The 56781-nt window shown below is 52.9% G+C and carries 57 protein-coding genes, 1 pseudogene and 1 other annotated feature (2 of these 59 cut by a window edge); of the genes and pseudogenes, 30 read left to right on the top strand and 28 right to left on the bottom strand.

The window, feature by feature from the left end:
- The 5 genes from mnmE to rpmH all read right to left on the bottom strand — a co-directional run.
- On the bottom strand, nucleotides 1-1014 hold the 5' portion of the coding sequence (mnmE, locus tag FDX22_RS29680) for a tRNA uridine-5-carboxymethylaminomethyl(34) synthesis GTPase MnmE (protein ID WP_096758993.1). 351 nt of this gene lie to the left of the window's left edge; only the first 1014 of its 1365 coding nucleotides appear in the window; it begins with the start codon at nucleotides 1012-1014; its stop codon lies beyond the left edge, outside the window.
- A gap of 108 nt (nucleotides 1015-1122) precedes the next feature.
- Nucleotides 1123-2769, bottom strand: a complete 1647-nt coding sequence (gene yidC, locus FDX22_RS29675) for a membrane protein insertase YidC (RefSeq protein ID WP_115259883.1) — start codon at nucleotides 2767-2769, stop codon at nucleotides 1123-1125.
- 2 nt (nucleotides 2770-2771) lie between these two features.
- Nucleotides 2772-3029 carry a membrane protein insertion efficiency factor YidD gene (yidD, locus tag FDX22_RS29670; protein ID WP_003023846.1) on the bottom strand — a complete coding sequence of 86 codons (258 nt, stop codon included), beginning with the start codon at nucleotides 3027-3029 and terminating at the stop codon, nucleotides 2772-2774.
- A complete protein-coding gene (gene rnpA, locus FDX22_RS29665) occupies nucleotides 2993-3352 on the bottom strand; it encodes a ribonuclease P protein component (protein WP_096758995.1) in 360 nt (119 codons plus the stop codon). Before rnpA ends, yidD begins: the two co-directional genes overlap by 37 nt.
- Nucleotides 3353-3369: 17 nt before the next feature.
- The gene (rpmH, locus tag FDX22_RS29660; protein ID WP_003023858.1) at nucleotides 3370-3510 is read right to left on the bottom strand and encodes a 50S ribosomal protein L34; all 141 of its coding nucleotides are present in this window, start codon (nucleotides 3508-3510) and stop codon (nucleotides 3370-3372) included.
- Between the two features lie 606 nt (nucleotides 3511-4116).
- Between rpmH and dnaA the strand changes: the two genes are divergently transcribed.
- From dnaA to yidA, 5 genes are all read left to right on the top strand, one after another.
- Entirely contained in the window at nucleotides 4117-5520 is a 1404-nt protein-coding gene (dnaA, locus tag FDX22_RS29655) for a chromosomal replication initiator protein DnaA (RefSeq protein ID WP_096758996.1), read from the top strand.
- A 4-nt stretch (nucleotides 5521-5524) separates the two neighbouring features.
- The gene (gene dnaN / locus FDX22_RS29650; protein WP_096758997.1) at nucleotides 5525-6625 is read left to right on the top strand and encodes a DNA polymerase III subunit beta; all 1101 of its coding nucleotides are present in this window, start codon (nucleotides 5525-5527) and stop codon (nucleotides 6623-6625) included.
- 148 nt (nucleotides 6626-6773) lie between these two features.
- Nucleotides 6774-7847, top strand: a complete 1074-nt coding sequence (gene recF / locus FDX22_RS29645) for a DNA replication/repair protein RecF (RefSeq protein ID WP_096758998.1) — start codon at nucleotides 6774-6776, stop codon at nucleotides 7845-7847.
- A 28-nt stretch (nucleotides 7848-7875) separates the two neighbouring features.
- A complete protein-coding gene (gene gyrB, locus FDX22_RS29640) occupies nucleotides 7876-10290 on the top strand; it encodes a DNA topoisomerase (ATP-hydrolyzing) subunit B (protein WP_115257112.1) in 2415 nt (804 codons plus the stop codon).
- A 213-nt stretch (nucleotides 10291-10503) separates the two neighbouring features.
- Complete coding sequence (yidA, locus tag FDX22_RS29635; RefSeq protein WP_135911177.1) at nucleotides 10504-11316, top strand: sugar-phosphatase; 813 nt, start codon at nucleotides 10504-10506, stop codon at nucleotides 11314-11316.
- 5 nt (nucleotides 11317-11321) lie between these two features.
- Here the strand turns inward: yidA and cbrA are convergent, their stop codons facing one another.
- Nucleotides 11322-12449, bottom strand: coding sequence for a colicin M resistance lipid reductase CbrA (cbrA, locus tag FDX22_RS29630; RefSeq protein WP_146718209.1), 1128 nt, complete (start codon nucleotides 12447-12449; stop codon nucleotides 11322-11324).
- A 99-nt stretch (nucleotides 12450-12548) separates the two neighbouring features.
- Here cbrA and FDX22_RS29625 point away from each other — a divergent pair, with 99 nt between their 5' ends.
- Nucleotides 12549-13775: a DUF3748 domain-containing protein gene (locus tag FDX22_RS29625; RefSeq protein ID WP_146718199.1), complete on the top strand. Its 1227-nt coding sequence runs from the start codon at nucleotides 12549-12551 to the stop codon at nucleotides 13773-13775.
- A gap of 1 nt (nucleotide 13776) precedes the next feature.
- Here FDX22_RS29625 and FDX22_RS29620 read toward each other — a convergent pair whose 3' ends face one another.
- On the bottom strand, nucleotides 13777-14109 hold the full coding sequence (locus FDX22_RS29620; protein ID WP_096759493.1) for a YceK/YidQ family lipoprotein: 333 nt from the start codon (nucleotides 14107-14109) through the stop codon (nucleotides 13777-13779).
- A gap of 240 nt (nucleotides 14110-14349) precedes the next feature.
- Nucleotides 14350-14422, top strand: a sequence feature (ROSE (Repression Of Heat Shock gene Expression) occurs in the 5'-region of heat shock genes and acts as an RNA thermometer to modulate expression.).
- On the opposite strand from FDX22_RS29620, the gene ibpA reads away from it, so the two are divergent.
- The 3 genes from ibpA (at nucleotide 14416) to FDX22_RS29605 (ending at nucleotide 17138) form a co-directional block, all read left to right on the top strand.
- A complete protein-coding gene (gene ibpA, locus FDX22_RS29615; protein ID WP_045448945.1) occupies nucleotides 14416-14829 on the top strand; it encodes a small heat shock chaperone IbpA in 414 nt (137 codons plus the stop codon). Its footprint overlaps the feature before it by 7 nt.
- 94 nt (nucleotides 14830-14923) lie before the next feature.
- Nucleotides 14924-15352, top strand: a complete 429-nt coding sequence (ibpB, locus tag FDX22_RS29610; RefSeq protein WP_096759003.1) for a small heat shock chaperone IbpB — start codon at nucleotides 14924-14926, stop codon at nucleotides 15350-15352.
- A 124-nt stretch (nucleotides 15353-15476) separates the two neighbouring features.
- Nucleotides 15477-17138, top strand: coding sequence for a putative transporter (locus FDX22_RS29605; protein ID WP_135911180.1), 1662 nt, complete (start codon nucleotides 15477-15479; stop codon nucleotides 17136-17138).
- Nucleotides 17139-17261: 123 nt separating this feature from the next.
- Here the strand turns inward: FDX22_RS29605 and FDX22_RS29600 are convergent, their stop codons facing one another.
- The gene (locus FDX22_RS29600; protein WP_115257117.1) at nucleotides 17262-17711 is read right to left on the bottom strand and encodes a hypothetical protein; all 450 of its coding nucleotides are present in this window, start codon (nucleotides 17709-17711) and stop codon (nucleotides 17262-17264) included.
- Between the two features lie 108 nt (nucleotides 17712-17819).
- On the opposite strand from FDX22_RS29600, the gene FDX22_RS29595 reads away from it, so the two are divergent.
- From FDX22_RS29595 to FDX22_RS29585, 3 genes are read left to right on the top strand one after another with little or no spacing between them, the layout of a single operon-like run.
- The gene (locus FDX22_RS29595) at nucleotides 17820-18167 is read left to right on the top strand and encodes a YidH family protein (protein ID WP_096759005.1); all 348 of its coding nucleotides are present in this window, start codon (nucleotides 17820-17822) and stop codon (nucleotides 18165-18167) included.
- A complete protein-coding gene (locus FDX22_RS29590) occupies nucleotides 18157-18519 on the top strand; it encodes a DUF202 domain-containing protein (protein ID WP_115257118.1) in 363 nt (120 codons plus the stop codon). Before FDX22_RS29595 ends, FDX22_RS29590 begins: the two co-directional genes overlap by 11 nt.
- Nucleotides 18516-19046: a radical SAM protein gene (locus tag FDX22_RS29585; protein WP_146718198.1), complete on the top strand. Its 531-nt coding sequence runs from the start codon at nucleotides 18516-18518 to the stop codon at nucleotides 19044-19046. The genes FDX22_RS29590 and FDX22_RS29585 overlap by 4 nt, the downstream gene beginning before the upstream one ends.
- Before the next feature lie 12 nt (nucleotides 19047-19058).
- Here the strand turns inward: FDX22_RS29585 and dsdA are convergent, their stop codons facing one another.
- On the bottom strand, nucleotides 19059-20381 hold the full coding sequence (gene dsdA, locus FDX22_RS29580; RefSeq protein ID WP_117342595.1) for a D-serine ammonia-lyase: 1323 nt from the start codon (nucleotides 20379-20381) through the stop codon (nucleotides 19059-19061).
- Nucleotides 20382-20398: 17 nt separating this feature from the next.
- The gene (dsdX, locus tag FDX22_RS29575; RefSeq protein WP_096759009.1) at nucleotides 20399-21736 is read right to left on the bottom strand and encodes a D-serine transporter DsdX; all 1338 of its coding nucleotides are present in this window, start codon (nucleotides 21734-21736) and stop codon (nucleotides 20399-20401) included.
- Between the two features lie 241 nt (nucleotides 21737-21977).
- On the opposite strand from dsdX, the gene dsdC reads away from it, so the two are divergent.
- Complete coding sequence (gene dsdC / locus FDX22_RS29570; protein ID WP_146718208.1) at nucleotides 21978-22904, top strand: DNA-binding transcriptional regulator DsdC; 927 nt, start codon at nucleotides 21978-21980, stop codon at nucleotides 22902-22904.
- Between the two features lie 81 nt (nucleotides 22905-22985).
- Nucleotides 22986-24068, top strand: a complete 1083-nt coding sequence (locus FDX22_RS29565) for a cellulase family glycosylhydrolase (protein WP_146718197.1) — start codon at nucleotides 22986-22988, stop codon at nucleotides 24066-24068.
- On the opposite strand, the gene emrD is transcribed toward FDX22_RS29565, so the two are convergent.
- The 3 genes from emrD to tisB form a co-directional block, all read right to left on the bottom strand.
- On the bottom strand, nucleotides 23995-25179 hold the full coding sequence (gene emrD, locus FDX22_RS29560) for a multidrug efflux MFS transporter EmrD (RefSeq protein ID WP_096759012.1): 1185 nt from the start codon (nucleotides 25177-25179) through the stop codon (nucleotides 23995-23997). The genes FDX22_RS29565 and emrD overlap by 74 nt on opposite strands.
- A 208-nt stretch (nucleotides 25180-25387) precedes the next feature.
- A complete protein-coding gene (locus tag FDX22_RS29555) occupies nucleotides 25388-26248 on the bottom strand; it encodes a DMT family transporter (protein ID WP_146718196.1) in 861 nt (286 codons plus the stop codon).
- 92 nt (nucleotides 26249-26340) lie between these two features.
- A complete protein-coding gene (tisB, locus tag FDX22_RS29550; RefSeq protein ID WP_115257124.1) occupies nucleotides 26341-26430 on the bottom strand; it encodes a type I toxin-antitoxin system toxin TisB in 90 nt (29 codons plus the stop codon).
- A 523-nt stretch (nucleotides 26431-26953) separates the two neighbouring features.
- On the opposite strand from tisB, the gene ivbL reads away from it, so the two are divergent.
- From ivbL to ilvN, 3 genes are all read left to right on the top strand, one after another.
- Complete coding sequence (ivbL, locus tag FDX22_RS29545; protein ID WP_096759014.1) at nucleotides 26954-27052, top strand: ilvB operon leader peptide IvbL; 99 nt, start codon at nucleotides 26954-26956, stop codon at nucleotides 27050-27052.
- 105 nt (nucleotides 27053-27157) lie between these two features.
- A complete protein-coding gene (ilvB, locus tag FDX22_RS29540; RefSeq protein ID WP_117342592.1) occupies nucleotides 27158-28846 on the top strand; it encodes an acetolactate synthase large subunit in 1689 nt (562 codons plus the stop codon).
- A gap of 3 nt (nucleotides 28847-28849) precedes the next feature.
- On the top strand, nucleotides 28850-29140 hold the full coding sequence (ilvN, locus tag FDX22_RS29535) for an acetolactate synthase small subunit (RefSeq protein ID WP_115257126.1): 291 nt from the start codon (nucleotides 28850-28852) through the stop codon (nucleotides 29138-29140).
- Nucleotides 29141-29188: 48 nt separating this feature from the next.
- On the opposite strand, the pseudogene FDX22_RS32870 reads toward ilvN, so the two are convergent.
- Nucleotides 29189-29272: pseudogene (locus FDX22_RS32870) on the bottom strand (hypothetical protein); the annotation flags it as partial.
- A 22-nt stretch (nucleotides 29273-29294) separates the two neighbouring features.
- On the opposite strand from FDX22_RS32870, the gene uhpA reads away from it, so the two are divergent.
- The 6 genes from uhpA to nepI all read left to right on the top strand — a co-directional run bounded on the left by uhpA (nucleotide 29295) and on the right by nepI (nucleotide 36181).
- Nucleotides 29295-29888, top strand: a complete 594-nt coding sequence (uhpA, locus tag FDX22_RS29530) for a transcriptional regulator UhpA (protein ID WP_096759017.1) — start codon at nucleotides 29295-29297, stop codon at nucleotides 29886-29888.
- On the top strand, nucleotides 29885-31387 hold the full coding sequence (gene uhpB / locus FDX22_RS29525) for a signal transduction histidine-protein kinase/phosphatase UhpB (RefSeq protein WP_146718195.1): 1503 nt from the start codon (nucleotides 29885-29887) through the stop codon (nucleotides 31385-31387). Before uhpA ends, uhpB begins: the two co-directional genes overlap by 4 nt.
- A gap of 9 nt (nucleotides 31388-31396) precedes the next feature.
- The gene (locus FDX22_RS29520) at nucleotides 31397-32725 is read left to right on the top strand and encodes an MFS transporter (RefSeq protein ID WP_096759019.1); all 1329 of its coding nucleotides are present in this window, start codon (nucleotides 31397-31399) and stop codon (nucleotides 32723-32725) included.
- Between the two features lie 142 nt (nucleotides 32726-32867).
- Entirely contained in the window at nucleotides 32868-34259 is a 1392-nt protein-coding gene (uhpT, locus tag FDX22_RS29515; protein WP_096759020.1) for a hexose-6-phosphate:phosphate antiporter, read from the top strand.
- A gap of 145 nt (nucleotides 34260-34404) precedes the next feature.
- A complete protein-coding gene (locus tag FDX22_RS29510) occupies nucleotides 34405-34857 on the top strand; it encodes a DUF1198 domain-containing protein (RefSeq protein WP_146718194.1) in 453 nt (150 codons plus the stop codon).
- Between the two features lie 130 nt (nucleotides 34858-34987).
- Nucleotides 34988-36181, top strand: coding sequence for a purine ribonucleoside efflux pump NepI (nepI, locus tag FDX22_RS29505; protein WP_115257129.1), 1194 nt, complete (start codon nucleotides 34988-34990; stop codon nucleotides 36179-36181).
- Between the two features lie 125 nt (nucleotides 36182-36306).
- Here nepI and FDX22_RS29500 read toward each other — a convergent pair whose 3' ends face one another.
- From FDX22_RS29500 to FDX22_RS29480, 5 genes are all read right to left on the bottom strand, one after another.
- Entirely contained in the window at nucleotides 36307-37683 is a 1377-nt protein-coding gene (locus FDX22_RS29500; protein WP_137362528.1) for a carbohydrate porin, read from the bottom strand.
- 206 nt (nucleotides 37684-37889) lie between these two features.
- Nucleotides 37890-38192, bottom strand: coding sequence for a PTS lactose/cellobiose transporter subunit IIA (locus FDX22_RS29495; protein ID WP_008786514.1), 303 nt, complete (start codon nucleotides 38190-38192; stop codon nucleotides 37890-37892).
- A gap of 12 nt (nucleotides 38193-38204) precedes the next feature.
- Nucleotides 38205-39587 (bottom strand): glycoside hydrolase family 1 protein, encoded by a 1383-nt coding sequence (locus tag FDX22_RS29490; RefSeq protein WP_146718193.1) that lies wholly within the window; start codon nucleotides 39585-39587, stop codon nucleotides 38205-38207.
- Between the two features lie 20 nt (nucleotides 39588-39607).
- The gene (locus FDX22_RS29485; protein WP_096759028.1) at nucleotides 39608-40939 is read right to left on the bottom strand and encodes a PTS sugar transporter subunit IIC; all 1332 of its coding nucleotides are present in this window, start codon (nucleotides 40937-40939) and stop codon (nucleotides 39608-39610) included.
- Nucleotides 40940-40951: 12 nt separating this feature from the next.
- Nucleotides 40952-41266 carry a PTS sugar transporter subunit IIB gene (locus tag FDX22_RS29480; protein WP_096759495.1) on the bottom strand — a complete coding sequence of 105 codons (315 nt, stop codon included), beginning with the start codon at nucleotides 41264-41266 and terminating at the stop codon, nucleotides 40952-40954.
- 292 nt (nucleotides 41267-41558) lie between these two features.
- Here FDX22_RS29480 and FDX22_RS29475 point away from each other — a divergent pair, with 292 nt between their 5' ends.
- Nucleotides 41559-42506 carry a LacI family DNA-binding transcriptional regulator gene (locus FDX22_RS29475; protein ID WP_137362526.1) on the top strand — a complete coding sequence of 316 codons (948 nt, stop codon included), beginning with the start codon at nucleotides 41559-41561 and terminating at the stop codon, nucleotides 42504-42506.
- 36 nt (nucleotides 42507-42542) lie between these two features.
- On the opposite strand, the gene FDX22_RS29470 is transcribed toward FDX22_RS29475, so the two are convergent.
- Nucleotides 42543-42836: a YicS family protein gene (locus FDX22_RS29470; RefSeq protein ID WP_115257133.1), complete on the bottom strand. Its 294-nt coding sequence runs from the start codon at nucleotides 42834-42836 to the stop codon at nucleotides 42543-42545.
- Between the two features lie 129 nt (nucleotides 42837-42965).
- On the opposite strand from FDX22_RS29470, the gene FDX22_RS29465 reads away from it, so the two are divergent.
- From FDX22_RS29465 to nlpA, 3 genes are all read left to right on the top strand, one after another.
- Nucleotides 42966-43382: a GNAT family N-acetyltransferase gene (locus FDX22_RS29465; RefSeq protein WP_117342587.1), complete on the top strand. Its 417-nt coding sequence runs from the start codon at nucleotides 42966-42968 to the stop codon at nucleotides 43380-43382.
- A 220-nt stretch (nucleotides 43383-43602) separates the two neighbouring features.
- The gene (locus FDX22_RS29460; protein WP_146718192.1) at nucleotides 43603-44505 is read left to right on the top strand and encodes an Rpn family recombination-promoting nuclease/putative transposase; all 903 of its coding nucleotides are present in this window, start codon (nucleotides 43603-43605) and stop codon (nucleotides 44503-44505) included.
- Between the two features lie 124 nt (nucleotides 44506-44629).
- Nucleotides 44630-45448 (top strand): lipoprotein NlpA, encoded by an 819-nt coding sequence (nlpA, locus tag FDX22_RS29455; protein WP_137362524.1) that lies wholly within the window; start codon nucleotides 44630-44632, stop codon nucleotides 45446-45448.
- A gap of 28 nt (nucleotides 45449-45476) precedes the next feature.
- On the opposite strand, the gene FDX22_RS29450 is transcribed toward nlpA, so the two are convergent.
- The 3 genes from FDX22_RS29450 to FDX22_RS29440 all read right to left on the bottom strand — a co-directional run bounded on the left by FDX22_RS29450 (nucleotide 45477) and on the right by FDX22_RS29440 (nucleotide 47815).
- Nucleotides 45477-46379: a carboxylate/amino acid/amine transporter gene (locus tag FDX22_RS29450; protein WP_146718191.1), complete on the bottom strand. Its 903-nt coding sequence runs from the start codon at nucleotides 46377-46379 to the stop codon at nucleotides 45477-45479.
- A 121-nt stretch (nucleotides 46380-46500) separates the two neighbouring features.
- On the bottom strand, nucleotides 46501-46806 hold the full coding sequence (locus FDX22_RS29445; RefSeq protein WP_146718190.1) for a putative quinol monooxygenase: 306 nt from the start codon (nucleotides 46804-46806) through the stop codon (nucleotides 46501-46503).
- Nucleotide 46807: 1 nt separating this feature from the next.
- Entirely contained in the window at nucleotides 46808-47815 is a 1008-nt protein-coding gene (locus FDX22_RS29440) for a zinc-binding alcohol dehydrogenase family protein (RefSeq protein ID WP_146718189.1), read from the bottom strand.
- Nucleotides 47816-47927: 112 nt separating this feature from the next.
- On the opposite strand from FDX22_RS29440, the gene FDX22_RS29435 reads away from it, so the two are divergent.
- Together FDX22_RS29435 and FDX22_RS29430 are read left to right on the top strand one after the other, a co-directional pair.
- Nucleotides 47928-48845 (top strand): LysR family transcriptional regulator, encoded by a 918-nt coding sequence (locus tag FDX22_RS29435; protein WP_115257142.1) that lies wholly within the window; start codon nucleotides 47928-47930, stop codon nucleotides 48843-48845.
- Nucleotides 48846-49090: 245 nt separating this feature from the next.
- Nucleotides 49091-49930 carry a helix-turn-helix domain-containing protein gene (locus FDX22_RS29430; RefSeq protein ID WP_223240284.1) on the top strand — a complete coding sequence of 280 codons (840 nt, stop codon included), beginning with the start codon at nucleotides 49091-49093 and terminating at the stop codon, nucleotides 49928-49930.
- Nucleotides 49931-50007: 77 nt separating this feature from the next.
- Here the strand turns inward: FDX22_RS29430 and FDX22_RS29425 are convergent, their stop codons facing one another.
- The 4 genes from FDX22_RS29425 to FDX22_RS29410 form a co-directional block, all read right to left on the bottom strand.
- A complete protein-coding gene (locus tag FDX22_RS29425; protein WP_115257143.1) occupies nucleotides 50008-50955 on the bottom strand; it encodes a fimbrial protein in 948 nt (315 codons plus the stop codon).
- Nucleotides 50946-53408, bottom strand: a complete 2463-nt coding sequence (locus FDX22_RS29420) for a fimbria/pilus outer membrane usher protein (RefSeq protein WP_146718188.1) — start codon at nucleotides 53406-53408, stop codon at nucleotides 50946-50948. Before FDX22_RS29420 ends, FDX22_RS29425 begins: the two co-directional genes overlap by 10 nt.
- Nucleotides 53409-53431: 23 nt before the next feature.
- Nucleotides 53432-54139, bottom strand: a complete 708-nt coding sequence (locus FDX22_RS29415) for a molecular chaperone (protein ID WP_146718187.1) — start codon at nucleotides 54137-54139, stop codon at nucleotides 53432-53434.
- Between the two features lie 67 nt (nucleotides 54140-54206).
- Nucleotides 54207-54782 carry a fimbrial protein gene (locus tag FDX22_RS29410; RefSeq protein ID WP_146718186.1) on the bottom strand — a complete coding sequence of 192 codons (576 nt, stop codon included), beginning with the start codon at nucleotides 54780-54782 and terminating at the stop codon, nucleotides 54207-54209.
- A gap of 433 nt (nucleotides 54783-55215) precedes the next feature.
- Between FDX22_RS29410 and FDX22_RS29405 the strand changes: the two genes are divergently transcribed.
- Entirely contained in the window at nucleotides 55216-55866 is a 651-nt protein-coding gene (locus tag FDX22_RS29405; RefSeq protein WP_117342577.1) for a LuxR C-terminal-related transcriptional regulator, read from the top strand.
- Nucleotides 55867-55931: 65 nt separating this feature from the next.
- Here FDX22_RS29405 and FDX22_RS29400 read toward each other — a convergent pair whose 3' ends face one another.
- Nucleotides 55932-56781: the 3' portion of a C69 family dipeptidase gene (locus FDX22_RS29400; protein ID WP_146718185.1), read on the bottom strand. It continues 647 nt past the right edge of the window; 850 of the gene's 1497 nt are visible here — the last part of the coding sequence; the start codon falls outside the window, past its right edge — the gene reads right to left on this strand; its stop codon occupies nucleotides 55932-55934.

Genomic DNA, 56781 nt, shown 5'->3' with positions numbered 1-56781 from the left:
ATCCGCTTTGTTGCGTACCACGGTGATGGGTAACTTCGTCGGCAAACGTGCGATAAAATCAGGCCAGATATCGGCCGGGTCGACGGCATCGGTGGTGGTGCCATCCACCATAAACAGCACGCGGTCGGCCTGTTCGATTTCCTGCCAGGCGCGTTCGATACCAATGCGTTCGACTTCGTCACTGGCGTCACGCAGACCGGCGGTGTCGATGATATGCAGCGGCATACCGTCGATATGAATATGTTCGCGCAGCACGTCGCGGGTGGTGCCAGCAATGTCGGTGACAATCGCCGCCTCACGGCCTGCTAAGGCGTTCAGCAGGCTTGATTTCCCGGCGTTAGGACGTCCGGCGATCACCACCTTCATCCCTTCACGCAGCAGGCTACCCTGACGCGCTTCGGCCCGTACGGCATCGAGATCGGCGATGACGTTATTAAGCAGGCCTTCAATTTTACCGTCAGAGAGGAAGTCGATTTCCTCATCCGGAAAATCAATCGCCGCTTCCACGTAGATGCGCAGGTGAGTGAGTGCTTCCACAAGGTGATTTACGCGGGCGGAGAACGCACCCTGCAAGGAGTTCAGCGCGGAACGTGCGGCTTGTTCTGAACTGGCATCGATCAGGTCGGCAATGGCTTCTGCCTGGGCTAAATCGAGTTTATCGTTCAGGAACGCGCGCTCCGAGAACTCACCGGGTCTGGCAATACGCAGGCCGGGAATAGTCAGAATACGTTTTAACAGCAGGTCGAGAATGACCGGGCCGCCGTGGCCCTGCAATTCTAAAACGTCTTCACCGGTAAAGGAGTTTGGACCGGGGAACCACAGGGCAATCCCCTGATCCAGCGTGCTACCATCGGCATCTTTAAACGGCAGGTAGTCGGCATAACGTGGTTTTGGCAGTTTGCCCAGTACGGATTCTGCAACCTCGCGGGCTTTCAGGCCGGAGATGCGCAGAATACCCACACCACCACGTCCCGGTGGGGTGGCCTGAGCGACGATGGTGTCGTTATGGCTCATGATATGTCTCTTAAATACCAATAATAAAAAAGGCGGTCAATCGACCGCCCTTTAATTTATGTTCCGTTTGCCGGATGGCGGCTTCGCCTTATCCGGCCTACAACCGAATCAGGAATTCTTTTTCTCGCGGCTATGCAGGCCACGCTTCTCCAGACCACGGTAAATCAGCTGCTGCTGAATAATGGTTACCAGGTTGCTGACGATATAGTACAGCACCAGACCTGACGGGAACCACAGGAAGAACACGGTGAAGATGACCGGCATAAAGGTCATGATCTTCTGCTGCATCGGGTCGGTCACGGTGGTCGGCGACATCTTCTGAATGAAGAACATCGTTACGCCCATCAGGATCGGCAGGATGTAGTACGGGTCCTGTGCAGACAGGTCATGGATCCACAGTGCGAACGGCGCATGGCGCAGTTCAATGGAGCCCATCAGCATGTAGTACAGTGCCAGGAAGATTGGCATCTGGATGATCAGCGGGAAGCAGCCGCCCAGAGGGTTAACCTTCTCAGCTTTGTACAGGGCCATCATTTCCTGGCTCTGACGCTGTTTGTCATCGCCCAGACGCTCACGCATTGCCTGAATCTTCGGCTGCAGCATACGCATCTTCGCCATGGAGGTGTACTGCGCTTTAGTCAGCGGGTACATGATGCCACGAACGATAAAGGTGATAACGATGATAGAGAAGCCCCAGTTACCCAGGAAGCTATGGATCCACTTCAGCAGTTTGAACAGCGGCTGAGAGATGAACCACAACCAACCGTAGTCGACGGTCAGATCCAGGTGCGGTGCAACGGCCGCCATTTTATCCTGAATTTCCGGGCCAACCCACAGGGTGCTGGTCATCGCGCTTGTCTGGCCCGGTTGAACCAGTACCGGCTGAGATTTATAGCCGATAGCGGCAATGCCGTTACCCAGATTTGCGGTATAGAAGTTATTGGTGCCGTCGTTACGCGGAACCCATGCCGTGGCGAAATACTGCTGCAGCATTGCGACCCAGCCGTCTTTAGCGTTGACGTTCAGGTTTTCGTTTTCAGCAATGGTGTCAAACTTGTATTTCTCATACTTCTCATCAGGCGTGGAGTAAGCCGCGCCACGGAAGGTATGCAGCGCAAAGTTGCTGCTACCGGTGTCGAGATGAGAGGGCAGATTGATGGATTGCTTCAGCTGACCAAAGGTGGAGATTTCCAGCGGCTTCTCGCTGGCGTTCTGCACGCTGTAGTTAACGCTTACCGCATACTCACCGCGCTTGAGAACAAACGTTTTGGTAAACGTGTTGCCAGCGGCGTCTGTATAGGTCATCGGGATCTGCAGTTCATTTTGACCGTCAGCCAGTACAAAAGCGTCTTTGTCGACGTTGTACAGCGGACGCGGGCCGTTAGCCGGGTTATCCGGGCCGTCACGACCTGTCAGGCCACTCTGTGCCTGATAGATGAACTGTGGCGTGGTATCCAGTAACTGGAACGGTTCGGTAGAACCGAGTTCTTTCGGGTAAGCTGGCAGTGAAGCCTGTTCCACATCACCACCACGGGTGTTGATGGTCAGATCAAGCACGTCAGTCTTAACCGTAATCAGTTTCCCCTGGCCACTGGCCGGTACGCCCTGGTCGGCGGCGCTACCCGCTGCGGTGGTCGTTGTCTGCGTGGTCTGTTGAGCCTGAGGTTGCGGATTTTTATCCTGCTCCCAGGCTTGCCAGATCATGAAAGACACGAACAGCAAAGCGATGACTAAAAGATTGCGTTGCGAATCCATCGTTAGTGTTCTCTGGTATCAAATGGTCCGGGTGGGACGGGATCGTCACCACCAGGGTGTAAAGGGTGGCATTTTAATACGCGTTTCACCGTCAACCAACTGCCTTTTATCACTCCAAACCTGCGCAATGCCTCAATTCCGTAGCTCGAACAGGTTGGAGTGAAACGGCAATGCGGCCCAAGCAGCGGACTGATCAGGCGTTGATAGACCCGAATGAGGGCTATCAGGACCCGCGAGCCAGGCGACAATGGCGACGCCATAATTTTTCCAACGCTTCCGAGAGAGCACGGTTATCGAGGTCGGCAACCCCTTTTTTAGCCACCACTACGAAATCCATTGCTGGAAGTTCGTGCTGACGTAAACGGAAGCTTTCACGCGTCAGGCGTTTAATCCTGTTGCGTTCATGCGCACGTTTAACATTTTTCTTGGCGACCGTTAGACCGATGCGGGGATGCCCCAGCGAATTTTGGCGGCCGAGAATGGTGATTTGCGGCGTGCCAGCCCGTTGTGGCTGCTGGAAGACGAATGTGAAATGAGTGGGAGTTAACAAACGTAACTCCCTGGGAAATGCGAGCTTAACCACTCAGGGGCTAGCTTTTATTACTTAGAAACGGTCAGACGAGAACGGCCTTTAGCACGACGACGTGCCAAAACCTGACGACCATTTTTATTAGCCATACGAGCACGGAAGCCGTGAGAACGGTTGCGCTTCAGTACAGACGGTTGAAAAGTGCGTTTCATGGCGATTTCTACCTAAACTTGAATAAATTCACTGACTTTTGCGTATACCCGAACGAACTTCGAACGACTTACGCCACAGTGTGGGTGATTAAAGAGGCCGGATTGTAATAATTGTACACTCCGGAGTCAATTCTCTTTCCTTAATTCCCGCTTTTTTCCGCATGGTTTCGCGTAAAAAACAGGCAGCGTTGACGCCGTGAGGCGACCTTTACTCGCTGGGGGTAAGAATTATACGGGCTGGTGGATAAAGCGCAAGGATCGCACGGGATCTTTATTAGATCGTTTTCGCAGTAAAGCATCTTTACTCATTAATTTTTTCAATATGCGCGCGAAAACCTGCAGCACTTCTCCAGGATCGTTTACACTTAGCCGATTCTGGATCATCCTGTGGATAAATCGGGAAGAATCTGTGAGAAACAGAAGATCTCTCGCTCAGTTTAGGCTATGATCCGCGGTCCTGATCGTTTCAATGGATCCTGATCAGGCATATAACCGCAGACAGCGGTTCGCACGTCACCCTCACGCAGGGTCTTTTCGACGTGCGCCAACAATCATGAATGTTTCAGCCTTTGTCATTTATCGACTTTTGTTCGAGTGGAGTCCGCCGTGTCACTTTCGCTTTGGCAGCAGTGTCTTGCCCGATTGCAGGATGAGTTACCAGCCACAGAATTCAGTATGTGGATACGCCCGTTGCAGGCGGAACTGAGCGATAACACGCTGGCTTTGTATGCGCCAAACCGTTTTGTGCTCGATTGGGTAAGGGACAAATACCTTAATAATATTAATGGATTGCTGAATAACTTCTGCGGAGCAGATGCCCCACAGCTACGCTTTGAAGTCGGTACCAAACCCGTCACGCAAACGCTGAAGACGCCGGTTAATCACGTTGTCGCACCTGCGTATGTAGCGCAACAAGTTCAGCCGCAACGAGCTGCACCTGCAGCACGTTCGGGTTGGGATAACGTCCCGGCCCCGGCAGAACCAACCTATCGCTCTAACGTCAACGTCAAACACACGTTTGATAACTTCGTTGAAGGTAAATCTAACCAACTGGCGCGCGCGGCGGCTCGTCAGGTGGCGGACAATCCTGGCGGCGCCTACAATCCTCTATTCCTTTATGGCGGCACCGGCCTGGGTAAAACCCACCTGTTGCATGCTGTGGGTAACGGGATTATGGCGCGCAAGCCGAATGCAAAAGTGGTGTATATGCACTCCGAGCGTTTTGTACAGGACATGGTTAAAGCCCTACAAAACAATGCGATCGAAGAGTTTAAACGCTACTACCGTTCGGTTGATGCGTTGCTGATTGACGATATTCAATTCTTTGCTAATAAAGAACGATCCCAGGAAGAGTTTTTCCACACCTTCAATGCCCTGCTGGAAGGTAATCAGCAGATCATCCTGACGTCGGATCGCTATCCGAAGGAGATCAATGGTGTTGAAGATCGTCTGAAATCCCGCTTTGGCTGGGGACTGACCGTCGCGATCGAACCACCTGAACTGGAAACGCGCGTTGCGATCCTGATGAAAAAAGCTGACGAAAACGATATTCGTCTGCCAGGCGAGGTGGCGTTCTTTATTGCCAAGCGTTTACGCTCTAACGTGCGTGAACTGGAAGGCGCACTGAACCGCGTGATTGCTAACGCCAACTTTACTGGCCGGGCGATTACTATCGATTTTGTGCGTGAGGCGCTGCGCGACCTGCTGGCATTACAGGAAAAACTGGTCACCATCGACAATATTCAAAAGACGGTGGCTGAGTATTACAAAATCAAAATTGCGGATCTGCTTTCTAAGCGTCGATCTCGCTCGGTAGCGCGTCCGCGTCAGATGGCGATGGCGCTGGCAAAAGAGCTTACCAACCACAGTTTGCCGGAAATTGGCGACGCCTTTGGTGGGCGTGACCATACTACCGTGCTTCATGCCTGTCGCAAGATTGAACAGTTGCGTGAAGAAAGCCATGATATTAAAGAAGATTTCTCCAATTTAATCAGAACATTATCTTCGTGACGCTATGAAATTTACCGTTGAACGTGAACATTTATTAAAACCGCTTCAGCAGGTCAGCGGCCCGCTGGGTGGTCGTCCTACGCTGCCGATCCTCGGAAACCTGTTACTACAGGTTGCGGATGGAACGCTTTCTCTGACCGGTACCGATCTCGAGATGGAGATGGTGGCACGCGTTGCGCTGATCCAGCCGCATGAACCCGGTGCGACCACCGTCCCGGCGCGTAAATTCTTCGACATTTGTCGTGGTTTGCCGGAAGGTGCGGAAATTGCTGTCCAGTTGGAAGGTGACCGCATGCTGGTGCGTTCTGGCCGCAGCCGTTTCTCGCTGTCCACACTGCCTGCCGCCGACTTCCCGAATCTGGATGACTGGCAGAGTGAAGTTGAATTCACGCTGCCGCAGGCGACGATGAAGCGTCTGATTGAAGCCACGCAGTTTTCGATGGCTCATCAGGATGTGCGCTATTACTTAAACGGCATGCTGTTTGAAACCGAAGGTGAAGAACTGCGTACCGTGGCGACCGACGGTCACCGCCTGGCGGTGTGCTCTATGCCGGTGGGTCAATCGCTGCCCAGTCATTCGGTGATCGTGCCGCGTAAAGGCGTGATTGAACTGATGCGTATGCTCGACGGCGGCGACAACCCGCTGCGCGTGCAGATTGGCAGCAATAACATCCGTGCGCATGTTGGCGATTTCATCTTTACCTCCAAGCTGGTAGATGGACGTTTCCCGGATTACCGTCGCGTACTGCCGAAGAATCCAGACAAACATCTGGAGGCGGGCTGCGATATCCTTAAGCAGGCGTTTGCCCGTGCGGCCATACTCTCCAATGAGAAATTCCGCGGTGTGCGTCTGTACGTCAGCGAAAACCAGCTCAAAATTACGGCCAACAACCCAGAGCAGGAAGAAGCGGAAGAGATCCTCGATGTCACCTATCCTGGGACTGAAATGGAAATCGGCTTCAATGTTAGCTACGTGCTGGACGTACTGAACGCGCTGAAGTGCGAAAACGTCCGTATTATGCTGACCGATTCCGTATCGAGCGTACAGATTGAAGATGCAGCGTCACAATCCGCAGCCTACGTCGTCATGCCTATGAGATTGTAGAATCTGCAAAGGGGCTGGTTTACTTGCCATTTCGCCTTCCGGCAGTGCTCGAAATGCTCACGTACTTCGTGTACGCTCCGCTTTCTGCGCGCTGGCGGTAGACGAACTGGCTGCGACACCCACGCCCCTTGAATGATGACGAGTTGATATGTCGCTATCCCGACTCCTGATTAAAGATTTCCGCAATATTGAAAATGCGGATCTCACTTTATCTCCCGGCTTTAACTTCCTGGTCGGCGCTAACGGCAGCGGTAAAACCAGCGTGCTGGAAGCTATTTATACGCTCGGTCACGGTCGGGCGTTTCGCAGTGTGCAGATTGGCCGCGTCATTCGCCACGAGCAGGAGTCGTTTGTACTCCACGGGCGTTTGCAGGGCGCCGAGCGTGAAACCTCGATTGGCCTGACCAAAGACAAGCTGGGTGACAGCAAAGTGCGCATTGACGGCACTGACGGTCATAAGGTTGCCGAACTGGCGCACCTGATGCCGATGCAGCTGATAACGCCTGAGGGGTTTACTTTACTCAATGGCGGCCCCAAATACAGAAGAGCATTCCTTGACTGGGGATGCTTTCACAATGAAGCCGGATTCTTTACCGCCTGGAGCAACCTTAAGCGATTGCTAAAGCAGCGCAATGCGGCGCTGCGCCAGGTGAGTCGTTATGAGCAACTGCGCCCGTGGGATCGAGAGTTGATCCCGCTGGCGGAACAAATCAGCACCTGGCGCGCGGAGTACAGCGCCGGTATCGCGCAGGATATGGCGGATACCTGCCAGCAGTTTCTTCCCGAGTTTTCACTCTCTTTCTCTTTCCAGCGTGGCTGGGAGAAAGAGACCGACTACGCTGAGGTGCTGGAACGCAGTTTTGAACGCGATCGCATGTTGACCTACACCGCGCACGGCCCGCACAAAGCGGATTTCCGCATACGTGCCGACGGTGCACCGGTGGAAGATACGTTGTCGCGTGGGCAGTTAAAACTGCTGATGTGCGCCTTACGTCTGGCGCAAGGGGAGTTCCTGACTCGCGAAAGCGGACGGCGCTGCCTGTACCTGATAGATGATTTTGCCTCTGAACTGGATGATGCGCGTCGCGGACTGCTAGCCAGCCGCTTAAAAGCCACGCAATCTCAAGTCTTTGTCAGCGCAATTAGCGCTGAACACGTTATGGACATGTCGGACAAAAATTCGAAGATGTTCACCGTGGAAAAGGGTAAAATAACGGATTAACCCAAGATAAAATGAGCGAGAAACGTTGATGTCGAATTCTTATGACTCCTCCAGTATCAAAGTCCTGAAAGGACTGGATGCGGTGCGTAAGCGCCCGGGTATGTATATCGGCGACACGGATGACGGCACCGGTCTACACCACATGGTATTCGAGGTGGTAGATAACGCTATCGACGAAGCGCTCGCGGGTCACTGTAAAGATATCGTGGTGACAATCCACGCTGACAACTCCGTGTCCGTTACCGATGATGGTCGTGGTATCCCAACCGGTATCCACCCGGAAGAGGGCGTTTCGGCGGCCGAAGTGATCATGACCGTCCTGCACGCAGGCGGTAAATTCGATGATAACTCCTATAAAGTCTCCGGCGGTCTGCACGGCGTAGGTGTTTCCGTGGTTAACGCCCTGTCGCAGAAACTGGAGCTGGTGATTCGCCGCGAAGGCAAAGTGCATCAGCAAACTTACGTGCACGGCGTACCGCAGGCACCACTGGCCGTGACTGGCGAGACTGAAGCGACCGGTACCCAGGTGCGTTTCTGGCCAAGCCATGAAACCTTTACCAATGTCGTTGAGTTTGAATATGAGATTCTGGCGAAACGCCTGCGCGAGCTGTCATTCCTGAACTCCGGCGTATCCATCCGCCTGCGCGATAAGCGCGACGGCAAAGAAGATCATTTCCACTACGAAGGTGGCATCAAGGCGTTTGTTGAATACCTCAACAAAAACAAAACGCCGATCCACCCGAATATCTTCTACTTCTCCACCGAAAAAGACGGTATTGGCGTCGAAGTTGCGCTGCAGTGGAACGATGGTTTCCAGGAAAACATCTACTGCTTCACCAACAACATTCCACAGCGTGATGGCGGTACTCACCTTGCAGGCTTCCGTGCGGCGATGACCCGTACCCTGAACGCCTACATGGACAAAGAAGGCTACAGCAAAAAAGCGAAAGTCAGCGCCACCGGTGACGATGCCCGTGAAGGCCTGATTGCTGTCGTTTCCGTGAAAGTACCGGATCCGAAATTCTCCTCCCAGACCAAAGACAAGCTGGTCTCCTCCGAGGTGAAAACCGCAGTAGAACAGCAGATGAACGAACTGCTGAGCGAATACCTGCTGGAAAACCCGTCTGACGCGAAAATCGTCGTCGGTAAAATTATTGATGCGGCACGTGCCCGTGAAGCAGCACGTCGTGCACGTGAAATGACCCGTCGTAAGGGTGCGCTGGACTTAGCTGGCCTGCCGGGCAAACTGGCGGACTGTCAGGAACGCGACCCGGCCCACTCTGAACTGTACCTGGTGGAAGGGGACTCAGCGGGCGGCTCTGCGAAGCAGGGACGTAACCGTAAGAACCAGGCGATTCTGCCGCTGAAGGGTAAAATCCTTAACGTGGAGAAGGCGCGCTTCGACAAGATGCTCTCTTCTCAGGAAGTGGCAACGCTGATTACCGCGCTCGGCTGCGGTATCGGTCGCGACGAATACAACCCGGATAAACTGCGTTATCACAGCATCATCATCATGACCGATGCGGACGTCGACGGCTCGCACATTCGTACATTGCTGTTGACCTTCTTCTATCGTCAGATGCCGGAAATTGTTGAACGCGGCCACGTCTACATTGCACAGCCACCGCTGTACAAAGTGAAGAAAGGCAAGCAGGAACAGTACATCAAAGACGATGAAGCGATGGATCAGTACCAGATCTCTATTGCTCTTGATGGCGCCACGCTGCACACCAATGCCCACGCTCCGGCGCTGGCGGGTGAAGCGCTGGAAAAACTGGTGTCTGAATACAATGCCACGCAGAAAATGATTGGTCGTATGGAGCGCCGCTTCCCGCGCTCGTTGCTGAAAGAACTGGTTTATCAACCGACGCTGGCCGAAGCCGATTTGGCTGATGAAGAGAAAGTCACGGCCTGGGTTTCCCAGCTGGTGAACGTGCTGAATGAAAACGAAATGCACGGTAGCACCTGGAATAGCTTTGTACGTAAAGACGCCGAGCTGAACCTGTTTGAACCGGTTATCCGCGTGCGTACCCACGGGGTCGATACCGACTACCCTCTGGAGCATGAGTTTGTGACCGGAGGTGAATACCGTCGTCTCTGCACGCTGGGTGAGAAACTGCGTGGCCTGATCGAAGACGATGCGTTTATCGAACGTGGTGAGCGTCGTCAGCCGGTTACCAGCTTCGAGCAGGCGCTGGACTGGCTGGTGAAAGAGTCCCGCCGTGGTCTGTCTATTCAGCGTTATAAAGGTCTGGGCGAAATGAACCCGGATCAGCTGTGGGAAACCACCATGGATCCGGAAAGCCGTCGTATGCTGCGTGTGACGGTGAAAGACGCGATTGCTGCCGACCAGTTGTTCACTACGCTGATGGGCGACGCCGTTGAACCGCGTCGTGCGTTTATCGAAGAGAACGCCCTGAAAGCGGCAAATATTGATATCTAATGTGTAACTCAGGCCTGCTCCTGTAGGCCTGATAAGCGCAACGCCATCAGGCAGTTCGTCAGTTTTTGCCGGATGGCGGCTTAGGCCTTATCCGGCCTACCATCGATTGTCAAAAGGGGGATCCCGGTTCCCCTTCCTATCCCCCTTTTCGTAGCTGTTTTTTGAGCGGAATCGCGTTAGCATGAGGACGGACTCATTTAATCCGGGGAACTCATGGCTATCAAACTTATTGCTATCGATATGGATGGCACACTTCTGCTGCCCGATCACACCATTTCACCTGCAGTCAAAAATGCAATTGCTGCGGCGCGCGCGCGCGGGATAAACGTGGTGCTGACCACTGGCCGTCCGTATGCCGGCGTCCACAGCTACTTGAAAGAACTTCATATGGAACAACCCGGCGACTACTGCATTACCTACAACGGGGCGCTGGTGCAGAAAGCAGGGGATGGCAGCACCGTTGCCCAAACGGCGTTGAGCTATGACGATTATCGTTACCTGGAACAGCTCTCCCGGGAAGTCGGTTCACACTTCCACGCCCTCGATCGCAACACGCTGTATACCGCTAACCGAGATATCAGCTACTACACGGTGCATGAATCGTTTATCGCGACCATTCCGCTGGTGTTCTGTGAAGCCGAGAAGATGGACCCGGCGATTCAGTTCCTGAAAGTGATGATGATTGATGAACCAGAAATCCTCGATAAAGCCATCTCACGCATTCCGGCAGAGGTGAAAGAGAAATATACAGTGCTGAAAAGTGCGCCGTACTTCCTCGAAATCCTGGATAAACGCGTCAATAAAGGCACCGGTGTGAAATCGCTGGCCGATGCGCTGGGCATTAAAGCCGAAGAGGTTATGGCGATTGGCGATCAGGAAAACGACATCGCGATGATCGAATATGCCGGTATGGGCGTAGCCATGGATAACGCAATTCCCTCGGTAAAAGAAATCGCCAACTTCGTCACCAAATCTAATCTTGAAGACGGCGTTGCGTATGCCATTGAGAAATTTGCGCTGAATTAAGTCCGCTATGGGCAAATGCCTTGCCGCATTTGCCCAACGTCTTTTTCATCCGTTGTCGTTTTTGATTCAGGGTATTCGGCCTGCGGAATATGCGCCACGCCGCTGCGCATTATCCATTTACGGGAAAATGCGGACGTTAGCGCCCGGCTCTTGAGGATTTTTCCATACAGCTTGATACGCAGCTTGCGGGTTGCTTTTCGATAGGCTTTATTTTTGTCTACCACGTCCTGCAACAGTACGGATTTAAGGATTTCCGCGCTGTCCAGCGCATAGCTAATACCTTCCAGTGAACTGGCGCTAATAAATCCGGCGGCTTCGCCAATCAGAAAGGCGTTCTCCTCGCCGCAGACGAAATCCTTCCAGCGTGACGGGAACAGGACTGTACATTTTTCGCTTTTCACCGGTTTGCCAAACTGGAAATGGAACGCTTCCATCCTGGTTTTCAGCATGTCAAAACGTGCCTGACCGTCCTTCATTGGGTAAGCACCCCCGAAGATAAAAAAGCCGTCTTTGCTGATACTCCAGGAATAACAGTCCGTAGCATCGTTATCAAAAATACACGAGTAGAACGGGACAGGGTGTTGTTCCGTAAACCACTGTTGGATAGCAACATATTTACGGATCTGGTGTTGTGGATAGAGATGACGGCGCACCAGCGAATTCGCCCCGTCGGCACCGATCAGATAGCGAGTCGTAATCTGCTGTTCCCAGCCGTCTGCACGGAATATCACATGCCATTTATCGCCCTCGCGCCAGACTTTACGACACAGACTGTCATGATAAACCTGCACATCGTCAGGGATGAGTGATTTCATCCATAAATCAAAAGCATGGCGATCGATATTGATATAACTACGCTGGTAGTTTCGGGTCAGAGAGGCGGCCACATCGACCGTTTTAACGCTGAATATCTGCGGATTGGCAATAACATCAACGGGGAGCGTGATCCCGTCGCGGATAAATGAACGTTGGGCGTCAGGAGCCAGTAGGCCTCCGCAGGGTTTGGTGAACCCTTCAGTCCCGCACTGGCGCTTTTTATCCAGAGCAATCACGCGCATTTTTCCGCTCAACTGCCGCGCCAGCGCCGCACCTGCCGGGCCTAAACCGATAATCGCCACGTCAAAATGTTCCATCTTTCTGCCCATAGTAAGTGAGATGAGCATACGCTAAAGCCTGAAAGTGAAGTCCTTGTGAAGTATGATTGCTGAAATTGTCTCGTATCAGGGCATCCCATGAAGCAAGTCACCTTTACGCCGCGTCATCACCAACTGACCAATATCAATACCTGGACCCCGGACAGCCAGTGGCTGGTTTTTGATGTGCGACCCTCCGGCGCATCGTTTACCGGCGAGACCATTGAACGCGTCAATATTCACACTGGCGAGGTGGAAGTAATTTATCGCGCGACGCAGCAGGCACACGTTGGCGTGGTGACCGTTCATCCGAAGTCTGAAAAATACGTGTTCATTCACGGACCTGAAAATCCTGATGAAACATGGCATTACGACTTTCATCACCGTCGCGGAGTCATTGCCGGGCAGGGTGATGTGACGAATCTGGACGCGATGGATATTACTGTCCCGTATACCCCTGGCGCACTGCGCGGCGGCAGCCATGTACATGTTTTTAGCCCGAACGGCGAGTTTGTCAGCTTCACCTATAACGACCATGTGTTGCGTGAGCGTTCCCCGGCGCTGGATTTACGTAACGTTGGCGTGGCTTCGCCGTACGGTCCGGTGACGGTTTCCGTTCAGCATCCGCGCGAGTACAGCGGAAGTCACTGGTGCGTACTGGTAAGCCAGACTACGCCTGCGCCACAGCCGGGTAGCGATCAGATTAACCGTGCCTATGAAGAGGGCTGGGTGGGGAACCACGCGCTGGCGTTTATCGGTGATACGTTGTCAGTCAATGGTGAGAAAGTACCTGAACTGTTTATTGTCGATTTACCGCAGGATGAAAGTGGCTGGAAGCAACCGGGCGATGCACCGCTTGAAGGCAGCGAATCAACAATGCCAGCCCCGCCGGCTGGCGTGGTTCAGCGCCGCCTGACGTTTACTCACGATCGCGCTTTCCCTGGACTGGTGAATCAGCCGCGTCACTGGGTGCGCAGTCATCCCCTGGCATCAGAGATTGCGTTTTTGATGCGTGATGATCATGGCGTGGTGCAGCTCTGGTTGATTTCACCTCAGGGCGGTGCACCGCGCCAGTTAACTCACTGTTCGAGTGATATTCAGTCCGCCTTTAACTGGCATCCGTCGGGGCAATGGTTGGGATTCGTGCTGGATAATAGAATTGCCTGCTGTGATGCACAGACGGGAGAGATTGATTTTTTAACGAAAAGTCACGAAGCCCCACCGTCTGCTGATGCGATCGTTTTCTCGCCTGATGGGCAGCAGGTTGCGTGGATGGAGAGCGTCGAGGGTTTCCGCCAGCTATGGGTGACAGAAACCGGGCGTTAACTTAAGGGGCTGGCATTGTTGCCGGGGGGATCACGTCGTTAATGGCTTGCGTGCTCTCCTCGCTTCTTTCAACGCGCGATCTTACCGAGCTATCGGTACGGAAGAAATCCCACGGGAGCAGTAGCGTATCCAGCACGGCGGTAAATGGCATATCAAGAATCGCCAGTGACTTGGTTCCCCAGTTTGTATCGCTCTCGCTAATCATCGTGGCGCTGGCACGCGTGCCAGGATACGTTCCCTCTTTGCCACCGGTGTGCGACATGACGCTGGAGCACCCGCTCACAACAACCATTCCGCTGCACATCATCAGTGTTAACAACATTTTTCTAATCATCATTTTTTCATCTGTTAAACATCGGTGTTTGCATGGTGAGTTATAGCGATCCGTTGCGAAAAATAACATCACCATTCTGTCGCACTGTGGTGGCTATCGCACTCTAACGATAACAACTGTTCCCCCAGTGTATGCAATAGACAACAAACTGCAAAAAAAGTCGGATGAATACGCTTGAAAAGTTTGTATCAAGACCCATTTTTAGGATGTAGGCAAATGAAGGGCACGCCTGATGGGTGTTCTGGCTACCTGACCTGTCCATGATGGAAGGTCTAACATTCTCGCTGATTTCAGGAGCTATTGATTATGCGTAACTTTGACTTATCCCCGTTATACCGTTCTGCAATTGGTTTTGATCGCCTGTTTAACCTGCTGGAAAGCAATCAGAGCCAGAGTAATGGCGGCTACCCTCCGTATAACGTCGAGCTGGTAGACGAAAACCATTACCGTATTGCGATTGCCGTTGCGGGCTTTGCTGAAAGCGAGCTGGAAATTACCGCCCAGGACAATTTGCTGGTGGTGAAAGGCGCTCATGCAGACGAGCAAAAAGAACGTACTTACCTGTATCAGGGTATTGCCGAGCGCAACTTTGAACGCAAGTTCCAGTTGGCGGAGAACATTCATGTTCGTGGCGCAAACCTGGTGAATGGTCTGCTGTATATCGAGCTTGAGCGCGTGATTCCGGAAGCGAACAAACCGCGCCGTATCGAAATCAACTAATTCAGTGGGCCGCGTCAGGCGGCCCTGCTAAGCAATCAGCTTGCCGTCAGGGAGCTGAAAGGTATTTACTCGCTTCTTAGAAGGAGAAATGAATATGCGTAACTACGATTTATCCCCGCTGCTGCGTCAATGGATCGGTTTTGACAAACTGGCCAATGCACTGCAAAACACCGGCGAAAGCCAGAGCTTCCCACCCTATAACATCGAAAAGAGCGACGATAACCACTATCGCATTACGCTTGCGTTAGCCGGTTTCCGTCAGGAAGATCTGGATATTCAGCTGGAAGGTACGCGTCTGACCGTGAAAGGTACGCCTGAGCAGCCGGAAAAAGAGACCAAGTGGCTGCATCAGGGGCTGGTGACACAATCCTTCAGCCTGAGCTTTACCCTGGCTGAAAATATGGAAGTCTCCGGCGCGAGCTTCACCAATGGTTTGCTGCACATCGATTTAATTCGCAACGAACCTGAAACGGTCCCACCGCAGCGGATCACCATCAGCGAACGTCCCGCATTAAATAGCTAATTAGCTCCTTGCCTTTGCCCCGCCAGAAATGACGGGGCTTTTTTGTGCTTTACCACCCATACATTGCGACTGTACTCTGCCAGAATCCATCTACTTAATAATGTTATTCACAGGGAACAGAAGAATGAGTGATATAGCATTGACGGTCAGCGTTCTGGCATTGGTGGCGGTTGTCGGGTTATGGATCGGCAACATTAAAGTCCGGGGTGTGGGTTTTGGCATCGGAGGCGTGCTGTTTGGCGGTATTATCGTTGGACATTTTGTCGATCAGGCAGGGATGACCCTGAGCGGCGACATGCTGCATTTTATTCAGGAATTCGGTCTGATACTCTTCGTGTACACCATCGGTATCCAGGTGGGTCCGGGATTCTTTGCTTCGCTGCGTGTTTCGGGCCTGCGCCTGAATTTGTTCGCCGTGCTGATTGTCATTATGGGGGGCCTGGTTACCGCTCTCCTGCATAAAATTTTTGCTATACCTCTTCCCGTGGTGCTGGGCATATTCTCCGGTGCCGTCACTAATACTCCGGCGCTGGGTGCTGGACAGCAAATCCTGCGCGATCTGGGTACGCCCATGGATGTCGTGGACCAGATGGGGATGAGCTACGCCATGGCTTATCCTTTTGGTATTTGCGGTATCTTGCTCACGATGTGGTTAATGCGCCTTATCTTCCGCGTTAACGTCGAGGCAGAAGCACAGCAGCACGAATCAACGCGGACCAACGGTCAGGCGCTGATTCAGACCATGAACATCCGCGTTGAAAACCCGAACCTGAATAATATGGCGATTCAGGACGTACCCATTCTGAACAGCGATAAAATTATCTGCTCGCGTCTGAAGCGGGATGAGACACTGATGGTGCCGTCGCCGGGAACCATTATCCAGATGGGCGACCTGCTCCACCTGGTCGGGCAGCCCGATGACCTGCACAACGCGCTGGTAGTGATCGGTCAGGAAGTTGATACCTCGCTGTCGACGCGAGGCACGGATTTGCGCGTCGAGCGTGTGGTGGTGACCAACGAACAGGTGCTGGGTAAACGGATCCGCGATCTGCATTTCAAAGAACGCTATGACGTTGTTATCTCGCGCCTGAACCGCGCAGGTGTTGAGCTGGTCGCCAGCAGCGACGCCAGCCTGCAGTTTGGTGATATCCTCAATTTGGTGGGGCGGCCCTCGTCCATCGATGCCGTCGCTAATGTTGTCGGCAACGCGCAGCAAAAACTGCAGCAGGTACAGATGCTGCCAGTGTTTATCGGTATCGGACTTGGGGTTTTACTGGGTTCTATTCCGCTGTTTATTCCTGGCTTCCCGGTGGCGTTAAAGCTGGGCCTGGCTGGTGGGCCGCTGATTATGGCGCTGATACTTGGGCGTATTGGCAGCATCGGCAAGCTGTACTGGTTTATGCCGCCGAGCGCTAACCTGGCGTTGCGCGAACTGGGGATTGTGCTCTTTCTCGCGGTGGTTGGCCTGAAATCGGGTGGTGATTTTGTCGATACATTAACCCAGGGCGATGGCTTAAGCTGGGTGGGTTACGGTATTTTCATTACCGCCGTTCCGCTGATCACCGTTGGTTTGCTGGCGCGGCTGCTCACCAAAATGAACTACCTCACGCTGTGCGGAATGCTGGCCGGTTCGATGACTGACCCACCGGCATTGGCTTTTGCCAACAACCTGCACGCTACCAGCGGTGCGGCGGCGCTTTCCTATGCCACGGTCTACCCACTGGTGATGTTCCTGCGCATTATCACCCCCCAACTGCTGGCGGTGATCTTCTGGGGGATGGGTTAACACTGACTTATCCGGCCTGCCTGGTCTGTAGGCCGGATAAGACGCAATTCTCCATTACCCTCCAGCGATACTCTGATTGCATCATTTCTAGCCAAATAATGTGACTGTATTTTGATAAAACGATTAAATCGGCGAACCGCCGCTGAGAAATGAAAATATCATTATAATCAGAATGATGGTGAATATCAGCGCGACGCCAAAGAGCAAGGCATGAAAGACTAGTGTTCCTCCGCCGAAGATAATGGCGCCATAGATACCCCAACGATTTTCTCTGCGCATGCCACCGATAAAAGCACAAACCAGAGCAATGACGGCAAGAGCGATACTACTGTTATTCAGCACCTTATCAATATTGATGGTTTCTTCTTTGTCAGTAACAAGCGGCTTCTCACCCTTCAGCCCAGCAATAATACCTTTTTTGACGGCTGAAACCTTCTCTGCCACCACGTTCTCAAGTCGAGCCTGTGGGGCGTAAAATGGACCGAAAGAGAAATGAAAAATACCAAAAATCAAGGCAATGGCGCCGAAAAGCATTCCTAATGAGCTACATTTGTTTTGCGATATGATGTCCATTTGACCTCCCGGTGCTGGATAGCGTGAAGAATATCAGCAATCTGGCGTTTGAAATTCTGAAAGTGGGCAGGAAAAACGGCTGAACCGCGATAGTTAAAAGGAGCCATAATGAAAATTTCCCGCCTTGGAGAGGCGCCGGATTACCGCTTCTCGCTGGCAAATGAGCGTACGTTTTTGGCGTGGATCCGCACCGCGCTGGGGTTTCTGGCCGCCGGTGTGGGTCTTGATCAACTGGCACCGGATTTCGCCACGCCGGTCATTCGCGAACTGCTGGCGCTGCTGCTGTGCCTGTTTGCCGGCGGTCTGGCGATTTATGGCTACCTGCGCTGGTTGCGGAATGAAAAGGCCATGCGCCTGAAAGAGGACCTGCCATACACGCATAGCCTGTTGATAATCAGTCTGATTTTGATGATTGTTGCGGTCATTGTGATGGGCCTGGTGCTGTATGCCGGATAGCCGTAAATCGCGACGTATTGCCGATCCGGGGCTGCAACCTGAGCGTACCTCGCTGGCCTGGTTTCGCACCCTGCTGGGTTACGGCGCGTTAATAGCGCTGGCGCTGAAACATAACTGGCATCAGGCCGGCTTTCTGTTTTGGGTGTCAATTGGGGTACTGGCAATTGTGGCGATAATTCTTTGGCGCTATACCCGGAGCCGTAACCTGATGGACGTCACGCATAGTGATTTTTCTGAATCTCGCGCGGTGCGTGACAAATTTATGATCTCCCTCGCGGTGTTATCTCTCGCAATACTGTTTGCTGTAACACACGTTCGCCAACTTATCGTATATCTCGGGAATTTTGTATGACGGAGTGTGAGCACATGGATGTTAGTGAGGGAATGATTAAGGTGGTGGTAGATCGGCTGAAATGCAATCAACCTATTGATTTATATCGCAATATACAAAAATCAGGCGTTCGTTCGGTGCAGTTTATTCCCTTAGTTGAACGCGATGAAAAAGGGTGTCTGACTGCGGGTTCCGTTACAGCGGAAGACTGGGGACATTTTTTAAATACGGTATTTGATATCTGGGTTCGTGAGGATATTACGCGAATATCTATTCCGCTTTTTGATGAAACGTTGAATCGGTGGTGTGGTCGAACGGGACAAACTAATCGACAGACGATTTCACAGATGAGCGTGCGCTGTCAGTCATGTTCCCTGTTGCAATTCTATCGTGGCGATTGCCCTGCATTTTGTGATGATAGCGGCAAGGGTGGACTGTGTGCAGGCTATCAAGCTTTCTTTGACCACACGGCTCCGCATATGCGCGTTATGCGCGACCTGCTGAAGCAGCATCGCTCACCGATGGAACTGATGGCGATGCTGCGTTAAGGTCAACGGCGTTTAGCGCCCTTTCGCCAGGTACTGTGCCATTTCGGCTTCCGGCACCATGCCACCGCCGGTGGCCCACACCAGGTGCGTGGCGTTATTAAGTTGCTCAGCACTGAAACCGTGCATTTGTTGATAGTCAGTTGACGCGCAAACGCGCTGCGGACCGGCCATCCCCGCCAGTGCCGACGGCTCAAGGCGAATCCCTTCCTCCTGCGCCAGCCAGCCCAGCATGTCGTACATGGTCTGGTCATCAAGGGTGTACAAGCCGTCGAGTAGACGCTCCATCGCACGCCCCACAAAACCAGAAGCCCGACCCACCGCCAGGCCATCGGCTGCAGTCAGATTATCAATGCCAATCTCTTGTACAGAGATTTCATCGTGCAGCCCGGTGTAAACCCCGAGCAGCATGCACGGTGAATGGGTCGGCTCTGCAAAGAAGCAGTGTACGTTATCGCCGAACGCCAACTTCAGGCCAAATGCCACGCCGCCAGGGCCGCCGCCGACACCGCATGGCAGATAAACAAACAACGGATGGTCGGCATCTACCACGCGGCCCTGCTGCGTGAACTGCGCCTTCAAACGCTGCCCGGCAACCGCATAGCCTAAGAACAGCGTGCGGGAATTTTCGTCGTCGATAAAGAAGCAGTTCGGGTCAGACTCCGCCGCCTTGCGGCCCTGTTCAACCGCCACGCCGTAATCTTCTTCATACTCCACTACCGTCACGCCGTGGCTGCGCAGTTTGGCTTTTTTCCAAGCGCGGGCGTCAGCAGACATATGCACCGTCACCTTAAAGCCAATGCAGGCGCTCATGATACCGATCGACATCCCGAGGTTACCGGTCGAGCCTACCGCGATGCTGTACTGGCTGAAGAACTGCTTGAACTCAGGTGAAAGCAGCACGCTGTAATCATCATCGGTGGTCAGCAGACCGGCTTCCAGCGCCAGTTTTTCGGCGTGAGTCAGTACTTCATAAATACCGCCACGGGCTTTAATCGAGCCGGAAATCGGCAGGTGGCTGTCCTTCTTCAACAGAATTTCGCCACTGATATTCTGGCCAAACTCTTTTTCCAGCCGTTTCTTCATGGCGGGAATAGCGGCCAGCTCAGATTCGATAATACCGCCGGTGGCCGCGGTTTCCGGGAAAGCTTTTGCCAGGTACGGCGCAAAGCGCGCCAGACGGGCGTGAGCATCCTGAACGTCGTCTTCCGTCAGGCCAACATAGGGTAAACCTTCCGCAAGAGAGGTGGTGCCCGGGTTAAACCAGGTCGTTTCTTTCAGTGCGACCAGATCCTCCACTAACGGATACTGGGCGATGAGTTTTTGCATGTTTTCCATAGGACGTCTCTTTGCGCTTAGATGATAAAGGAAAGCAGGAATGTGCACGCGAGTGCAATCACCGACGCGATAAATGTCGCGGTCGTATAGTATTTAAACGTCTCATTCAGGGTAGCGCCGCAGTACTGCTTCACCAGCCAGAAGAGGGAATCGGTGACGATTGTGCAGCCAATCGCGCCGGAACCGATGGCAATGGCAATGATCTCCGGGCTGACGTTGGGATAGAGCGGCAGCATGGGTGCCACAATTGCCGTTGCGCCCATCATCGCCACCGTGGCAGAACCCACCGCAGCGTGCAGGATCAGCGCCACCAGCCAGGCCAGCAGAATCGGGTGCATATGCATGTTTGAAAGAATCAGCGCCAGCGTATCCGCCAGTCCGCTGCTCTTCAGAATGGCGTTGAACGCGCCACCCGCACCGATAATCAGCAGGATGTTGGCAATGGATCCAAAGCCATTTTCAGTATGGGTCAACAGTGCGCCCATGCCGATATGCTGGCGCAGACCGAGAATGTAATAGGCCACAAACACGGCGATAAACATGGCGGTGATCGGGTTGCCGATAAACTCCAGCAGCGTATACACCGCGCTGCCTTTCGCCATATTCAGTTCAGCGACGGTTTTCATCAGCATCAGGCCAATCGGCAGCAGCACGGTAAACAGCGTGGCACCCAGCGACGGCAGCGTGTTTTCGTCGCGTACCTTCAGGTCGGAAAACTCAGCCGGTACCGGTTTAAACGGCAGACGATTGCCGAGGAATTTCAGGTACAGCGGCCCGCCGATCAGCGACGCCATCAGACCCACCAGTAAACCGTAAACGATCACTGTACCAATATCGGCACCCAACTTGTTCGCCACGAACAGGGCCGCCGGATGTGGTGGGACGACGCAGTGCACCGCCATCAGTGCTGTACACAACGGGATCGCCAGCTTCAGCAGCGAGGTATTGGTTTTTTTGGCGATAGAAAACGCCAGCGGAATCAACAGCACCACGCCGACTTCAACAAACAGCGTGATCCCGCAAATCAGACCGACCAGCACCATAATGACGTCAGCGGAAAGCCAGCGGCAGCGCTGTAGCGTCAGGCCGATGCGTTCTGCCGCGCCGGACACTTCCATCATTTTTCCGAGAATAGTCCCCAGACCGATAACCGCGGCGAGGAAGCCCAGCGTACCGCCGATACCACTCTCAATGGCATTAACCATATCCAGTGGACCCATACCCATCATCGTTCCCACAAAGAAGCTGGCTAACAGCAGCGCCAGAAACGGGTGGAATTTGAACTTCACGATGGTCAAAACGATCAACACGATGCTTATCAACAACGTGCTCACAACCCAGATTTGAGAGTGCATATCTCACCTTGCCCTGTGATTAACCTGACTTTATAGCCTGGGTCTATTGGACAAAAATAAGGCACTCGCTGACAAACGATAAAAATCCTCTTTCACATGAGATAGATTGAATCAAATGGGTGATTTACCTCTAATAATGGCCTAATAATGCGATATGGTTCACTCTGATTCATCTTTGCGCTGATTTTTACAGCGGTTTTTTTTACACTTCGGGGAAAGATTCAGGATGAAAGAGGTGAGTATGGATCCCGTACGCGAGGTCAGAAATCGGCTGCTCAATGGCTGGCAACTGTCAAAGCTTTATACCTTTGAAGTGGCGGCCAGGCATCAGTCGTTTGCGCTGGCAGCAGACGAACTGTCGTTAAGTCCCAGCGCCGTCAGTCACCGTATTAATCAACTGGAAGAGGAACTGGGCATCCAGCTGTTTGTCCGTTCACATCGCAAAGTCGAACTCACGCACGAAGGCAAGCGGGTGTTCTGGGCGCTGAAATCTTCTCTGGATACGCTTAATCAGGAAATTCTCGATATCAAAAACCAGGAGCTGTCCGGGACGCTTACCGTCTACTCGCGGCCCTCCATCGCCCAGTGCTGGCTGGTTCCCGCGCTCGGCGACTTTACCCGTCGCTATCCGTCGATTTCACTGACCATGCTGACCGGGAATGACAACGTCAATATGCAGCGTGCCGGTATTGACCTGGCCATCTATTTTGATGATGCGCCGTCTGCGCAGCTCACGCATCATTTCCTGATGGACGAAGCGATCTTGCCGGTGTGCAGCCCGGATTATGCCCGCCGCCATGATCTTACCGACGCGCGGGTGAACCTGTCGCACTGCACGTTGCTGCATGACAGGCAGGCGTGGAGTAATGATTCAGGGACCGATGAGTGGCACAGCTGGGCGCAGCATTTTGCAGTGAATTTGCCGACATCATCGGGCATTGGCTTCGATCGTTCCGATTTAGCGGTGATTGCCGCCATGAACCACATCGGCGTGGCGATGGGGCGCAAGCGGTTGGTACAAAAACGCCTCGATAGTGGAGAACTGGTCGCTCCCTTTGGTGATATGGAGCTGAAATGCCATCAGCATTATTACATCACTACGCTACCTGGCCGGCAGTGGCCGAAAATCGAGGCGTTTATTAGCTGGCTGCAGGAGCAGGTAAAATAATCGAGGTGAGCCTCGAATATTTTTACGCTTTCTCTCTACACCCGGCGTCAGAAATCATGCTAAATACGTGAATCACACCTGATGATTTACTTGAGGATCACCGTGTTAAAGCCGCTTGCTTCTCTGTTGCTGCTCGCCAGCGCCACTGTCTATGCGGCACAACCTCCGCTGACGGCAGCACACTACGCCCAACAACTGGGTGTGGGGATGGACGTGGATTGGGCGCGCACCGAACGGGGCATCCGCGAGTTTGACCCGCTGGTGGTAAGAGATTTCCAGGCGAAGGGGCTCGCCCATGTGCGTATTCGCGTGGCCGGAGAACCCACTGAGGCCCGGCTTATCCATCTGCGTAAGCTGGTGGAAGCCTGTGAACACTATGGCGTGATCCCGATTATTGCTTATCAGGCGGACGAGTATAAAAAAGACCCCAGCATCAGCAATGAAAAAGAGGTGATTAACTGGTGGGTGGCCGTCGCGCATTACTTTGGTCAAGGCTCGCCGTTACTGGGTTTTGACCTGATCTACGAACCTGCTGATAAGCTCAATCACAATCAGGCGTCGCTCAATCGGGTGTATGACAAAACGATTCGTATGATTCACGCCATCTATCCCCAGCGTATGATTTTTGTCGCACCCCGTCTGCGCGCCGCGCCGGAAGAATTGTCGAGTCTGAAGCTACCGCCGCAAAGTCAGAACACCGTGCTGGCCGAGTGGCATGTCTTCCCGTGGGGGCCGCTAAAAAACAACGGTAAGTATCCGTGGACGTCGGGTACAGCGGCAGAAAAGACGGCGATTCGCGCCCGCATTAACAGCGCTGTTCACTGGCAGCAGAAGACCGGTCATGTCAGTTGGGTCGGGGGATGGGCGCCGGGAGAGACGATCAAAAATGTGCCTTCGGCCTCGCAGATGGCGTTTGCCCGCTTTATGGCCTGTGAACTGAAGAAAGCAAAAATTCCCTATGCTATCAATGCAGATACGCAGTTTTATGATGGCGAGGAAGGGGCCTGGCGTCCGGCGCTGGAACCGTTGCTGAATACGATGATTGCGCCTGAATGTGAAAAGCCCGGCGAGAAACCGGGCCATCACACGCTTAAACCGCCTGCTCCTGATGAGACACGCGTGACGCCAGCGGCAACCAGCACACCAGAATCAGCACACCCATAAGGGTCATCAGCAGACCCAGGCTAGCCTGTCCGGTCTGAGGCATCATCGCGGAAAGCCACGCCAGCACGCCGGAACCAATATTTTGTAAACCACCTACCAGCGCCCCGGCGGTACCAGCCAGGAACGGGAAGGGTTCCATCGCGCCGCTGGTGGCGAGCGGGAACAGCATCCCGGCACCAAAGAAGAACAGCGCGGCGGGGATCAGTAACGTCCAGACGTTCATCACGTCAAGCAGGCCAGGGATCCACATCATCAAACCAGCCACCAGGCAGCAGATAACCGACTGCCACATCAGCGTTGAGAAGCGCTTGTTCGGGCGACCGGCGAACCACGCACCGAAAAACGCCGCCGGGATCGGCAGAATAAACAGAATACTGACCGCCATGCTGCTCAAGCCTAATCCTGCGCCCAGCAATACCCCGGAGCAGGCTTCGAAGACGGCAACGCCCGCCAGTCCGCCGATGAGCATCAGTACGTAACAGGTGAATGCGCCGTTGCCAAACAGGGTTTTGTAGCTGGCGATAAGCCGTGGGCGCGGCGCACCTGCAGGACGCGTTTCCGGCATCCAGCGCGCCATGCTAAACGTTACGCCTGCGCACAGAATCAACAGGAAAATATAGCAGGCACGCCAGTTCCACATCGTGTCCAGCACGCCGCCAATCAGCGGCGCTAACAGCGGGCTGACAAGAATACCCATGTTTAACAAACTGTTAGCGTGACGTAGCTGGGTACCTTCATACAGATCGCGCGGTAAGGTTCGCGCCATTACGCCGCCGACGCCCGTTCCCATTCCCTGAATGGCGCTGGCGATAATCAATACCGTCAGGCTATGGGTAGTAATGGCGACCAGCGTAGCCAGCATAAAAATAGACATTCCGGTGAGGATCACCGGACGGCGCCCTACCCGGTCGGAAAGGGGACCGTAAACCAGCTGCGACAAGCCGTAGGTCAGCAGGTAAGCCGCCATTACACTTTGCACCGCTCCTTCGCGAACGTTGAGTTCACGCGCCATATCGGCAATGGCGGGGATATAAATGGTTTGAGCCATCTGGCCTACCGCCACCAGGAGTACCAACATCAACAACAAATTGACGCTTCTATGCCTTTTCATTTCGCTGATTACTTTTAAAAAAGAGAAAAAAGAAGAATAAGGTGCTGAACATTCCGCTAAATGCGCGTGGAATCTACCACATTAAAAAAAGAAGACCATATTGATCACTACAAAGGCGGGAAGGGAAGCGGCAGGAAATGTAAACAAATAGCGGCAATAAATGTTGCCGGAATGCATCCGACCATTCTGGAGGATGGAGAAGGCGCGATCACGACAAACGGAGCAAAATCGCCCCGGCGGCAATCCCGGCAGCAGCAAAAATGCGTATACCGGCGACTTTTTCTTTCAGTATCAGCCAGGCGAGCAAGGCACCAAACAGGATTGACGTTTCCCGTAACGCGGCGACCACTGCCAGCGGGGCCTGTGTCATTGCCCACAGTGCCAGACCGTAAGATCCCATGGTGCCGATACCGCCCAAAATGCCTTTCTTCCATTGCTGCGCCAGATAGCGTGATGCCTCCCGGCGTCGGGCGATCATCGCCCAGGTGAGCAGACAAGATCCGTTGAGAAAGAAGGTCCACAGCGTATAGCCCAACGCGGTCTCTGAGAGTCGTACCCCGGTGCCATCCACCAGCGTATAGCCAGCAATAAAGCAGGCGTTAATTAACGCCAAAACAATTCCCTGCTGTGAGCTGCTGCCCCCGTTAAACGCCATGCCGAGGATCGCCATACAGATGGTGGCGATACCCACCCAGGCGAGCATTGACAGACTATCGCCGAGAAACAGAACGCTGATGATCGCGACCAGCAGCGGGGCAGTACCGCGCATTAAGGGATAGGTCTGGCTCATGTCCGAGACCTGATAGGTCTTGGCGACCAGCACGGTATACACCACCTGTAACGCGGTTGAGACCGCTAAGTACGGCAGGCTAGCTGCTGAGGGATGAGGTGCAAAAGGCAGTAAAATCAAGGCCATGACTGCAGCCGATCCGCTGACGCTAATGGCGGAGTACAACTTGTCGTTTCCTGCTTTTACGATAGCATTCCAGCTGGCATGGAGCAGTGCGGCGAACAGCAAAATGCAGAAAACAGAAAGCGTCATAGCGGTATTCGTCCCTGATAGCGTCATAAAAACGTAACATATTGTCGAGCTACGCGCACCTGGGTAACGGTGAAAGGGGAGTGGTTACCCACTCCCCTTTAGTGCGACTTGAATCTGAGTTATTTAATGTACTTCAGAACAGCATCAAGCAGTTGCAGTGCAGCAACAATGAGTTTCAGGATAAGAATGGTGATATCCACGAGGCTCATACGCTCTCCTTTTGGTACAAGGAGCACGGTGCTGGCGTACCTCGCCGCTGCCTGTTGCCAGCACCTTTGTTGACATAACACAGTGTGCTCACACGGGGGTTAAGGCGCTGACGGCACCACCCGTTTCAGCCAGGACTTTTTTGCGCCGGTTTACTCTGCGGCCCCCGCATAACACATTGCGTACGGTGACATTATAGATAAATACTGTATAAATGAACAGTATTTTATGGACGTAATGCTATGACTGAATCATACTAAAAAACGTCAAAATTCGTGCCGAAATTGCGTGTTCTTCGTAGAACGCGTATACTTTTTGCGTTGACATAACACAGTGTGTCCAGCGGAAACCAACCGCACAACGCTGATGAAAACCTCGCTCCGGCGGGGTTTTTTGTTTTTGCACAACATACAATGAAACGTGATCGTTGACTCATTTTTACGCAGATGAAAATTTTTCCATTGTCACGCTGAAAAACCTGTGTTTGTATAAATCCTGTTAACCAACAAACAGACAAGGCCCCTAATGAACCCTTCCATGCTGACAGCGACCCTACTAAAAACTGCGCCATCTCGCGCAGTGGTCGTCGTGCGTGTGGTGGTGGTCGTCGGCAATGCGCCGTAGGGTCCGGAACACACGATTCCAAAACCCCGCCGGCGCAAACCGGGCGGGGTTTTTCGTTTAAGAGACCCACCCGGATACGCAGGCCCAGAATAAAAGGACTGGAGCATGGCAAGTTCGGGCATAACATCCAAGCGTACGCGCTTTACGGGCGCAGAATTCATCGTTCATTTCCTGGAGCGCCAGGGCATTACGGTGGTCACCGGTATTCCGGGCGGCTCGATTCTCCCCGTCTACGACGCTTTAAGCCAAAGTACGCAAATCCGTCATATCCTGGCGCGTCACGAACAGGGCGCGGGGTTTATCGCCCAGGGCATGGCGCGAACCGATGGCAAACCTGCCGTGTGTATGGCCTGTAGCGGGCCGGGGGCCACCAACCTGGTGACCGCTATTGCCGATGCGCGACTGGATTCCATCCCGCTGGTGTGTATCACCGGCCAGGTTCCGGCCTCGATGATTGGCACCGACGCCTTCCAGGAAGTCGACACCTACGGCATTGCGATTCCCATCACCAAGCACAACTATCTGGTCCGCCATATCAATGAATTACCCCAGGTTATGAGCGATGCCTTCCGCATTGCGCAGTCAGGCCGTCCGGGCCCGGTGTGGATAGACATTCCTAAAGATATCCAAACCGCCGTGTTTGAGATTGAATCGTTGCCCGCACCGGCTGAAAAAGCACCCGCGCCAGCCTTTAGCACGGAGAGCATCCGCGATGCCGCTGCGATGATTAACGCGGCCAAACGCCCGGTGCTGTATCTTGGCGGCGGAGTCATTAACGCCCCTGAGCGGGTGCGTGAACTGGCAGAAAAAGCGACGTTGCCCACCACCATGACCTTAATGGCGCTCGGCATGCTGCCAAAAGCGCATCCACTGTCGTTAGGTATGCTGGGGATGCACGGCGCGCGCAGCACCAACTTTATTCTGCAAGAAGCGGATTTATTGATCGTTCTGGGAGCCCGTTTTGATGACCGGGCGATCGGTAAAACTGAGCAGTTCTGCCCGAATGCAAAAATCATCCACGTGGATATCGACCGCGCGGAGCTGGGTAAAATCAAACAGGCGCATGTGGCGATTCAGGCGGATGTAGATGAGGTGCTGGCACAGTTAATCCCGCTGATTGAAGCGCAACCGCGTGAAGCCTGGCATCAGCAGGTGTCCGACCTGCAGCAAGAATTTCCGTGCACCATCCCACAGGAAAAAAATCCGCTCAGCCATTATGGGCTGATTAACGCGGTTGCTGCCTGTGTGGACGACAGCGCGATCATCACCACCGACGTCGGTCAGCATCAGATGTGGGCGGCGCAGGCTTACCCGCTGAACCGTCCGCGCCAGTGGCTGACTTCCGGCGGCCTTGGCACCATGGGGTTTGGCCTGCCTGCGGCAATTGGCGCGGCGCTGGCGAACCCGGATAAAAAAGTGCTGTGCTTCTCCGGCGACGGCAGCCTGATGATGAATATTCAGGAAATGGCCACCGCCAGTGAGAATCAGTTGGATATTAAAATCATCCTGATGAATAACGAAGCGCTGGGGCTGGTGTATCAGCAACAAAGCCTGTTCTACAAACAGGGCGTGTTTGCTGCCACCTATCCGGGGATGATTAACTTTATGCAGATTGCCGCCGGTTTCGGTCTCGACACCTGCGATTTAAACCACGAAGCCGACCCGCAGGCGGCATTGCAGGCGATTATCGATCGTCCGGGACCGGCGCTGATCCACGTGCGTATCGATGCGGAAGAAAAAGTGTATCCGATGGTGCCGCCGGGCGCGGCAAATACAGAGATGGTGGGGGAATAAGCTATGCAACAGCAGACTCATGACAACGTAATACTTGAACTCACCGTGCGTAACCACCCCGGCGTAATGACTCACGTTTGTGGCCTGTTCGCCCGTCGCGCGTTTAACGTGGAAGGCATTCTCTGTCTACCGATTCAGGACAGCGACCAGAGCCGCATCTGGCTACTGGTCAACGATGACCAACGTCTGGAACAGATGATCAGCCAGATTGATAAACTGGAAGATGTGGTGAAAGTCGCGCGCAACCAGTCCGACCCGTCGATGTTTAACAAGATAAGCGTGTTCTTCGAGTAATCCGTTCAAGGCTTGAACGATGAAGTGTATATCGTTAAGGTAAGCGCCTTTGCCGGAGGGCGGCGTAAACGCCTTATCCGGCCTACCACGGCTCCCGCCCGTAGGCCTGATAAGCGTAGCGTCATCAGGCATCCCACACGCCAGGACAACATTCATGACAACCATTGCACTGATAGACGATCACCTTATCGTCCGCTCCGGCTTTGCGCAGCTGCTGGGGCTTGAGCCCGATTTGCAGGTTGTGGCTGAGTTTGGTTCAGGCGCTGAGGCGTTGGCGGGATTGCCTGGCCGCGGCGTGCAGGTGTGCATTTGCGATATTTCGATGCCGGATATCTCCGGGCTGGAGCTGTTAAGCCAGCTCCCCAAAGGGATGGCGACGATTATGCTCTCCGTGCACGACAGCCCGGCGCTGGTGGAGCAGGCGCTAAACGCCGGGGCGCGCGGCTTCCTCTCCAAACGCTGTAGCCCCGATGAGCTGATTGCAGCAGTACACACTGTAGCGACCGGCGGCTGCTATCTCACGCCGGATATCGCCGTCAAACTGGCGGCAGGGCGTCAGGATCCGTTAACCAAGCGCGAGCGTCAGGTGGCGGAAAAACTGGCGCAGGGCATGGCGGTGAAAGAGATTGCCGCCGAGTTGGGCCTGTCGCCAAAAACGGTGCATGTGCACCGCGCTAATCTGATGGAAAAACTGAACGTCAGTAACGACGTTGAGCTGGCTCGACGGATGTTTGACGGCTGGCAATGAACACCTTTTTTTCTCGCTTAATCACCGTTGTCGCCTGTTTCTTTATCTTCTCCGCCGCCTGGTTCTGCCTGTGGAGCATTAGCTTGCATCTGGTGGAACGCCCTGAGCTGGCGGTACTGCTGTTCCCGTTTGGCCTGCGGCTGGGGTTGATGCTGCAATGTCCACGTGGCTACTGGCCGGTGCTGCTGGGCGCGGAATGGCTGCTGATTTTCTGGCTGGCGCAGGAAGTGGCGCTGGCGCACTTCCCCCTGTTGATGACCGGTAGCCTGCTGACGCTGCTGCCTGTGACGTTGATCTGGCGCTATCGCCATCAGCGCGACTGGCGTGCCTTGTTGTTGCAGGGGGCGGCGCTGATTGCCGCGGCGCTGTTACAGTCGCTGCCGTGGCTGGGGCAGGGCGAAGTCGCGTGGACTGCGCTGCTGCTGACCCTGACCGGTGGACTGACGCTGGCCCCTATTTGTCTGGTGTTCTGGCACTACCTGACCAGCACTACCTGGCTACCGCTCGGGCCGGCGGTGGTCTCCCAGCCGGTGAACTGGCGTGGGCGGCACCTGGTGTGGTACCTGCTGCTGTTCAGCGTCAGCCTGTGGCTGCAGTTGGGCTTGCCGGACGAGCTTTCGCGCTTTACACCGTTTTGCCTGGCGCTGCCGATCATCGCACTGGCCTGGCATTACGGCTGGCAGGGCGCGCTAATTGCCACGCTGATGAACGCCATCGCGCTGATTGCCAGCCAGACCTGGCACGATCATCCCGTTGATTTACTGCTCTCGCTGCTGGCGCAAAGCCTGACCGGGCTGCTGCTCGGTGCGGGGATTCAGCGTCTGCGAGAACTCAACCAGTCGCTGCAAAACGAGCTGGCGCGTAATCATCGGCTGGCAGAACGCTTGCTGGAAACCGAAGAGAGCGTGCGCCGCGATGTGGCGCGCGAACTGCATGACGATATCGGCCAAAGCATCACCGCCATTCGCACCCAGGCGGGCATTGTCCAGCGGCTGGCCCCGGAGAATGCGGGCGTGAAGCAAAGCGGGGCGCATATCGAGCAGCTTTCGTTGGGCGTCTACGATTCGGTGCGTCGCCTGCTTGGGCGGTTACGCCCACGCCAGCTCGACGATCTGACGCTGGAACAGGCTATTCGCTCGCTGCTACGCGAAATGGAACTGGAAAGTCGCGGCATCGTCAGCCATCTCGACTGGCACATCGACGAGTCGGCACTCAGTGAAAGCCAGCGGGTGACGCTGTTTCGCGTCTGTCAGGAAGGGCTGAACAACATTGTGAAACACGCCAACGCCAGCGCGGTGACGCTTCAGGCCTGGCAACAGGACGAGCGGTTAATGTTGGTGATTGAAGATGACGGCTGCGGTCTGCCGCCGGGCTCGAATCAACAAGGATTTGGCCTGACCGGCATGCGTGAGCGCATTACGGCCCTTGGCGGATCGCTCTCGATTTCCTGCACGCATGGCACGCGCGTCAGCGTGTCGTTGCCTCAGCGCTACGTGTAAGGAGTATTGATGCTGACGTTTTTTAAAGCCCCGGCGAATGCGCCGCTTATCACTGATAAACACGAGGTTGATGCCCGTTACCGCTACTGGCGGCGTCATATCCTGCTGACCATCTGGCTTGGCTATGCGCTGTTTTACTTCACGCGTAAAAGCTTCAACGCCGCGGTGCCCGATATCCTTGCCAGCGGCGTACTCACCCGCAACGATATTGGCCTGCTGGCAACGCTGTTTTACATCACCTATGGCTTGTCGAAGTTTGTCTCCGGTATCGTCAGCGACCGCTCCAACGCCCGCTATTTTATGGGTATCGGGCTGATTGCCACCGGGGTGGTAAACATCCTGTTTGGCTTTTCCACTTCGCTGTGGGCGTTTGCCGTACTGTGGGCGCTGAATGCCTTCTTCCAGGGCTGGGGGTCGCCGGTGTGCGCCCGTCTGTTGACGGCCTGGTACTCGCGTACTGAGCGCGGCGGCTGGTGGGCGCTGTGGAACACCGCGCATAACGTTGGTGGGGCGTTAATTCCGATGGTGATGGCCGCCGCTGCGCTGCACTACGGCTGGCGTGCCGGGATGATGATTGCCGGGACGATGGCGATTGTGGTTGGCATTTTCCTCTGCTGGCGACTGCGTGACCGCCCGCAGGCCATCGGCTTACCGCCGGTTGGCGACTGGCGGCACGACGAGCTGGAAATCGCCCAACAGCAGGAAGGGGCGGGGCTGACCCGCAAAGAGATCCTCACTAAATACGTGCTGCTGAACCCGTATATTTGGCTGCTGTCGCTGTGCTATGTGCTGGTGTACGTGGTGCGTGCGGCGATCAACGACTGGGGCAATCTGTACATGTCGGAGACGCTGGGCGTTGATTTGGTCACTGCCAATACGGCGGTCACCATGTTTGAACTCGGTGGGTTCATTGGCGCATTGGTGGCGGGTTGGGGATCGGACAAACTGTTTAACGGCAATCGGGGGCCGATGAACCTGATTTTTGCCGCCGGGATTTTGCTCTCAGTCGGCTCACTATGGCTGATGCCGTTTGCCAGCTATGTGATGCAGGCGGCGTGCTTCTTCACCACCGGATTCTTTGTCTTTGGCCCGCAGATGTTGATCGGCATGGCGGCGGCGGAGTGCTCGCACAAAGAGGCGGCGGGCGCGGCAACCGGGTTTGTTGGGCTGTTCGCTTATCTCGGCGCATCGCTCTCCGGCTGGCCGCTGGCAAAGGTGATGGAAGTCTGGCACTGGACCGGGTTCTTCGTGGTGATCGCCATTGCGGCGGGTATTTCCGCACTATTGTTGCTGCCGTTTTTAAACGCTCAGGCGCCGCGCAACGTCAGCGAAGCGTGATGCACCTCACCTTTTTGCCCTGAGTGGGGAAAAGCTAAGAAATTTTCCCGGTTCCGCCTGGACGCTGTCTCAGGCGTCTCTGCCGACTGATTTTTACAATGCCTGCTATTCGCAGGTATAAAAATTAGCTCGGGAGTGTCCTATGCTGGCCTTTCTAAACCAGGTGCGCAAGCCGACCCTGGATTTGCCGCTCGATGTGCGGCGCAAAATGTGGTTCAAGCCGTTCATGCAGTCTTACCTGGTGGTTTTCATCGGCTACCTGACCATGTACCTGATCCGCAAAAACTTCAACATCGCGCAGAACGACATGATCACCACCTACGGGCTGAGCATGACGCAGCTGGGGATGATTGGCCTGGGCTTCTCCATCACCTATGGCGTGGGTAAAACGCTGGTCTCCTACTACGCTGACGGTAAAAACACCAAGCAGTTCCTGCCGCTGATGTTGATCCTCTCGGCCATCTGTATGCTCGGCTTTAGCGCCAGCATGGGGCCGGGCACAACCAGCTTGTACCTGATGATCGCCTTCTACGCGCTGAGCGGTTTCTTCCAGAGTACCGGCGGCTCGTGCAGCTATTCGACCATCACCAAATGGACGCCGCGCCGTAAACGTGGTTCCTACCTCGGTATGTGGAACATCTCCCATAACCTCGGCGGTGCGGGTGCGGCAGGCGTGGCGCTGTTCGGTGCTAACGTGCTGTTCGACGGCCACGTCATTGGGATGTTTATCTTCCCGTCGATTATCGCGCTGATCGTGGGCTTTATCGGCCTGCGCTTTGGTAGCGACTCTCCGGAATCTTATGGTCTCGGTAAAGCAGAAGAACTGTTTGGCGAAGAGATCAGCGAAGAGGACAAAGAGACCGAAGAAAACGAAATGACCAAATGGCAGATCTTTGTTGAGTACGTGCTGAAAAACAAAGTGATCTGGCTGCTGTGCTTCTCCAACATCTTCCTGTACGTGGTGCGTATCGGTATCGACCAGTGGTCTACCGTGTATGCCTTCCAGGAGCTGAAACTCTCTAAAGAGGTGGCAATTCAGGGGTTCACCCTGTTTGAAGTGGGCGCGCTGGTCGGCACGCTGCTGTGGGGCTGGCTGTCGGATCTGGCGAACGGTCGTCGCGCACTGGTAGCCTGTGTCGCGCTGGCATTAATTATCGCCACGCTCGGTGTTTATCAGCACGCCAGCAACCAGTACGTTTACCTGGCTTCCCTGTTTGCCCTCGGCTTCCTGGTGTTTGGTCCGCAGCTGTTGATCGGCGTGGCGGCAGTCGGTTTTGTGCCGAAAAAAGCGATCGGCGCGGCCGATGGGATTAAAGGCACATTCGCGTATCTGATCGGTGACAGCTTCGCTAAGCTGGGTCTGGGGATGATTGCCGATGGGACGCCAGTCTTCGGCCTGACCGGCTGGGCGGGCACCTTCGCCGCGCTGGACACCGCCGCTATCGCCTGTATCTGCCTGATGGCTATCGTGGCCGTCTTCGAAGAACGTAAAATCCGTCGCGAGAAAAAAATTCAGCAGTTAAACATCGCTTAAGTGTGTAGTGGTAACGTTTTGCCCGCCTTTATGGCGGGCTTTTTTATGCCTTATGCGCCGTCCGGAATAGCGTTGACACGTTCGGCCGTCGACAGAGATGAATTTGCCGCTATGATGGGCGTCCTGTCGGGTAAGGGATGTGCGCATGATTTGGATAATGCTGGCCACGTTGGTGGTTGTTTTTATTGTCGGTTTTCGGGTGCTGACGTCCGGGGCGCGGCGTGCGGTTCGCCGGTTGAGCGAGCGTCTGGGTATTGATGTGATGGCGGTAGAATCGATGACCGATCAGATGGGAAAAGTGCAGGGTGAGGCGTTTTTACAGTACCTCCACCGACCTGACGAATCGCATCTGCAAAATGCCGCACAGGTGCTGTTGATCTGGCAAGTCGTCATTGTCGACGGTAGTGAGCAGAATCTGCTGCAGTGGCATCGTTTACTGCAAAAAGCCCGGTTGGCCGCGCCAATTACCGACGCCCAGGTGCGTCTGGCGCTCGGTTTTTTGCGTGAAATGGAGCCAGACCTGCAGGAGATAAATGCATTTCAAATGCGCTACAACGCCTTTTTCCTGCCTGAAGATGGTGTGCGCTGGCTACACTGATATCAGATTTGTGATGATGGCTATTTGGCATCGCCGTCCGGCGGTGAAAGTTGTTAAAACGTTAAATTCGTCACATTTTTAATGTTACACTGCGTAACTTTTCTACAATAATCCTACGCAGGTTACAAAATTGAGTGACGTTATTGAACAAAAATCCCGCGCAGAGGTGAATGCCCGACCTAACTGGTCGGCGGTATTTGCCGTCGCGTTCTGTGTTGCCTGCCTGATAACTGTTGAGTTCTTGCCGGTCAGTTTGCTGACGCCGATGGCGCAGGATCTGGGCATTTCAGAAGGTGTTGCCGGGCAGTCGGTCACCGTGACGGCCTTTGTCGCCATGTTTGCCAGCTTGTTTGTCACGCAAATCATTCAGGCGACCGATCGTCGCTATGTGGTGATCCTGTTCTCAGTGCTGCTGACGCTCTCCTGCCTGCTGGTCTCGTTCGCCAACTCTTTTGCGCTGCTACTGGTGGGCCGTGCCTGTTTGGGGCTGGCGCTGGGCGGATTCTGGGCGATGTCGGCGTCGCTGACTATGCGTCTGGTTCCCGCACGTACGGTACCAAAAGCGCTGTCGGTTATCTTCGGCGCGGTCTCTATTGCGCTGGTGATTGCTGCGCCGTTGGGGAGTTTTTTAGGCGGTATTATCGGCTGGCGTAACGTGTTTAATGCTGCGGCGGTAATGGGAGTGCTGTGCACCATTTGGGTGGTGAGATCGCTGCCTTCGCTGCCCGGCGAACCGTCGCACCAGAAACAAAATATGTTCAGCCTGCTCCAGCGTCCGGGCGTGATGGCCGGCATGATCGCCATCTTTATGTCCTTTGCCGGACAGTTTGCCTTCTTTACCTATATTCGCCCGGTGTATATGAATCTGGCGGGATTTGATGTGGATGGCCTGACGCTGGTGCTGCTGAGCTTTGGTATTGCCAGTTTTGTGGGTACGTCGCTCTCGTCGATGATTTTGAAGCGCTCGGTGAAACTGGCATTAGCCGGTGCACCGCTGGTGCTGGCGATCAGCGCGCTGATCCTGATTTTTTGGGGCAGTGACAAAGTGGTCGCCGCGGGTATTGCGATTGTTTGGGGGCTGGCGTTTGCGCTGGTGCCGGTGGGATGGTCGACGTGGATCACCCGCTCGCTGGCCGATCAGGCAGAAAAAGCCGGATCCGTCCAGGTCGCCGTGATCCAGCTTGCCAATACCTGTGGGGCTGCGGTGGGAGGCTATGCGCTTGATAACCTCGGACTGCTGTCGCCCCTGATGCTCTCCGGCAGCCTGATGCTGCTGACGGCGCTAGTGGTGGCAGCGAAAGTGCGCATAAAGGGTATGCAATGATCCCAATATTCATTGCGGGACCGTCTACGTAGGCCGGATAAGGCGTTAACGCCGCCCTCCTGCATCGTGCCCGGTGGCGCGGTGCTTACCGGGCCTACGTAACGACGAGAATGCATGATTCCTTATCAGAACCACGCTTCCCACATCGCGCCGAGGTTGAAGTCGTCCAGGGTTTCGTCTTTCGTGCCGTTGACGCGCGCGGTGCGGTCGTTGTCCACTTTGCCGCCTGTCACGTAGAAGCGCAGCATGGGGCGGAATTCGGGTCCCATAGCGATCGACATGTTCTGCGACAGCGTCAGCTTCCAGCCGCTGTTATCCCCGCCGTTGTCGTAATCTACGCGCTGATAGCCCGCTTCCAGCCAGGTGGAGTGAACGTCGTTCCAGAAGTACATCGGGCGTACAATTGCACCGTAGTTCTTACGGTTATCACTTTTATCTGCGCTGTTGTCGTAGTCATGGAACGCCAGCAGGTATTCCACCTGCGCCTGGCGGGTAAACTTATGGCTCCCCTCGAAGCTGGCGTAAACCGTGGTCAGGTCGTCGGTTTTGTTGTAGACGCTGTTGTCTGAGTTATCCGAATAACGGGCGATCACCTTGTTCACGCCGCTGTCGTTGGTGTGGCTCAGCACAAAAGCGCCCTGCCAGGCTTTCAGACGGTCATCGCTCTCGACGGCCTTGGAGTCAAAGCCATAGTTGGCGTAGATCTCCAGGTCCAGCGGGCCGAGCTTCATATTGTGGATTTTTGACGTCACCGCGTAATTACCCTTATCGCCGGTGCCGGAGCCGCCGGTACAGGTAATGCGTGAAGGGTTAGCTTCGTCTTCCATGACTTCCGGGCTACACGATTCGACGGCGGCGACGGTGGCAACATCAAACTGTACGCCGCCAATGTCGAAGTTCTTCACCCCGGCGCCCTGGCCGTCGTGGTTCATCCAGAAGTAGTCGTTGATGCCCTGTTGTGGACGCTGATGGAAGTCACGACCGGCCCAGATGTAGGCGTTCGGATTGGACTCCAGCACGTTGGTCACGCCCGCGTAGGCTTTTTTGAGGTTAACTTCGTCGCCCCAGTGGTCAATCATCACGTTGATATCCCAGATTGCGCCGTTGTCGCTTTTGAACGCTTTGGAGAGCTGGAATTCGCCACCGTTGCCTTCGTTACCCAGACGACCAATCGCGGATGCACCGTTATAGGACCCGTCAACGCCAACGTATTTCTGATCGCCACTCTGGAAGTGCGCGCCGTAACGGGCGTAGCCGCTGAACTTCACGCCGAACGGTATCGCCATATCCGGCGACTGCGCCGCGCTTTGCGGTTCGTTAATCACATCGGTTTTCTTCGCCACGGCAGCGTCCATTTTCGCCTGGCGTTCCGCCAGCGCTTTATCGACGGCTTTGGCGACGATGGCGTCGATTTGTTCCTGCGTAAATTCCTGTGCGAGCACAGAAATTGGGCACAGCGCGGCCACGACCGCCATGGCTAATGGAAGTTTTTTTATGTTCATGGTTATCTCATTTGACACTTAACCCTTCAGGTTGCCATTGGCATTCTGAATAAGCGTGTGTATTCATTTATTTTAAGATAATAACCATCCCGTCTCGGTTGAATTTGCTATCACCAAAACAAGTTGATTTGTTTGTTTTTTAATAGGTACAGAAATGATTTATTTAGTCGTAATAAATACTCCGTTCAGAAAGTGTTATTTAGAAACTAACGTTGATACAGATGAATGATTTCTTCTGACAGTTCGCGGGCTAATAGCGACGTCATTAAGTGGTCCTGCGCATGCACCATAATTAATGTCATTGGTTGCCGGGCTTCCCCGGCGTCCTGTTCGATCAATTTGGTTTGCATGTGGTGAGCCTGACGGGCATAGCCGTCAGCCTCACGAAGCAGGCTTTTCGCTTCGTCAATGTTCCCGGCGCGCGCGGCGTGCAGCGCTTCGAAGCACAGGCTGCGTGACTGCCCGGCATTGACGATGATTTCCATTACTGCTTCTTCTAATGCAATCATGATGCTCTCTTTTTAATCGAATCCATTATTGGCGGCAGTTTTCGCAAACCACTCGCCGCTCTTTTTCACTGTACGTTTTTGCGTGGCTAAATCTAACTGGACAAAACCGTAGCGGTTTTTATATCCGTTAAGCCATGACCAATTATCAATAAAGGTCCACATATGGTAACCAAGGCAATGACAACCCTCGTTAATGCCTTTATGCAGCCATTTAAGATGTTCCGAGACAAACTCAATACGGTAATTGTCGTTAATCTGATCGTCCTGAATAAAACGCTGCTCGTTTTCTACACCCATGCCGTTTTCAGAAATAAAACAGCGCGGGTTGCCATAATTATCACGCAGATTCGTAATAATATCGTAAATGCCCGGCTCATAGATTTCCCAGCCACGGTACGGATTCATTTTACGTCCCGGCATTTCGTAATAATCAAACAGCGACTCTGGCATAAACGGCGCGTCAGGATTGACGGCGCTATCGCGGCATTTCACCCGGCGTGGTTGGTAGTAGTTAATGCCCAACAGGTCGATTTTACCCTCGGCGATGAGCTGGCTGTCGCCGGGCTGGCAGGCCGGTAGTTGATCGTACTGTTTCAACAGTTCCACCAGGTCCGCCGGATATTCGCCTTTTAATACCGGATCGAGGAAGCTGCGGTTAAACAGCAGATCCGCATGGTGCGCGGCTTTCACATCCGCCGGATTTTGCGAGCGCGGATAAGACGGCGTTAAATTCAGCACCACGCCGATTTCACCGTCATAGTTGCCAGCGCGATACGCACGGACCGCCGTCGAATGCGCCAGTACGGTGTGGTAAGCTACGGTTGCCGCACGTTTGAAATCCACCACGTTCGGGTAGTGGAAGTCATACAGATAGCCGCCTTCTACCGGGACAATCGGTTCGTTGAAGGTGAACCAGTGCTTCACCCGATTGCCGAACAAGGTAAAACACGTCTGGGCGTAGCGGCCAAAGGCTTCCACAACTTCACGATTTTCCCAGCCGCCTTTCTCCTGCATGACCATTGGCATATCGAAGTGAAACAGGGTGATAAAGGGCGTGATACCCTGCGCCAGCAGCTCGTCGATGACGTTGTTATAGAAATCGACCGCTTCGGGATTGACCTCGCCGGTGCCGTCCGGGATCAGGCGCGACCAGCTCAAGGATGTACGAAAGCTGTTGTGCTGTAGCTGTTTCAGCAGTGCGATGTCCTGTTTCCAGTGTTGATAAAAACCGGAGGTGTCTGCCGGGCCAACCCCCTGATGGAAACGACCTGGCTGACGGTCGAACCACACGTCCCATGTGGTCTGGCTTTTACCGCCGTTCAGGCTATCCCCTTCGGTTTGCAGCGCTGAGCAGGCACTGCCCCACCAGAAGTTTTCAGGAAAACGGTATCTCATTGTTCTGACTCCTTGATTCATTATGAGTTGCTACGGGCAGCGTTCGCCACGGAGACGGCATCCTGGGCTTTTTGCTCTTCGGATTTCATCAAAGAACGTTCGTACGCACGCAGGAAAGGCAGGTACATCAGCGCCGACATTGCCATGCAGATAAAGCACATCACCACCGGACTTAATGCCCAGTTCGCAGCCCAGGATGCCCCAATTGGCGCTGGCGTGGTCCACGGGGTTAACGACACGACCTGGGCTATCCAGCCGAGCTTGGTAGCGCTATAGGCCAGTACGGCGTTGATCATTGGAACGCAGACGAACGGGATGAACAGCATCGGGTTCATGATGATCGGCGCACCAAACAGAATAGGCTCATTAATATTAAAGAAACTAGGCACAATTCCCATTTTGCCGATGGTGCGCAGGTGGGCGACGCGGCTGCGCAGTAGCAGGAACGCCAGCGGTAAGGTTGAGCCCACGCCGCCAATCAACAGGTAGTGATCCCAGAAGCCTTGCAGATAAACGTGCGGCAGCGCCGCACCTGCCGCCAGTGCCGCCTGGTTAGCGGACAGGTTTGCCATCCAGAATGGGTTCATGATGCCGGTGACAATCAGTGCGCCGTGGATTCCCGCAAACCAGAAAATCTGGCACAGCAGGACGGAAAGCAGAATCGCCGGCAGCGAATCAGAGGCGGAAACCAGCGGTTCCAACAGGTGCATAATCGCCTGCGGAATGATCATCCCGGTTTGTGCTTCGATAAACAGGTTCAGCGGATGCAGGGTGGCAATTACCACCAGCACCGGAATCAGGATCTCAAATGAACGCGCGACGCCGGTCGGCACTTCTTTCGGCAGGCGGATTGTCACGTTATTCTGCTTCAGCCAGGCATACACGCGAGTGGAATAAATGGCGGTAATCAGGGCGGTAAAAATTCCCTGACCGGAAAGATACTGGGTCGAGATTTTTCCGTCGGCATAAGGCGCTGCTACCAGCAGAAACGCCATAAAAGCCAGCAGCCCGGACATGATTGGGTCGAGATTAAACTGACGGCCAAGGCTGGCGCCAATGCCAACGGAGATGAAGAACGTCATAACACCCATGCTGAGGTTGAACGGCAGCATTAACTGTTCACGGTAGGTGGCAGAAAAGTCGAGCCAGCCACGGGCAAAGCTGTTGGTGGTTTCGGCAGAGAACGGAGGGAAAATAAACACCAGCATGAACGAGCCGATGATCATAAACGGCAGCGCCGCCGTAAAACCGTCACGAATCGCAATCACATACTTTTGCTGCCCCAGTTTTCCGGCGAGCGGGGTGATGGATTGTTCAATGACGGCAACCATTGACTGATATAACGAACTCATATTGATACCTTTCTAGTGTGCCGCTTCAATCAGCGACAGGGCATAATCCAGCACTTTGTCACCGCGTTGCATACCGTAATCCATCATATCTATGGCTTTTACGGGTACACCCTGGGTGGCAGCCTTTTCTGAGAGCGTAGTAAGCATGTACTTTACCTGGGGGCCGAGCAGCACCACCTGATAATTTGGAAACTGTGTGTCAAATTCGGCAACACCGTATGCATCAATCTTCACGGGCAACCCGCGCGTTTCCGCTTCTTCAACCATTTTGCGAACCAGCATGCTGGTGGACATCCCTGCAGAGCAACACAACATAATCCTGAACATGGTGAACCATCCTTTAAATGTAAAAACATATTGCGAGTCTGATTTGATATCATACGGAAACCGGTTTCCATCCATCGCAAACAGAACTGTGACGGCCATCAAGATCTTATTGTTATAAGGCTAATTATTTGAATCTGGCTCACGAAATTCGGCGATTTGATCTCTTTTTGAGTCCAAATGGAAAATCGGTTTCCATGAAAAACGGAAACAGATATACTGCGAGTGGCGATTATTTAAGCCAGTGTTAAATACAGGAAGGAAAGGGCCAGGCGGGTCCTGTCAGGGGAGAATGATGTCTACTATCAACGATGTATCGCGTCTGGCCGGGGTGTCAAAGGCCACGGTGTCACGCGTGTTGAGCGGTTCACGTGGTGTCAAAGAGGCCAGCCGTCTTGCCGTGCTGAAAGCGGTGGATGAACTGAACTATCGCCCGAACGTGATTGCACAGTCGCTGCTGAGTCAGTCTACCGGCTGTATTGGGGTGATTTGCGCGCAGGATAACATTAACCAGACTACCGGCTATCTCTACGCGCTGGAAAAACACCTTAGCCAGCATCAAAAGCATCTGCTGCTGCGTTTTGCCAATAGCAAAGCGGAAGTGATGAACGCCCTGGATGAATTAAGCTGTGGGTTGTGCGATGACGTATTGATTATTGGCGCGCGGTTCCCGCTGAGCATTAGCCAGGAGAATGTCATTCTGGTGGATTGCCTGGATTCTGGCGATGACGTCAACAGCATTCAGTTTGATCACGCGTTTGCTACCGAAACAGCCTGTAACTACCTGATAAGCCAGAACCGACGCCAGATTGCACTGATCCACCCGGACGGTATGGGGTTCTCGGATCAGGTGCTGCTGGGCTACAAGCATGCGCTGGAAAAAAACTTCCTGCCGTTTAACCGCAATCTGGTGTTTATGGAAGCCACGTCGTCCTCCGTGGCATTGCAGGAGCTGCTCAATAACGCGTCAACGCTCAATTTTAACGCGCTGCTGGTGGCGGACGAACAGCAGGCCCAGCGGGTTATCCCGCAGCTGCAGGCGTTTAATAAATCGGTGCCGGGAGACATTATGGTCTTTAGCCTGGCCGGGTCGCTGCATCTGCCGGGCATTCCAACTATCCCGGCCATTGAGTATTCAATGGATGCGATGGCGGCACGCATTGTCAGTTGGCTGAACGAGAAAACCCAGAACGTGCTGGGTTCATACGTGCTGCGTGGCGACCTCATTATTCCTCAGCGTTAACCGTCTTAATCAGGCGTGAAGCCATGCGCTTCACGCCTAGATATCCGGGCATTCCACTTTGCCCAGCGCATCCCAGTAGTTATTCTGATTACTCCTTTGTATTGCCAAAATGGCCTCGCGAATATGCTGCTGATTACGCGTATCAGACATAATGGTTTTTTCCCATACTTCATCCGACGGCGACCCTTGTGGGGTACAAATTTTGCGTAAGTCCTTTAATACGGTGTTTTTTTCGTGAACTGCCTGTAGAGAACCGTAAGCCGAGTCGGCCTGCGCCAGACCCGGCAGCGTGAAAAGGACGGCAATAATCGGAAAAACGGCTCGTTTCATGATAATAATCCTTGTTGTCGATGCGCATCATCTCAAGAGTAAGTGTAGACGCCATAAGGCTCACTCATCAGCCTGTGTTAATGTCTAAAACCTAATCAGCCAGAAGTTGTAGTTTTTCAGGAGGATAGAATGCAGATACAGATTACGGATACGGTTACCGAAGACGATCAAAACGCGCTGCTTACTGGCCTGCGGGCTTACAACTTCCCGTTCCTGAAAACGAGCAATTTCGGCGATTTGGCGGTCTATTGGCGCAATGAACACAATGAAATACAGGGTGGGCTGATCGGCAAAATCAAAGGTGAATGGCTGTGTATCGAGTTTTTGTGGATGCATGAATCCCTGCGTAAAGGGGGTTATGGCACGAAGCTGATTCAGGCAGCAGAACAGACGGCTCGCGAGAGAGGATGTCTGCATGCGCTGGTTGATACCCTGAGTTTCCAGGCGCTACCGTTTTATCAAAAGAACGGCTACCAGCTGCAATTAACCCTCGAAAATTTTCCGGAGCAAGGGGCTGCGCGCCACTATTTATCGAAAACGTTTTGATGACCGTCACAGCCGGTTATGCGTTTCAGCAGCCCGTGTAGGCCCGGTAAGCGTTAGCGCCTCCGGGCATTTTTGCGAACATCATTCCCTGAAAATGAATACATTACAGTAGTGTGTATTTATCTCCCAAAGCACCTCGCAGGCTTAAACGTTGCCTGATGTGGATTATGCGATAGACGAGTAAGGTCCCGTCATCTTGTAATGCAGGTGATGGATCGCCATGAAAAAAAGCACGACATCCACGCCGCATGATGCGGTGTTTAAAAGGTTTTTAGCCCACCCGGAAACGGCGAGGGATTTCCTGGATATTTGGCTTCCTGAATCGCTACGCGACCTTTGCAAGCTGGACACGCTGAAGCTTGAATCCGGCAGTTTTGTAGAGGAAGACCTGCGGGCCAGCTATTCCGATGTACTGTGGTCACTGCAAACAACGAAGGGTAATGGCTACATCTATGCGCTGATTGAACATCAAAGTTCGCCGGATGCCCACATGGCATTTCGACTGATGCGCTATGCCATTGCCGCAATGCAGCGTCATCTCGACGCCGGGTATAAAACGTTGCCCCTGGTGGTGCCGATACTTTTTTACCATGGTGTGGAAAGCCCATATCCCTTTTCGCTAAGTTGGCTGGATGAATTTGCCGAGCCAGAGATAGCGCGGCAACTTTATGATGCGCCTTTTCCGTTGGTGGACATCACCGTGGTGTCTGATGATGAGATTATGCAGCATCGGCGGATGGCTCTGCTGGAGCTTGTTCAAAAGCATATCCGTGAGCGCGACCTGACGCTTCTGGTGGATAAACTGACGGTCCTGCTTGTTAAGGAACACGCTAATGACAGCCAGATAGAAACGCTGTTTAATTACTTGCTACAGTCTGGTAGTGCGACCCGTTTTGAGGTGTTTATCCGCAGGCTTGCCGGGCGCGTTCCCCAACACAAGGAGAGATTAATGACGATTGCAGAATGCTTACGTGAGTCGGGGAGAAAAGAAGGAAAGCTTGAAGGAAAGCAGGACGAAGCGTTGCGGATTGCACATGCCATGCTTGAAAAGGGTATCGATCGCGACCTGGTGCTACTGATTACCGGGCTATCCATTGAAGAGCTTATGGAACACTCCGACTAATCTCTCTTATTTCCGTTATGCCTTTTTCTTCTTGCTGATGCTTTTTCGTTTTATAAACCGCAGCGGCCTTCCCGCTATAGTCATTTCATTACTCCATGGGCGGTTATTTCAAAAGGATAAAAACGTGAAGCTGAAGATAGCGCATTTAGGGGCCGGAGCCGCGGTATTGCTGGCGGGATTATTGCTGGCAGGTTGCGACCAGCAAAGCAGTGATACAAAACACATTAAAGTCGGCGTGATTAACGGCGCAGAGCAGGATGTGGCGGAAGTCGCGAAGAAGGTGGCCAAAGAGAAGTACGGACTCGATGTTGAGCTGGTGGGATTTAGTGGTTCGTTATTGCCTAATGATGCAACTAATCAGGGTGAGTTGGATGCCAATGTCTTCCAGCATCGTCCGTTCCTGGATCAGGATAATAAAGCGCATAACTATACGCTGGTGGCGGTGGGCAATACCTTTGTCTTCCCGATGGCCGGTTATTCGAAAAAAATCAAAACGGTAGATCAACTGCAAGACGGTGCGACGATTGCGATACCTAACGATCCCACTAACCTCGGGCGTGCGCTGTTGCTGCTGCAAAAAGAAAAATTAATCACGCTGAAAGAGGGAACCGGTCTGCTGCCGACGGCGCTGGATATCACCGATAATCCGCGTCATCTGACTATTATGGAGCTGGAAGGCGCGCAGTTGCCGCGCGTGCTGGACGATCAGAAAGTAGACGTGGCGATCATCAGTACCACCTACATTCAGCAAACCGGACTTTCGCCAGTACATGACAGCGTGTTTATCGAAGATAAAAACTCGCCGTACGTGAATATCCTGGTGGCGAGAGAAGACAATAAAAATGCCGAGAACGTAAAAGAGTTCCTGCAATCTTATCAGTCTCCGGAAGTCGCAAAAGCGGCGGAAAAAATCTTTAACGGCGGCGCGGTACCGGGCTGGTAATAGCCCTCTATAGCCGCGCCGCTCGGTGTTATACCGTTCGGACGCGGCGACGGGAATCCATTGAAATCAGCACTACAGAAGAGAGGATCAGCAGCGTGCCCAGCCAGTCAGGTAGGGTAAACGTAATCCCTAACAATAACAGCGACAACAGGGCGCTGCTCAACGGTTCCGCACAGCTCAAAATACTCGCTTTCGGTCCGCCAATCATCTGCGCGCCTTTCAGATACAGGCTAAACGTTAGCGATGTGCCGATCACCACCAGATAGAAAAACGCCAGAATCAAACTGCCATTGACCACGAAGTCCGTTCCCTCTCCGGCATAGAACGGGAGCAGGATCAGGCCACCTATCAACATACTCCAGCCAACGATCGGCAGCGTACCGTAACGGGCGATAAGCGTAGAGGGATAGGTGGTATAGAACGCGGCGGCAAAGGCGGAGGCGATCCCCCAGAACAGCGCGGCAGGTGAAATAGACAGCGAGGTTGGGTTGCCGTGAGTCACCAGCAGGAATGTGCCGATAAGTGAAGTCAGAATGGCGGTGAGCACTAAAATGCCGGGTCGCGCTTTACGCGCTACGGAGAACCACGCCACGATAATAGTTGGTGACAAAAATTGCAGTACCGTTGCGGTGGCGGCGTTGGATTTTTCAATGGTCAGCAGAAAAGTCAGCTGTACGGTGAGCGCGCCGACCACAGAAAAGATCAGCAGACTGATGGCATCTTTGCGGTTTTTGATGATCGAAAAGACTTTGTCGCCGTGCACAAACGAGAGCATCAGCAGAATGAGTCCGGCGAAAATCAGGCGCGTCATGGTTAAAAACTGCGACGACATCTGGCTTTGCTCCATGATGTACTGCGCGCAAACGCCCGAACTTCCCCATAATACGGCGGCAATCAGGACGTTCATCATCCCTCTTCTGGTGGAACTCATTATTCCCTCGGCATGGTTGTATTGTCTTATTTGTGTGCAGGCATCATATCAGAGATGGCGGGGCGAGGGAGGGTATGCCTGACTGATTATCCCCCGCATGGCGGGGGATTGCGGAGAGAAATTAAGGCGCAATCGGCGTCAGATAATCCAGACGCAGCGGCTCGGCCAGCAGATCGTTCATTTGCAGGATAAACGTCTGGAAATGCGGCAGGGCAATATGGTCGTCCAGACCGGCCTGACCCCGCCAGGATTCGCGCACATAAAACACATCTGGCGTATCGCGCAGTTGAAACAGCGCATACTCTATATTGCCCGGTTCCCGACGCGTGGACAGCAGTAAGGCCTGCAGTGCCTGTTTCAGGGCGTCGGTTTTCCCATGTTTGGCTTTCAGTACCGCAATAATAGAAATCACTTCAGTGTCAGACATATTAAAACCCCTCCAGAACAATTTTGCCTACCGCACGACCGGTTTCAATTTGCGCATGGGCTTTTTGTAAGTTCGCCGCAGAAATAGTGCCCAAATGCTCGCCCAGAGTAGTACGGATCGTCTGACTGTCGATCAGTTGCGCCACGCGGGTCAGTAGCTGGTGCTGGGCAATGATGTCATGGGTTTCGAACATTGAACGGGTAAACATAAATTCCCAATGCAGTGAAATGCTTTTTGCTTTTAGCGGACGAGCATCAAGGAATTCTGGGTCGTCAATCAGTGCCAGTTTGCCCTGTGGGGCCAGGGCGCTAATAATCTGCTGATAGTGCTGTTCGGTATTATTCAGGCTGGCAACGTGCGTGACCTCTTTAACTCCAATTCGTGCCAGCTCTTCGGTCAGCGGTTTGCTGTGATCGATCACATGATGCGCACCTGCTTCACGCACCCATTTCTGGCTTTCCGGGCGCGATGCTGTGCCAATAACGGTCATTTTGGTCAGTTTACTCGCCAGTTGAGTCAGGATAGAACCGACGCCACCCGCCGCACCGACGATCAACAATACGTCGCCTTCGTTGCCATTTTCTGCAACACCCAGGCGGTCGAACAGCATTTCCCATGCGGTGATGGCAGTCAACGGCAGGGCGGCGGCAGAGGAGTTATCCAGCGATTGCGGCTTCAGCGCGACAATGCGTTCATCAACCAGCTGAAACTCGCTGTTACTGCCCGCCCGACCCAGCGCGCCGGCATACCAGACTTCGTCGCCCGGTGTGAATAACGTCACGGACTCGCCGACGGATTTCACCACGCCCACCGCATCCCAGCCCAGAACACGCGGGGTATCAGCGCTGAATCCCTCGCGAACTTTGGTATCAACAGGGTTAACGGAAATCGCTTTCACCTCAACCAGCAGGTCATGCCCTTTGGCAATGGGCGTTGGCAGGTCAATCTCTTGTAAATATGCGATGTTACTGCCGTCGGTTGCGGCGTGGGTAATGGCGATGGCTTTCATAATCTCTCCGGTTACAGGATTCTGTTTATCTGTTGAATAATTCGATGGTAAACCGGCATCAGAACGGGAAAAATAGCCTCACGGCGACAGGACTTATACTCGGGGAGTGAAAATGTTCCGGCTTGAAGATCTCACGTTGTTTGTCCGCGCCGCGGCGCTTAACAGTTTTAGTGATGCGGCGCGCGAAGTCGGCGTCCAGCCGGCCCAGGTCAGTTCCGCCATCAAGCGCCTGGAGTCCACGCTGACCATACGCTTGTTTGCGCGCTCCACGCGTAGTCTGCGGTTGACACCGGAAGGCGAGGTCTGGTTGCCCTATGCCCGCCAGATGCTGGACGTGATGCATGCCGGTCTGCAGAAAATTCAGACACCCGAGGATGAGATTTCCGGCACGCTGCAAATTGCGGTGCCGTCCGATCTCGGGCGTAACCTGCTGCTGCCTGTTTTTCAGTCATTTCGTCGTTGCCACCCCGCCCTGCGCCTGCGGGTCTTTTTCTCCGATCAGGTGACTGATGTGTTTAAAGATCCCGTCGATGTCGCGTTTCGTTATGGTAATACCGAGGATGCGTCTTACATCGCACTGCCCGTGGCTCCTGGTAATCGACGCGTGCTGGTGGCTTCTCCGGGGTGGGTTACGCAGCACGGTGAGCCGCAAAAACCAGATGATTTAGCGCCGTTAAATGCCATGACCTTCGTCTTACGCGGACGACTCCATGACCGCTGGACGTTTACGCGCAACGGTGAGGTCAGCAGTGTGCAGGTCAACAGCACGTTTATGAGCGATGACGCCGAAGTGATCCGTCGTCTGGCGATTGCCGGAGAAGGGATTGCGTATAAGTCGTGGCTGGACGTGAGTGAAGATGTACGTGACGGTCGTTTGCAGTTGCTGATGCCTGATTATCAGGGGGAAAAAGTCCCGCTAAATATGATTTGCCCGCACCGAAAACAGCTTTCAACGGCGGTGCGCCTGCTGCACGACGCCGTGAAGGCGCGGTGTGAAACGCTGATGATGCTTCCCTCTGAGCGTCGTTAACCGTCAGCGCTTCTCCGCAGCCATTAAGTATTAATAAATACCGAACTTAACTATATTAAAATGGAGTATTTTGCGTATAGTTTTACGTGGGGTATGTATATTCGTTTAAATTTGTTTGACGCGAATAGTGCACATTGCTATACAACGTAAAAATAGCCTTCTCTAATATCGGGTTATTTGTTTATCCCGTTATCCCGTTTTCAAAGGTGGGCACGGATGCTTTTTAAAATGGAGATAGAGAAGGTATGTTGAAAGCAATGACGATTAATGACGTCTTGTTTTATATCGAAGAGAATTACGTCACAGGTGTTGATATAGACGACCTTACCCGTTTTTCCGGGTATAGCCGAAGACATATTCAGGGAATGATAAAACAGCGAATAAATATGCCGGTAGGCCTCTATATTCGCAAGCGACGGATTACCAAAGCGGCCTCTTTGTTACGCCTGACGATGATGGATATCATCGATATTTCGGTGCGGCTAGGGTTCGATTCACAGCAATCTTTTTCCCGTGAATTCAAAAAATTAACGGGTTGTACACCGAGAGAGTACCGTAAAAACACGAACTGGGATCTCTCGCCGCTGCTGTCGTATGCGCAACACGGCGATACCATTATCGATAAACCACAGCTAAGGACGTTACCAGCTGATGTTGTTTCCGGGTTTCAGTACCGCTATGATTCGCCAGTCCCGCCAACCGAGGACTCACACCTCCAACGTCTTAACCTGATATTCGATCAGCTTGCCAGTTTAAAGCAAGATGTGTGGGCGCTTACCGATTTTGCGCCCCATCCCAGGTCGACGACGCGACTGAAGATTAGAACCATTATTGGCAGCAAGAATCATCATGCGCTGAACGCTTATAACCGCTATGAGTACCCTCCGGGGGAATATGCCTGTTTTTCATTCATATTTAGGAAAGATGCCTATCCATTGTATTCAAAATATATTTATTTGAAATCAATGCCGGAGTTGAAATTAAAAAGAAAGCCCGGTTTTGATATTGAAGTGTTTCGCTATCATCCACAAGATGTTATCAATAAGACAATTATCTGTGAGCACTATATTCCGTTAGACCTATGACGATCGGACATGTCCTGATGAAAAAGGCTCCACTTTCGTGGAGCAAAGACCATGCTGCACGTCTTATTTATCTATGGTTATTCATATTCCGCATTGAAATACAACACGGCGCGAACCCTCCCGGGGCTGACGTTCCTTTCCGTTTGATAATATTGTGCATGAAAAGGAATAGTGTATTTCCCCTTATCCTGATGTGTTAACGGAAATGTGGACTGCTGATTAAAGTTGATAGGGTTTTGTTGTTGATCTAAAACTTGAATGCCGATTCCTTTTGCACCGTTGGGGAGAATATTGGGTAAGACGCCAATGTTACGATCCTGTCCACTATAGAGGGTGCTCCAGCGCAAGATAACCCGGGCTGGCGTGGAGAAGTCGTTCTTACAAAGCAGGTCGATAGAAAACGGTTTTCTTGCCGTTGTGCTGCCGTGACGCTTAAAGTGCTTCAGCGGTACATCGGGCAATTCTACGTTGATCGTGCGGTTACCTTGCACCTTACAGGAACGGCTGAGCAGCGTGATATATTTTGCCGGTAGGACGATATCCACCACCGGCTGCGACTGCGTTTCACTTTTTATCTGCAGATTCAATGAGCCTGACGAAGAGGCAGCAGGAAGGCTGCTGTCCAGCTTAATCAATTCAATATTGATCTTGCTGTTTTTAAACTCGTCCGGAGTTGCCCTGAACGCTGATGGCCACTGGATGGTGCGTCCGGTTGACGTTTCCAGAGAGACTTTCAGACCGATACCGCTTACGTTGCTGCGCAGGATGCCGGGTAAGGTTGCTACCGACCGATCGCCCATCACCTGAGCGGTAAACGGCAGGCTGTTTGTGCATTCCGTCCCCTGAACATTGGGAACCAAAATCGTACGTGACTGAATCACGCCTCCGGACTGAACAGCACGCTTCACTGTGACGGTTTCCGGTGGGACAATCATTTTTTGCGAGGCCAGTGTGCATGCAGCACTAGCCGTCTGATGAATGCCCAACGTAATACCCAGAATAAAAGCAGCCCGTATTAGCGGCATGTGGCCTCCTGGCTTTTTAATACGATCGTACATTTCCTGTTTTCCACGGAAACAAACACGTCCGGTGAGGTGGTTTCATCAATATAGAGCGCACCGCCTTGCCCGACATAGCCAACATGGTTATTGGTGCGGTCGCGGATAATGGCGCCGAACGGCAATTTCTGCTGGTCTGAAAGGCGGGGATAAATAATTGTCTGTCGCCGCAATTTTGTTTCAAAGATGACGGGTACGACGTTGCCTTCGTAAGGCGCAACTTTTCCCTGGGTTTTGCTGAATGTCAGGCCGTCAGCGGAGCCTTTTGGATCGATCATCACGTCATTAACGCGCCACGGGCGTAGCCACGGCATAATGGCATAACCGTTTTTATCGAAGCGGGTTCCTGGCACGCCGTCCAGATGTGCGCCATTGGCATTCGGTGCGTAAACCAGTGCGACGGTATCAGAGCGCTCTGGTGAGAAGGTGATTCCCTTCGCGTGACCGATCATCATCCCGCTCATCCCTCCGCTGATCTGATGCCACGAGTTGCCCTGGCTCCATGTTCCGTTTATTGAGGTGTAAGGGGTGCGGATCATTCCGTTGGCGCCCCATTCTGCATCGCCACCGCGAGCGTAGCCGGTGTTGACTCCCCATACGATATTATTTTCATCATCGGAAGAGGTGGTGAAACCGAGGCGCGTATTGCTGGCTTTTCCGTTATTCGTGTAGCTGTCAGACGAAATCTGTGTAAATCCGGCGTTGTCTCGTGGCAGAAAATAGCTTAACGAAAGCATGATTTGATCGTCTTTGGTGACCGAACCGTGATCATCCTCATTCCAGAGTCGTTGTGCTGATATGTTCCAGGTCAGATTACCCCATGAGTTTGTGTAGCCCACGGCATACTGGCGATAATTGTCCTGTTGATCCCAGTACTTTTTAAGTGAGCCGGACAAATAGAATGAACCCCAGGTGTCTGATAACGGTTGATTGATGCTGACGCTATACGACTGTTTCTCGCGTAATGAGCGAAAGGGGTTGTCAGACTTTTCGGCATCCAGTGCATCGAGGGCGTCGCGTTGGCCATAAAAGTGATGTGAGCTGTATTTAGCTTCCAGCCAGAGCGAGGTTTCAGACCAGGCCAGAGTTCGATTCCAGGTCAGACGGTACTGCTGGCCCTGATGGCGGTCATCATCAAGATGCAGGCGTGATTGCGTAACATCAATGGCGAATGCGCCAAGTCTGCTGTTGAGGCCGCTACCGAGCTGCGCTGACTGATAGCGTTCAAACCCGGATGCGCCGCTGTACAAGGTAAGAAAGTTGTTCAGGCCATACTGCCAGTAAGCCTGAGCAGCAAACGGGTCGTCATCATTGTTATCTTCATCAATGGTACCCATGGCCACGCCATAGCGTGAAACACCGGGTTTGAGCAACTGCGGGACGCTGGCGTAAGGCACGGTGAAGCGACGGATACGTCCGTCAGACTCCTGAATGGTCACCAGTAGCTCGCCCCCGGTATTGGCGGGCAGCACGGACTCAATTGAGAATGGCCCGGCTGGAACGGAGGACTGGTGAAGAGTCTGTCCGTCCTGAGTGATGGTTACCCGGGCATTGGTTTCTGCCACCCCGCGAATGACTGGAGCCCAGTTCAGCGTGCTATCCGGGCGCATTAAATCCTCGGAAGCCAGCCCCCCCCCAAGAAGAGCAATGCTGTCGAACATCTGGCTGTCGGTATAAAACTTCCCGGCGCTGAACATGGATCCCAAACCGGGGAGTGGTCGTTTTAACGTCGTGCGGTTATTGGCGTAATGGCTACCCACCTTGCTGTCCCAGTTCTGACTGCCAAAATGCTCAAGCAGCCACCCTCCAGCGGAGCCGCGGATATCCATCCCCAACCACGCACTGTCCGTGCTGGCACGATCGTGACCCCGCTGCTGGGTGCTGTAATAATCTGCGTTGTAACCGAAATTAATCGCTGGGATCCCCGGTTGCCATAATTCAGGTTGAACATAATTGCTGTCGAGATTCTCGACATAGGCCTGTGGGATGGTGATGCTTAGCTCAAGCTGGCTGGTGTTGAGCTGCTCGTTGGCTTTCCCACTTGGGTCCCATTTGGCGATGCTGGCGCAGCGTGAGGGATTCGCGGCCAGCGTATCATTCATCTTACTTGGGTCGATGCCCACACCTTTAAGAAATTGCCCCGAGTAACAGCTGACTAATTCCCCGCGGTCATTTTTTTCAAATAACAGCTCACGACGTCCGCGCCAGTTATCGTTGATATATATATCGACTATATACTGGCCCGGTAATAAGCCTGCCGCATTAAAAGAACGCAAGTCATTAAGAGATGCGTTGCCCATCAGGACGGCATTATCAAATTCATAGCGAGTATTGTTTTCTGCGTGGAGTGCAACTGAATATAATGAACTCTGTAAAATGATAATGCAGGGCAGGGTGAATATCCTTTTACATAAACCCATTTTGTCTTCCTTTCTATCCCTTTCTATTGATTAATGGTGGTCTTGAATTCCACAACGCTGCCGTAATCACTGACTGCCTGTAAAAAGACTGCTTCGCCGCGTCTGACATTGTGCTTTGCGGTAATAGTGCTGCTGCTTTTAGGGGCTACCATCACGCCTTCGCGCAGAAGTCCATTGCCGGAAGCCGTTACGATATCCGCAACCGTAATGAAAAAAGGTGTTGGGTTGACCAGCGTGATATCACCGTTGTTAGCGAGAATTTGCATCTTGCTTTCAGCATTCTGCCGTTCACCTAAGCCCGCGGGACGCCAGAAAAATTTAAAGCGTGAGCGAATGGCTAAGTTGAGCATCGACGAATTCTCCGTGACTTTACTTTTATCCACGGAGGGAATATCCAGAATGTTTAACCACCATAGCGACTCGCGATCTGTGGCGGAAATACGTCTATCGGCTGCTTTTTTGATTCTCAGCGACTGCCCATTTCCCGCGTCAACGCGGGCAATCGGTGGTGAGATAATAAATGGTGTGGTGATGTCCTCGGGAAGTTTCTCCAGATCGCCTTCATCCAGCCATATCTGCGCTAGCGATGGTGAGTTTCCCGTATTGGTCATATGGATGGTGATTTCTGCAACATCTTCAGAGTAAATAAACCGGGTACCATTAACAATAATATTATTCGCGTGCGCAGCATACATTGAAAATAGGGCCAATAAAGAAAAAATAATTTTCATAAAACCTCTATAAAAATAAATGCCATGCACTGGGTATTATGGCACCAAGTGCGATGGCATTGCGTATTTAGAGATAGGTAATGCTATAGTTTGCCTGAGCGCTCACAGAGCCAGCAGTGGCTCTATCAAGAATAAAAGTTTTACTTGGCATAATATAACCTACGTTAAATTTATAGGTTAGGATAGATTTATCACCTTTAATGTAATTTTTTTCCGGTTCAAATCTCAGGTCATTGTCGTGAAGATTAATTTTATTACCTTTACTATCACTTAATAGTAATGCTACGTTTATCGCCCCGTTGAGACTCGTGTTTTTAAAGTATCCATCGTCAGTCAATATATTTCCCTTGCCCCATGCCAGTTTCGGCACTGCCTTTTCATGGATAAAACAGTCAGTTACCTGGATGCTAAATCCCTGAACTTGTACCGTATTAGTTTTTTTTATAAGTGTATTTAGTACGGGGTTGAGTTTTACGTGTTTATCTTTATCACCACTCACTATTTTACAGGAGTTGGCGAAAACTTGTCCGGTAAAAGTAACTTTTCCGTGTGACTCCAGGCCAGGTCCGAAGCCACCAAATGCCATAGCTGAAGGAATGGAGACTGTACATGCAATTAACGTTACTAAAGATAATTTACTCATAATGTGTTCCTCATGTAGAGATACAGCGCCTCTGATATCATTGACATTGCTGTTGACACATAGGGTATATATGTCCAGCCAGGCTTACGCTCCATATGAATTATGTAAGAAATGCTGGAGTTGTATATGGTAAATTAAACGTATTTCACTCAGGAAATGATATTAAGAGTCGCGGAGAAAGATGAGTTGTCATAAAATATTATCATCTATCATGTTTATAATATACGTCTGGCTCGTGAAAGTGTTGATATCAAAATGTGATAGATAACAATAGTCAATAACTCGAAAAAACCGAACATTTATATTGCACAATTAGCTAAATTTTCATAACGCAATCAGATTATCTTTAATCTTAAGTCATTACGCGACGTTGATTTTGTATACCATAATGCCAGGGAAGTATTTTCACTCATCATTTGAATGAAGGCCATCTATGCTTAACATGGACAGTAAGATCATACTGATTAGCAACCAGTCGATACAGACACAGCTCTTGCTGGATTATCTCAATAAGAAAGTCGGTATTCTTGTTGATTTTATTAATATTAATCGACCGGATATGTCGTTTATCTGTGATGGAAGCATTATTCTCTATGATATTCAGGCATCCAGTCAAAAAATTAAAAAAGTATGGTCAAGATTGCTCAATGATAATCAATATCACGTACGGATCTACATTATCAATTACCTGAGATCGCTGTCGCTGTATGACTGCATGTCATGGCCGAATTTCGAGTCCGTCATCCCCAGCAATTGCACCATCGAGCATTTGCTTAATGTGATTAAAGAAGGTTATCAAACTCCCTGCTCAGAACCAACGCACACTCCGCTGCAAGAAAATATCGGTTTCACGCAACCCGATAACGATGCTTGGCTGCTAACGGAGAGGGAATATGAAATCCTGACTGAACTGTCGAAAGGGGCATCTAATATGGAGATTGCTTATGCCTTTTTTATCAGTGAAAACACAGTGAGAACGCATATCTATAATATCTTCAAAAAGATCGCCGTGAGTAATCGAACCCAGGCTGCCTGTTGGGCAAACACCCATCTCAGAACCCCGATGCTGGATGAACTCCCCTGATCCTGATTGATGTTGGCGCAAAGCCGTCGTGTCTGCTTTGCGCCAGATGATTATCGTGCGGTGACTCAGTCTTTTTTGGCTGCGTTAGCAAAGAAAATATCAGACTGAATATCTTTAGTGCGGATAGTGAACAGTTGATTCGTCAGATCTTCCGTCAGCTTCTCGGCGTCGGCCATGATGCGCAGGTTGAAGTCATTCAGCATTTTATCTGCGGCAGGCTTATCGGTTTTCGCCATCTTCAGATATTCGGCCTCGACCTCTTTTTGCTCCTGTGCAACCTTGTCTTCCCACGCTTTGTAGGCTTTTTTGACGATGGGCGCGAGCTTAGGATAATCGGTCATAGTCAGCGTCTGTAATTTACGATACTTCCAGTAGATGGATTGATCGTCTGCTTTATCCGTCCCCATCGTATAGTTGGCCGGATACGCCTTCAGTCCACTGTAGTAAGGAACAAAGGCGGTAAGATCGGCCATACCGAGGCCAATGTAAGTTGTTTCACCAATTTCTTTTGGCAGCCACGGACGGACCTGCATCACGTGGGCCTCGTAGGTGCGGAATACGCTGACAGGACGCCACGGCTCTTTGCCGTTCAGACCGTTGGTGTACGGGTCATGGCTGGTACCTTCATAGTGGCTGCGTAACACCGACTTCACGTCGTCCAGTGTCATCTTCTTCTCTGGCTTCAGGAATACCGGGAACTCGCGGCCTGCGGCCATATCCTGATTGACGGAAGGATTAAACGTTTTCTGGATGGTCCACACGCGGGGGTCGTTATAGGTACGGTCACGCACATCATCGCGGGTATAGGCTGTGGAGAAGTTAAATTTGCCGTCTTTGGCCTTATCGTACAGACCTTTTTCGGTAGCGAATTCAATCAGGTTTTTCGACGCCATCATGTTCGGGTCTTGTGGATCG

The sequence above is a fragment of the Citrobacter sp. TBCS-14 genome (assembly GCF_005280805.1).
In the GTDB taxonomy this organism is placed as follows: Bacteria; Pseudomonadota; Gammaproteobacteria; order Enterobacterales; family Enterobacteriaceae; genus Citrobacter; species Citrobacter gillenii.
Note: the sequence above shows the minus strand (reverse complement) of the source record. Positions and strands in the feature narration are given on the sequence as shown.

Coding starts and splice junctions, on each gene's coding strand:
- FDX22_RS29495 (WP_008786514.1), bottom strand. CDS start 38,192: ATGATTGCATTAGAAGAAGCAGTAATGGAAATCATCGTCAATGCCGGG.
- FDX22_RS29470 (WP_115257133.1), bottom strand. CDS start 42,836: ATGAAACGAGCCGTTTTTCCGATTATTGCCGTCCTTTTCACGCTGCCG.
- FDX22_RS29485 (WP_096759028.1), bottom strand. CDS start 40,939: ATGAGTTCGTTATATCAGTCAATGGTTGCCGTCATTGAACAATCCATC.
- FDX22_RS29490 (WP_146718193.1), bottom strand. CDS start 39,587: ATGAGATACCGTTTTCCTGAAAACTTCTGGTGGGGCAGTGCCTGCTCA.
- ilvN (WP_115257126.1), top strand. CDS start 28,850: ATGCAACAGCAGACTCATGACAACGTAATACTTGAACTCACCGTGCGT.
- FDX22_RS29445 (WP_146718190.1), bottom strand. CDS start 46,806: ATGTCTGACACTGAAGTGATTTCTATTATTGCGGTACTGAAAGCCAAA.
- emrD (WP_096759012.1), bottom strand. CDS start 25,179: ATGAAAAGGCATAGAAGCGTCAATTTGTTGTTGATGTTGGTACTCCTG.
- FDX22_RS29480 (WP_096759495.1), bottom strand. CDS start 41,266: ATGTTCAGGATTATGTTGTGTTGCTCTGCAGGGATGTCCACCAGCATG.
- FDX22_RS29600 (WP_115257117.1), bottom strand. CDS start 17,711: ATGGACATCATATCGCAAAACAAATGTAGCTCATTAGGAATGCTTTTC.
- FDX22_RS29605 (WP_135911180.1), top strand. CDS start 15,477: ATGAGTGATATAGCATTGACGGTCAGCGTTCTGGCATTGGTGGCGGTT.
- FDX22_RS29590 (WP_115257118.1), top strand. CDS start 18,157: ATGCCGGATAGCCGTAAATCGCGACGTATTGCCGATCCGGGGCTGCAA.
- FDX22_RS29450 (WP_146718191.1), bottom strand. CDS start 46,379: ATGAGTTCCACCAGAAGAGGGATGATGAACGTCCTGATTGCCGCCGTA.
- FDX22_RS29415 (WP_146718187.1), bottom strand. CDS start 54,139: ATGAAAATTATTTTTTCTTTATTGGCCCTATTTTCAATGTATGCTGCG.
- dnaN (WP_096758997.1), top strand. CDS start 5,525: ATGAAATTTACCGTTGAACGTGAACATTTATTAAAACCGCTTCAGCAG.
- FDX22_RS29565 (WP_146718197.1), top strand. CDS start 22,986: ATGATTTACTTGAGGATCACCGTGTTAAAGCCGCTTGCTTCTCTGTTG.
- rpmH (WP_003023858.1), bottom strand. CDS start 3,510: ATGAAACGCACTTTTCAACCGTCTGTACTGAAGCGCAACCGTTCTCAC.
- FDX22_RS29405 (WP_117342577.1), top strand. CDS start 55,216: ATGCTTAACATGGACAGTAAGATCATACTGATTAGCAACCAGTCGATA.
- dsdC (WP_146718208.1), top strand. CDS start 21,978: ATGGATCCCGTACGCGAGGTCAGAAATCGGCTGCTCAATGGCTGGCAA.
- uhpB (WP_146718195.1), top strand. CDS start 29,885: ATGAACACCTTTTTTTCTCGCTTAATCACCGTTGTCGCCTGTTTCTTT.
- dsdX (WP_096759009.1), bottom strand. CDS start 21,736: ATGCACTCTCAAATCTGGGTTGTGAGCACGTTGTTGATAAGCATCGTG.
- FDX22_RS29410 (WP_146718186.1), bottom strand. CDS start 54,782: ATGAGTAAATTATCTTTAGTAACGTTAATTGCATGTACAGTCTCCATT.
- FDX22_RS29465 (WP_117342587.1), top strand. CDS start 42,966: ATGCAGATACAGATTACGGATACGGTTACCGAAGACGATCAAAACGCG.
- FDX22_RS29475 (WP_137362526.1), top strand. CDS start 41,559: ATGTCTACTATCAACGATGTATCGCGTCTGGCCGGGGTGTCAAAGGCC.
- FDX22_RS29520 (WP_096759019.1), top strand. CDS start 31,397: ATGCTGACGTTTTTTAAAGCCCCGGCGAATGCGCCGCTTATCACTGAT.
- dsdA (WP_117342595.1), bottom strand. CDS start 20,381: ATGGAAAACATGCAAAAACTCATCGCCCAGTATCCGTTAGTGGAGGAT.
- uhpT (WP_096759020.1), top strand. CDS start 32,868: ATGCTGGCCTTTCTAAACCAGGTGCGCAAGCCGACCCTGGATTTGCCG.
- FDX22_RS29435 (WP_115257142.1), top strand. CDS start 47,928: ATGTTCCGGCTTGAAGATCTCACGTTGTTTGTCCGCGCCGCGGCGCTT.
- FDX22_RS29420 (WP_146718188.1), bottom strand. CDS start 53,408: ATGGGTTTATGTAAAAGGATATTCACCCTGCCCTGCATTATCATTTTA.
- FDX22_RS29555 (WP_146718196.1), bottom strand. CDS start 26,248: ATGACGCTATCAGGGACGAATACCGCTATGACGCTTTCTGTTTTCTGC.
- FDX22_RS29425 (WP_115257143.1), bottom strand. CDS start 50,955: ATGCCGCTAATACGGGCTGCTTTTATTCTGGGTATTACGTTGGGCATT.
- yidA (WP_135911177.1), top strand. CDS start 10,504: ATGGCTATCAAACTTATTGCTATCGATATGGATGGCACACTTCTGCTG.
- tisB (WP_115257124.1), bottom strand. CDS start 26,430: ATGAGCCTCGTGGATATCACCATTCTTATCCTGAAACTCATTGTTGCT.
- cbrA (WP_146718209.1), bottom strand. CDS start 12,449: ATGGAACATTTTGACGTGGCGATTATCGGTTTAGGCCCGGCAGGTGCG.
- yidC (WP_115259883.1), bottom strand. CDS start 2,769: ATGGATTCGCAACGCAATCTTTTAGTCATCGCTTTGCTGTTCGTGTCT.
- ibpB (WP_096759003.1), top strand. CDS start 14,924: ATGCGTAACTACGATTTATCCCCGCTGCTGCGTCAATGGATCGGTTTT.
- ilvB (WP_117342592.1), top strand. CDS start 27,158: ATGGCAAGTTCGGGCATAACATCCAAGCGTACGCGCTTTACGGGCGCA.
- FDX22_RS29585 (WP_146718198.1), top strand. CDS start 18,516: ATGACGGAGTGTGAGCACATGGATGTTAGTGAGGGAATGATTAAGGTG.
- FDX22_RS29595 (WP_096759005.1), top strand. CDS start 17,820: ATGAAAATTTCCCGCCTTGGAGAGGCGCCGGATTACCGCTTCTCGCTG.
- FDX22_RS29440 (WP_146718189.1), bottom strand. CDS start 47,815: ATGAAAGCCATCGCCATTACCCACGCCGCAACCGACGGCAGTAACATC.
- FDX22_RS29500 (WP_137362528.1), bottom strand. CDS start 37,683: ATGAACATAAAAAAACTTCCATTAGCCATGGCGGTCGTGGCCGCGCTG.
- FDX22_RS29620 (WP_096759493.1), bottom strand. CDS start 14,109: ATGATTAGAAAAATGTTGTTAACACTGATGATGTGCAGCGGAATGGTT.
- uhpA (WP_096759017.1), top strand. CDS start 29,295: ATGACAACCATTGCACTGATAGACGATCACCTTATCGTCCGCTCCGGC.
- FDX22_RS29510 (WP_146718194.1), top strand. CDS start 34,405: ATGATTTGGATAATGCTGGCCACGTTGGTGGTTGTTTTTATTGTCGGT.
- FDX22_RS29460 (WP_146718192.1), top strand. CDS start 43,603: ATGAAAAAAAGCACGACATCCACGCCGCATGATGCGGTGTTTAAAAGG.
- ivbL (WP_096759014.1), top strand. CDS start 26,954: ATGAACCCTTCCATGCTGACAGCGACCCTACTAAAAACTGCGCCATCT.
- yidD (WP_003023846.1), bottom strand. CDS start 3,029: ATGGCGTCGCCATTGTCGCCTGGCTCGCGGGTCCTGATAGCCCTCATT.
- recF (WP_096758998.1), top strand. CDS start 6,774: ATGTCGCTATCCCGACTCCTGATTAAAGATTTCCGCAATATTGAAAAT.
- ibpA (WP_045448945.1), top strand. CDS start 14,416: ATGCGTAACTTTGACTTATCCCCGTTATACCGTTCTGCAATTGGTTTT.
- gyrB (WP_115257112.1), top strand. CDS start 7,876: ATGTCGAATTCTTATGACTCCTCCAGTATCAAAGTCCTGAAAGGACTG.
- FDX22_RS29625 (WP_146718199.1), top strand. CDS start 12,549: ATGAAGCAAGTCACCTTTACGCCGCGTCATCACCAACTGACCAATATC.
- FDX22_RS29430 (WP_223240284.1), top strand. CDS start 49,091: ATGTTGAAAGCAATGACGATTAATGACGTCTTGTTTTATATCGAAGAG.